Below are 56,819 nucleotides of genomic sequence, written 5' to 3'. Positions count from 1 at the left end.
AACCCGAGCGCACCAAACCCGAGCGGAGCAAATCCGAGCGGAGCAAATCCGAGCGGTCCAGGACGGAGACGCCATGACCAGGCTCCCGGGACAGCCCGTCGTGTACGAGGTCAACACCCGCGTCTGGCTGCACGAACTGCGCCACCGCGCCGGCCGCCCGCTCGGCCTCGGCGACGTGCCCAAGGAGGCGTGGGACGAGATCACTCCGTACGGCGTCGACGCGGTGTGGCTGATGGGCGTGTGGGAGCGCAGCCCCGAGGGCCGGGTCATCGCGCTGCGCGACGACACGCTGCGCGCCGCCTTCGCCCGCGCGGTGCCGGACATCGGCGTGGACGAGATCGCCGGTTCCCCGTACTGCGTACGGCGCTACGAGGTCGACGCCTCGCTCGGCGGGCCGGAGGGGCTGGCCGCGGCGCGCGCCGAACTCGACCGCCGGGGCATCGGCCTGCTGCTCGACTACGTGCCCAACCACGTCGCCCCGGACAGCCCCTGGGTGACGAACCACCCCGAGTACTTCGTGCAGGGCACCGCCGCCGAGGCCCGGCAGGACCCGGCCGCCTACCTGGACACCGGGGCGGCCGTACTGGCCCGGGGCCGCGACCCGTTCTTCCCGCCCTGGCCCGACGTGGTGCAGCTCAACGCCTTCGAGCCGAGGCTGCGCGCGGCGACCTCGGGCGTCCTGACCCGCATCGGCCGGGCCTGCGACGGGGTCCGCTGCGACATGGCGATGCTGCTGATGAACGACGTCTTCGCGCGGACCTGGGGGGAGCGGGCGGGCACTCCCCCGGCCGCCGAGTTCTGGCCCGCCGTCCTCGACGGCGTGCGCCGCGCCCACCCCGGCATGCTGTTCGTCGCCGAGGCGTACTGGGACCTCGAATGGGACCTCCAGCAGCAGGGCTTCGACTTCTGCTACGACAAACGCCTCTACGACCGGCTGCTGCACGAGAGCCCCGGGTCCGTCCATGAGCACCTGCGGGCGGGCGAGGACTACCAGCGACGTCTGGTGCGGTTCCTGGAGAACCACGACGAGCCGCGGGCCGCCGCCACGATGGAGCGGGCGAAGGAACGGGCGGCGGCCGTCGCGATCGCCACGCTGCCCGGGGCGACGCTGTGGCACGAGGGCCAGTTCACCGGCCGCCGCGTCCAGCTGCCCGTCTTCCTGGACCGGCGCCCGGACGAACCGCCGGACACCGGGCTGCGCGGCTTCCACGAACGGCTGCTGGCCGGCGTCCACCGCAGCGGCATGCGCACCGGCCGCTGGCAGCTGCTGGAGTGCACCGGCTGGCCGGACAACCCCACCCACCGCTCCCTGCTCGCCTGGTCCTGGTCGGGCCCCGCGGGCCAATTCCTCACGGTGGTGAACCTGTCCGGGCATCCGTCCCAGGCGCGGATCCGGCTCCCGTGGACCGGCAAACAGTCCGAACTGGGCGCCGAAGTCTGCGAGTTGAAGGGCGTCCTGAACGGCGACCGCTTCGAACGCCCGGTCGCGGAACTGACCGGCCCGGGGCTGTTCGTGGACCTGGGGGCGTGGGAGACGTACGTACTGTCCGTGGGAGCGGCGGGCGCAGCCTAACGGCCCTCGCTCCCGCCGGGTGGACGGTCCCCCGCCGTCCACCCGGCCCCGGTCAGCTCGCGGAACGCGGCCACCGCCGCCTCCAGCGTGGGGTAGAAGTGCCCGGGATCGATCGTCCGGGTCAGCTCGTAGCGCTCGATCTTCCGCCGTACCGGGTCCTTCAGCTCGGCGAAGACCAGGTGGACGCCCCGCTCGTTCAGCACCCGGTCAAGCTTCTCCAGTTCGTCGGCGGCGGTGGTGTCCACGTCCGTCACCGGCTCGGCCGCGATCAGCACCCAGCGCGGCGGCGGCTCGCTCCGGGCGAGCCGCGTCACCTCCTCGCGGAACGCCTTGGCGTTGGCGAAGAACAGCGGCCCGTCGAAGCGGTGGATCACCAGCCCCGGCAGGTGCTCGGCCTCCGGGTGGGAGCGCACGTCGTGGTAGCCCTCCAGTCCCGGCACCCGCCCGAGCACGGTGTTGTACGGCCACCAGGCCCGCCGGAACACATTGAGGATGGACAGGCCGACGGCGATCGCGATGCCGGGCAGCACACCGAGCAGGGCCACCCCGAGCAGCGCCGAGAGCGACAGCAGGAACTCCGCCCTGCTCTGGTGCCACAGGCGCCGCGTGCCCGCGAGATCGGCCAGCGAGAGGGAGGCCGTGACGACGACCGCGGCGAGCGCGGGCTGCGGCAGATTGCGGAACAGCCCCGGCAGCAGCACCAGCATGAGGACGATCAGCGCGGCCCCGACGACCCCGGTGAGCTGGGTTTTGGCGCCCGCCCGCTCCGCCACGGCCGTCCGTGACCCGCTGGTGCTGACGGGGAAGCCCTGGAACAGCCCGGCGGCCACGTTCGCGGCGCCGATCGCGGTCATCTCCTCGTTCCCGCGGACCTCCTGCCCCTGGCGCCCCGCGAACGCGGTGGCGTTGGAGATGGTGTCGGCGAGGGAGACCAGGGCGATGCCCAGCGCCCCGGCGAACAGCGGCGCGAGGTCGTCGAGCCGTACGTCGGGGACGGTCGGCGGCGGCAGGCCGCGCGGCAGTTCGCCGACCAGCGACACCCCGTGGTCGTCGAGGTCGAAGAGGGTGGTCGCGGCGATCGCGAGGACCACCATGACCAGGACCGCCGGCACCTTCGGCAGCCATCTCTGGAGCACCAGGATCAGGACGATCCCCGAGCCGCCGACGGCCACCGCGGCGGGCACCGCGCGCCCGTCGGCCAGACCGCCGACGAAGTCACCGAACTCGGCGAGCAGCCCCTCCGCCTCGACCTTGAACCCGAACAGCTTGGGCAGCTGCCCGACCAGGATGGTCAGCGCCAGGCCGTTCATGTAGCCGATCATCGTGGGCTTGGAGATGAGGTCGGCGACGAAGCCGAGGCGGGCGACACCGGCCAGGACCGTGATCGCCCCGACCATCAGCGACAGCATCGAGGCGAGTGCGACCGCCCGTGCGCTGTCCCCGCCGGCCGCCACCAGCGGCAGCACCGTCGCGGCGATCATCGGCCCGAGCGAGGAGTCGGGCCCGAGCACCAGGATCCGGGACGGGCCGAAGACGGCGTAGGCCAGCAGACAGAGCACGGACGTGTACAGGCCGGTGATCGCGGGCAGCCCCGCCAGCTCCGCGTACGCCATGCCCTGCGGCACCAGCAGCGTGGTGAGGACGATGCCCGCGACGAGGTCCTTGACGAGCCATTCCCGCCGGTAGGAGGCGAGGACCCGCAGCCCCGGCAGAGCGCGCAGGACCTGCTTGGCGTGACGTGGCATGCTGCTCCTCAGCCTGTCCTCGGCGCGTACGGGCTGTTCTTGGCGCGTACGGGCTGTCCTCGGCGCGTACGCGCCGGGCCGGTCGTTGCCGGTCGTCAGCCGCGCCGGGCGGCGTGGGGCGCCGCGTGCCGTCCGGACGGTTCCCGCCGTTCGCGGGCGAGGAACTTGCCGAGCTCCCACAGTGCCAGCAGCGCGAGCGGCGGCACCAGCGCCCAGCCGAACTGCCCGACGGTGAGCGGGACCGTCCCCAGCAGCCGGTTGAAGGCGTCCGTCTGCGTCGCGAGGACGGCGAGCGCGAACTCGCCCGCCATGGTCCAGTTGAGCTGCCTGCTGTCGAAGGTCGCCGTCGTCAGCACGGTGCCGGTCTCGCTGCGGCATTCGAGGGCGGCCACGATCAGACAGAACGCGAACGCCGTGAACGCGATCGACTGGCCGGTGCGGACGCTGTCGAAACGGGACTCGCCGAGCTGGATCAGCGACAGCAGCGCGACGGTGACGGCGAGCCCGGCGAGCCCGACGGTGAGCATCAGGCTCCGGGTCATGACGGGCTCCCCGCGCGGCCTGGGCCCGCGTTCCATCAGCCCCGGGCTGACGCGGTCGAAGCCGAGGGAGAAGCCGAAGGCCGCGTTGACGAAGAAGTGGATCCACAGCACCTGGGCGGGGTTGAACGGCTCCCCGCTCGCGATGTCGAACAGCGTCGCGCCGAGGAAGGTCAGCACGAACACGACGAGCAGGACCAGGACGAACCGGATGTACTTGGTGAGGTTGTCGTAGATCTTGCGGCCCTGCTCCACCGCGAAGACGATCGTGGCGAAGTTGTCGTCCGACAGGATCAGCCGGCCCGCGTTCTTGGCGACCTCCGTGCCGGAGCCCATGGCGATCCCGATGTCGGCGGCCTTGATGGCCGGGGCGTCGTTCACCCCGTCCCCGGTCATGGCCACCACGTCGCCCCGCTGCTTGAGGGTGTCGGCGAGCAGCACCTTGTGCTCGGGGGCGACCCGGCCGATCACACCGATGCCGTCGATACGGGCCAGCCGTTCCTTCTCCGGCAGGGCGGCGAAGTCGGAGCCGAGGATCGCCTCGCCCTCGATGCCGATCTGTTCGGCGACGGCGGCACCGGTGATGACGTCGTCCCCGGTCACCATGCGGACCCGGATACCGGCCGCCCGCGCGCCCGCCACCGCCGCCTTGGACTCCGCGCGCGGCGGGTCCTCCATCCCGACCAGGCTCGTCACCTCCAACTCGGTGACCAGCGCGAGCAGTTCACCGTCCGCGGCGAACTCGGCCGGGTCGAGGTCACGGGTGGCGGCGGCCATCACCCGGCGGCCCGCCCGCTCCATCCGCTCGAGCTGCCCGCGGGCCCGTTTGTCGAGGGCGGCGTCCCAGGGGATGCTCACCCCGCCCGACAGGGCGGTCCCGGCGCGCGCGAGGACCGCGGGCGCCGCCCCCTTCACGAAGCAGCGCACGACCGGCCTGCCGCGCGCGTCCTCGGCCGGGTGGAAGGTCGCCATCAGCTTGTACGCGGGGTCGAAGGGCAGCGTGGCCAGGCGGGGCAGCCGTTCGCGGGTGGCGTCGACGTCGATCCCGGCCTTGTGCCCGAGGACCAGCAGCGCGCCTTCGGTCGGGTCCCCCACCACCCGCCCGTCGACGAGCCGGGCGTCACTGGCGACCAGATACGGCAGGATCGCGTCCTCGATGTCGGGCGACCGCCCCGCGACGTGCTGGATCCGGCCCTCGAGCCCGTAACCGGAGCCGGAGACCGTGTAGCGGTCGAAGGCGTCGACCACCTCCACGACCGTCATCTGGTTCAGCGTCAGCGTGCCGGTCTTGTCGGAGTTGATCGCCGAGGTGAAGCCGAGGGTCTCCACCGACGGGAGGTCCTTGACGATGGCGTGCCGCCCGGCGAGGTCCAGACTGCCCAGCGAGAGGATCGTCTGCGTCACCGTGGGCAGCGCCTCGGGGATGGCCGCGATGGCCAGCGAGACGGCGCTCACGAACAGCGCGTCCCACGCCTCGCCGCGGCCGCGCCCGAGGACGAACATCACCACCATGGTCAGCCCGGCCGCCGCGGCGATCCACAGGGTCAGCCGGTCCAGCTCCCTGGTCAGCGGCGACTCCTCGCGCTTGGTGGCCGACAGCATCCCGGAGATCCGGCCCAGCTCGGTGCCGGACCCGATGGCCGTGACCAGCATGACCCCGCTGCCGTGCGTGACGGGCGTGTTCATGAACGCCATGTTGGTGCGGTCGCCGGGCGGCAGGTCCGCTCCCCGTACGATCCCGGTGTCCTTCGCGGCGGGGGTGCTCTCGCCGGTCAGCGCGGACTCGTCCACCTGGAGGGCGCTGGCCACGACGAGCCGGCCGTCGGCGGGCACGTCGTCCCCGGCGGCGACGAGCACGACGTCACCGACGACGACCTCTTCACCCGGTATCACGGACTCCGTCCCGCCGCGCCGTACCCGGGCGGTCGCCTTCATCATCGACTTGAGCGCGTTCATGGCGCTCTCGGCCTTGCCCTCCTGGCGCATGCCGATGACGGCGTTGATCACGGTCAGGACCAGCAGCAGCACCGCGGTGGCCCACTCCTGGATGGCGAGCGAGACGACGGCGGAGGCGACCAGGATGAGCTGCATGTAGCTGCCGTACTGGTCGAGCGCCCGCCGCCACAGGGGGCGCGGCCGTTCCTCGGGCAGCGCGTTGGGACCGTCACGGTCCAGCCGCCCGGCCGCCTCGGCGGGGCTCAGACCGGTGGCGGGGTCCACGCGGAGCGCGTGGGCGACGGCTTCGGGCGGCTGGGCGTACCAGGGGTGGGAGACAGCCGGACCGACGTCGTCCCGTTCCCCGGGCGCCGGTACTCCCGCGCCCCGCCGGCCGCCGTCGCGCCGGCCGTCCCCGCGCTCCTGTCCGCCCGGTCGGCCGTCGCTACGTGCCTCGCCGTCCCGTCCGTCTGCCGCTGCGGTCATCGTCCGTGCCTCCGGTCCCGTGCGGCCGCCGCCGGGGCGGCCTGGTGTGGCTCCGCCGGGTGCGGGGCCTGGTGCGGCTCCGCCCGGTGCGCGGGCTGGTGCGGCTCCGCCCGGTGCGGCTCACCGGCCGTCCGGCGCCTGGGCCTCCAGCTCCTTGCGGGCCAGGGCCAGTTCGTGCCGGGCCTGCTCGCCCACCTCCGGGTACTGGGGATCGATCCTGATCAGCGTGTCGGCGAGCACCGCGGCCGCGCAGGTCCGCGCGAACCACTTGCGGTCGGCCGGAATCACGTACCAGGGCGCCCAGCGGGTGCTGGTGGCCGACAGCATCCGGGAGAACGCCTGCTGGTAGTCGTCCCACCGGGCACGCTCGCGGGCGTCGGCGGCGGAGAATTTCCAGTTGCGCTCCGGTACGTCGATCCGCTTCAGGAAGCGCCGGCGCTGTTCCTCCCGGGACAGGTTCAGGAAGAGTTTCACGATCCGGAACCCGTTGTCGTGCAGGTAACGCTCCCACTGGTTGATCTCGCGGTAGCGCCTGCGCCACACGCCCTTGCGCTTCGCCGACGCCGGGAGCCGCTGGCGGTCGAGGTGCTCCGGGTGCACCCGTACGACCAGGACCTCCTCGTAGTGCGAGCGGTTGAAGATGCCGATCTCCCCGCGCCGGGGCAGCCGGCAGGCGTAGCGCCAGAGGTAGTCGTGGTCGAGCTCCTCGGCCGAGGGCACCTTGAAGTTCGCCACGTGCACGCCCTGCGGGTTGACGCCGGTCATGACGTGCCGGATGGTGCCGTCCTTGCCGCCGGCGTCCAGCGCCTGCAGACAGAGCAGCACCCCGTACGTGCCCTGGGCGGCTAGCCGCCGCTGGTAGTCGGCGAGGAGTTCGACGCCGGCCCGCAGCAGCTGCTGCCCCTCCTGCTTGCGGGAGACGCCCGCCTTGAAGGCGGGGTCGAAGTCCCGGACCAGGTTCACCTTCGAGCCCGGCTTCACCCGCAGCGGCGCGATGAAGCCGGCGATCCGCTCGGCCCGCCGGTCCCGCTCGGCACGCTCGTCGGCCATACGAGGAGTCCCTCCTTCTCGGCCCGGTGTCCCGCGTCGGCCCGGTGTCCCGCCCTCCGCGGCTGGTGTCCCGCCCTCCACGGCCCGCGGAGGGCGGGACACGGGAGGGCAGCCCCGCGGTCCGCCCCGGTCTCGGCCCTCCTAGGGCGTGTGGCGAAAGTCCCGCCTGCCGCGCGACGCCATGCAGGCCCTCTCGCCGCACCGGGCGAAAGCCCGAGTACGTCCAGTACGAGGGCTTCCGCCCGGCACGCCGAGAGCACGCACCTGACGCCGCGCGACCCGCCCTTCGGGCGAACGACGGGACTTTCGCAACACGCCCTAGTCCCAGATCGACTCGCGGTGCACCACGCACAGCGCCCAGATGACGACACCGGAGAACGCGATCACGGTGATCGACCAGGCCGGGTAGTACGGGATGGACAGGAAGTTCACCAGGATCACGAGCCCCGCGATGACCATCGCGGAGACCCTGGCCCAGGTGGCCATCGTGAACAGCCCGAGGCTCACGATCACGGCGACCACCCCGAAGCCGAGGTGGATCCAGCCCCAGCTCGTCAGGTCGAACTTGAAGACGTAGTTACGGGTGTCGACGAACACCTCGTCCTCGGCGATGCCCATGATGCCCCGGAAGATGGCGAGGGAGCCGACGAGGAAAAGCATCACCGCGGCGAACATCGTCAGACCGCTCGCGACGCCCTGTGTGGCTTCCGAGCGATGGTGCGGAGTGGTCGTGACCATGGCAGAGACCTCTCTCTCCGGCGCGGCTGCCGTGCGCAGCCCTGCGCTCCCGCAACTTGCTATGGGCCGGTGCCGGCCGTCGTCACCCTCCGGGGGTGACGACGGCCGGCGGCCGCCTCAGGAGGATGGCCGGGAACCGGCGGACCGTGAGGATGGCCGGGAACCGGCGGACCGTTCCGCGCCGCCCCGCTCGACGGCGGCGCCGAACCGGCGCCCGCCGGCCGCCCCGATCGGAGGCGAGTCGATGGCCGTGCCACCCAGCCCCGAGGTGCCACCCGCCCCCGGAGAAGACACAGGCGCCGCGGCCGACCCGGCCCACCCCCTGCGCCGCGTCCTGGTGCCGCTCGCGCTCGCCCAGTTCATCTGCAGCTTCGCCGGCTCCAACATGAACGTGATGATCACCGACATCAGCGAGGACCTGAACACCACCGTGCAGGGCGTACAGGTGGCCATCACCGTCTTCCTCCTGGTGATGGCGGCGCTGATGATCCCCGGCGGCAAGCTCACCGACCGCTGGGGCCGCAAGCGCTGCTTCGTGACCGGCCTCGTCGTGTACGGCGTCGGCGCGGTGCTCAGCGCGGCGGCCCCGGGCCTGGGCGTCCTCATCCTCGGCAACTCGATCCTGGAGGGCATCGGCACGGCCCTGCTGATTCCGCCCGTCTACATCCTCACCACCGTGCTCTTCACCGAAGTCACCTCCCGCGCCCGCGCGTTCGGGGCGATCATGGCGATGGCCGGCATCGGCGCCGCGGCCGGACCGCTGATCGGCGGACTGATCTCGTGGGGGATCAGCTGGCGGGCGGCGTTCGTCTTCCAGGCGCTGGTGATCGCGGCGATCGTGCTGCTCAGCCGCCACATCGAGGACCCCCTCCCACCGGACCCGGCCCGCGCCTTCGACACCGGCGGGGCGATCCTGTCCGCCGTCGGCCTGGTGCTGCTGGTGACGGGCATCCTCGCCGCCGACGACAACGGCTGGCTCGCGGCGGGCCTGCTCCTGCTCGGCGTACTGGTCCAGGCGGCCTTCTTCGGCTGGGCGCGCCACAAGGAGCGGTCCGGTGCCGAACCCCTGCTGTCCACGGCCCTGTTCCGCAACCGCACGTCCAACCTGGGCCTGCTCACCCAGCACGCCCAGTGGCTGATGCTCATGGGGGTGTCGTTCGTGGTGGCCGCGTACCTCCAGGTGGTGCGCGGGTACAACGCGATCGAGACCGGCCTGATCTTCACGACGGCCACGGTCGGTCTGCTCGTCACCTCCCTCGGCGCCGAGCGCCTCGCGAAGCGGCGCGCGCAACGGACCCTGGTCATGGCGGGTTTCGCCACCTCGGTCTGCGGCATCCTCGTCCTGCTCGCCCTGGCGGACCTCTCCCCCGGCCCCTGGGCCGCCACGCCGGGGCTGCTCCTGATCGGCCTGGGCGTCGGCCTGATGCTGACCCCGTCCGTGAACGTGGTGCAGTCGGCCTTCCCGGAGGAACAGCAGGGCGAGATCTCCGGCCTGTCCCGCAGCGTCTCCAACCTCGGCTCCTCGGTGGGTACGGCCCTGGCCGGCACGATCCTGCTCGCCGCCCCCGCCTTCGGCCCGTACGCGGCCGCACTCGTCGTACTGGCGGCGGTGAGCGTGGGCGGCCTGGTGGCGGCGGCCCTGCTGCCGGGCCGGCGCCCGGAGCCGACGGAAGCGGAGTCGGCCGCCCCTGGTGTCCGCACCACCCGCGACGGGTGATGCGGCACAGCGTCTCAAGGCCCTGCGCTTCTCAATGCCCTGCACTCTCAAGGCCCTGCACTCTCAAGGCCCTGCACTCTCAAGGCCCTGCACTCTCAAGGCCCTGCACTCTCAAGGCCCTGCTCCGGTCGTCCGGTCGTCATCGCCAGTCGTAGTGAACGGCGCTGGCGAGCAGCAGGTCCTGGACCGAGGCGTCGCGGCGGCTGAGCGGTACCCAGAGCAGCCCGAGCGGGAAGGCGACGCACAGGGCGGCCCGCAGCAGGGCGCGGGCGACGCCGAGCGGCCGTCCCGTACGGCCGGTGACGCGCAGCCCCAGGAGCCGGTTGCCGACGGTGTACCCGGCGGTGGCCCAGCCGCCCGCGAGATAGAGCACGGCGAGGGCCCACCCGTAGACGCCCGTGAGCCAGGCGGGGTAGTCGGGGAACCGGAACGGCGGCCCGCTCACGATCAGCCGCACGCAGCCGACCCCGCCGTGCACCAGGACACCGGCCCCGGCGACCACGAGCGCGTCGACGGCACCGGCGAGGGCACGGGAGACGATCCCGGCGGTACCACCGCGGTACGCCTCGCGCGGCGCGGACCCGGACGCTGCTGACCTCACGTCGGACCGGCACCGGAGCCGGCACCGGTACCGATACCTCGGTCGTCCGCCACGGGACCGGCGCCGTCGCCCCGGGCCGGTCCCGTCCGGTGCAACAGCCGGTCTCCCGTCCGGTGCAACAGCCGGTCGGCGACGCGGTTCACCATACGGTCGCCGTTCATGCTCCGCAGGCGGAAGGCGTCGACGGTCTCACCGGCCATACCGCCACCGGTCTCCCGGACGATCCGCCCGAGATCGATGTCCCGCAGCACCTGCCGGGTGATCCCGGTGAGGTCGATCCGGGCGATGATCGCGTCGATGTCGACCCGGTCGGCGATGCCGTTGACGTCGACGCGCCGGGCGACACGGGCGACGTCGACACGGTCGGCGACCCGGTTCACGTCGACGCGGTCGGCGACCCCGTTCACGTCGACGCGGTCGGCGATGCGGTCGACGTCGACGCGCTCCGCGACCCGGTTCACGTCGACGCGGGAGACGAGCTCATCGAGATCGAGCCGGTCGACGACGGCGGCGGACACGGTACGGACCACGGTGTCCACGGCGGCGGACACGGTACGGATCACGGCGTCGACGGCGCCGGTGAGCAACCCTCGCGCGTACCGCACCGGCCGCACCACGACGGCATCCACGGGGCCGAGGGCCCGCCACCCGGTCATTTTCCCAACAGACCAGGGCTCGTGACCCACGACATCATCCGTGGCGGGTGAGCGCCCTCAGGAGCCTTCAGGAGCCCGGGACCCTCAGGAGCCCTCAGGAGCCCTCAGGAGAACAGCGCCTCCAGATCGGGCTTCTTGTCGCCGAAGAGACCGTCTTCCTCCCCCAGCCGGGCCAGTTTCTCCAGGGAGGGCATGTCGACCTCGGCCGGCCAGTCGGGCAGCGTGAGCTTCTGCTGCACGTCTCCGCTGATCTTCGTATAGGAGCCGAGGACGCGGCGGGCCTCGTCCGGATGGCTGGAGGCATAGCGAAGTGACTCACGCATGGCGTCGGAAAAGTCCTTCACCAGCTCGGGGTTCTGCTTCTGCTGCCGGGTGGAGGTGAAGTAGGTCGCCACGGTGAGCTTCGGGTCCGTCTCGGCGAAGGGAGAGGCGATGACGCGGGCGCCCTGGGGCTTGGCGACGGTCATCGCGGGCTCGCCCATCCAGGCGGCGTCCACCCGCCCGCCGGCCAGCGCGGCCGGCATCTGGTCGAAGGGCATCTCCACGAACTCCACCTCGGAGGGATCACCGCCGTCCTGGCGCACCGACTCGCGCACGGTGGTGTCGCCGATGTTCTGGAGGGCGTTCACCGCGACCGTGTGCCCGGCGAGATCCGCGGCGGACTTGATGGAGCTGTCCTTCTTGACGGCGACGCCGGTGACGTCGCCGCCGATCTTCCCGTTGGACGCCGCCCCGTTGGCGACGGACTTCACGGGCACGCCCTTGACCTGGGCGATCATCAACGAGGTCGTATTGCTGAACCCGAGCTGGAACTGCCCGCTCACCACACCGGTGATGATCGCGGCACCCCCCTGCGCGCTGACCATCTCCAGCTCGATCCCCCGGTCCTCGAAGAACCCCTGCTTCTGCCCGAGATAGAGCGGAGCGACGTCGACGATGGGAATGATCCCGACCTTCACGCGGGTGGTGCCGCCGCCTCCGCCGGAGGACGAGGAGCCGGCCTCGCCGGAGCCGGACGACGCCCCGCACCCGGCGGTAGCGCTCGCCCCGACGACCGTGACGAACACCGCGAGAAGTCGAGCGAGTCGAGCGATACGTCCAAGGCTGAGTCTGTGCAGGGGCTGTAGGGCCTGCATGGGCTGCATGGCCTGCGTGGGCTGCATGGGCCGCTCCTGAGGGTCACGTGGCGCTCAGGTTGTGCACTTCGCTGACGGCGGTAATGTACCGGCCCACCTTCGCACTGTCAGTACTCCTGGCATGGGGCGGCGGCGGCGGCCGGTTCGGGCACGGTGTCCACCAGGCTCTCGGCCATCCGCCGAGCGGGTCCGGCGGTGACGTCCGCGACGGCGCGGAACACGCCTTGGGCGGACCGGGCGGGCCAGTCGCCGGGAAGATGCCGGAGAGGCAGCCGGGGATCGGTACGTATGACATCGAGCCACTCGGTAACGAGCCGCAGCCGGACCACGATCGCATCGCCGGCCCCCTCCCCTCGGCCGGCACAGGCACCCCACCGCTGCCCGAACCCGGTATACCGCGCGGCGATACCGTCCAGATCCCAGCTCTCCCGCACCATGGCCGCGATGTCGGTGGCGTCGGCCGCGCGGGCGTGGAAGACCTTGGCGTGCCCGGTGAGCCCGAGGCCGGCGAGGATGCCGCCGACCTCGATCTCACCCGGGGCGATCCACAGCCCGCTGTAGAGCGGCCCGAACCCGGACCAGAGCAGCCGCGAGCGCAGCGAGTGCCGCTGCCGCTGCCAGGCCTCGGGCAACGAGAACCCGAGCAGCGTCCAGGTCCCGTCCCAGTCCGCGTTGACGGCGTCCTCGTCCCAGATCCGCCGCCGCCCCTCGGCAAGCACCCGCCTGGCCTGCGCGGTCAGCCCGAAGTACACTCTCCGCCCCTGCCGCTGCCGCAGCAGCAGCCCCCGCTTCACCATCCGACTCAACGTGGACCGCACAGCCTGCTCCCCGACCCCGGCCCGCCCGAGCACATCGATGATGCTCCCGGAGTACACACAACGGTGGCCGGCGTCGAGCACGTGGTTGCCGAAGAAGGCGAGAACCAGGGACTGGGGCCGGTGTTGAGGCACCCGCGGCCCCACGGGGCGCGCCTGCGTGTCGGTCACACGGGCCAGCGTACGGCGACCCACGACAGCGTCAGCGGGCCAGCACTTTACATGCCAAAAGCAGCAAGTTATCCATGTTTGGACTGTGGACGACCGTACAAAATCTTGCGAGACCTGATCACTTCCTTCTGGATCGCTGTACGATCCCCTCCGGATAGTGCGCGATCGATCACAGCAATGGGATGGAGCACTATGGACGCAGACGGCCATGCGAAGCCGGGCCCCTCGCAGTCGGCAGCGACAGAGAGCAGGCTCCGGGTCGTACACGATTCGACTCATCTGCAAGCCCACCCCGTCACCGCTGCAGAGCTCAGACACAGGGCAGTACTGATCAAGGCCGCGGCGGTCCACGAGAACGACACCTTGCCTGCCGTGCAGACGGCACTGCCTTGGATGTCCGTATGGCGGGATCACCGCTCCTATCGCACCGGGGTCTGGCGTTGCGTCATCGACGGCTCCCTGCAGCAGCCCGAATACACCGCCTACCGGCAACGCGTCCTCGACTTCCACACGGACATGTCCCGGTACCTCCGCCCCCCGGAATTCACCGTCATCCGGTGTGCCGTCCCCGATTCCGGCGGCGGTGACAACCTGATCCTGCACATCGACGACATCATCGGTCGGCTGCGCGAACTCGGCCGCGGCGACATAGTGGACGTTCTCGCCGAGCAGCGGCCTCTGAGCATGGAAGACCGCCACTACAACGACGGCCTGACTCCGGCCGGTACACCGGTCCGGGCAGCCTTGGCCACGCCGGACGACGTGAACGTCCCGTGCCGGATCTTCGACCGCCACGGCGCCACGAAGGGCACCCATCTCGAACTCTCGGACGATGAGGAGAAACTCTTCGACGAATTCTTGAGGCAGTGCCACGGACAGGACGACCTCGCTGAGCGCATGCGTCTCGAACGCGGCGACATCCTCGTCTTCTCCAACTGGCGCATCATGCACGCCCGCATGGAATGTCTCGACTCCGGCAGGGTGACGGAGATCTGTATGGGAAACGAGATGACTCCTCCCCGGGAAGGCGAAGGATGAAGCCAGGCACTGACCGGTTCCCGCTCACGCAGGCGAACCTTAAGGACATGCTGTGGTTCGCCGAGGAAGGGCGCGCCGTACAGCGCCTCTACACCTCCGAACAGTGCGACGTGATTCTCGTCGGCTGGGAGGAAGGGCAGCAGAGCTCCTACCACGACCACGGCACCTCGGAGTCCGTCGTCCTGGTCGTCGAGGGTCACATCACTGCCGAGAGCGAAGGGCAGGAACGTGTCCTCGGGCCGTCCGAAACCCTCGTCACCCCGCAGGGGGCTCACCACCGGATGCGTAACGACGGGCCCGGACGCGCCGTCACCTTCCACGTCTACGCGCCGCCCATGCAGGGAGGAGTGTCGGCTCCGTACATAGACCACGCGTCCAGCAACGACTGACCGTTCCGGCTAGGAGTCCCGCCATGACCGTGCTCACCCAGCCCGTCGATCTGCGCGAGTTCTCGTATCAGGGCCAGCGTTACACGTATGAGCCCAACACGCTCCGGTTCTCCCCTGTGGGACGTTCGAACGAACGACTCGTCCGTCACTTCGAAGAAGCCGCCCGCCCCCGGACCGCCCCCCGGGAGCTACCCAAAGGCGGGATCAGCTTCATCACGCTGAACGTGGCTCACGATTGCAACATGGCGTGTCCCTACTGCTTCGCCAAGCAGGGTCTGTACGGCGGCCGGGCACGGAAGCTGATGGACGAGGCCGCCGCACGGAAGTCGGTGGACTGGCTGTTCCAGCAGGCCGGGGAGAAGCCCGAGGTCTACCTGCGCTTCCTCGGCGGCGAGCCGCTGATGAACGTCCCCATCATCCGCAAGGCGGCGGAATACGCGCAGGAGAAGGCGAGCCGCACCGGAAAACGCGTCTACATGAGCATCAACACCAACGGGACGCTCTTCAACGCGGAGATCAGGCAACTGCTGAAGGACCACCGGATGACGGTGTCCATCAGCATGGACGGCACCCGGGCCGCCCACAACACTTTCAGGGTCTTCCGCAACGGCAGAGGCACCTATGACGCCGTGGTACGCAACATCGGGAAGTTCCTGGACGTCGATCCCAACACGATGATCAACGCCACGCTCACGGCGAGCAATCTGGACGTCGACGAATACGCGGAGCTTTTCCGCAGTCTCGGTGTACAGCTCATCCGCTACGCCCTGGTCGGTACCTCGGTGCCCGAGATCGCAGTGGCCAAAGAGGAGAAGCTCGCACAGCTCATCGCCGCCTACGACCGGCTGGCCGAGACATACCGCGCGCAGCTCCTGCGGGGCGACGTGTGGTATCTCGCCGACTTCTACAAGTACTTCGGGAACTTCCGGAACCTGGAGAAGCGGCACAACCGCTGCGGAGCCGGCACCGCTTACGTGAACGTCGACGTGGACGGGAACGTCAACCTGTGCCACCGCTTCACGACGGACGGCACGCAGCGCATCGGCTCGGTGAACCGCAAGACGGTGGACGTTCCGCTGGGCATTCGCCGGCGGGAACAGGGCGATCCGACGTCGGCCTCGGTGCCGTCGGGCCCCGAGGTCTCCAAACTCACCGGTATGCCGGGAGTCAGGGCGCTCAAGCTCCTCGGCGAGGAGGAGAAGCCCAAGGCGCCTGGCGTGCCCGCCCACCTGCACAAGCAGCTCGACGGGACCCCCTTCTTCGAGCAGGTCGACTCCACAGCCGGTGTGCAGAACGCCAACGTCTGCGCCCGCTGTGACATCCGCTATGTATGCGGCGGATCGTGCTTCCACGACGGCGAGATCCTCTACGGCGACCTGTTCGGCGGCCCGGACGGTTTCAAGTGCGAGATCGACCGCCACCTGGCGAAGATCTCGATGTGGCTGCTCGACACCATCTTCGAGCACGACCCCTCCCTGCTCGACCGTCTGGATGACCTGCACCTGCGCTCCCAGCAGCACCACGCGGAGTAGCGGGGGCTCCCGGGCGGGAGCAGCACTCGAAACGCGCAAGCAGAGATGACGCTCAGGGGGCTGGGCGAACGCGGGCCAGCCCCCTGCTCTCTGCTGACCTCCAGCTCTGTTCCATTATCAAGGAGTGCAATGGCTCAACTGCGCGGTCACGACATAGCCATCTGGGGCTTGGGCCTCATCGGATACACACTCGCCGGCGAGCTGGCCCGTACGGGGCGCCGATGCATGGTCGTGGACATCGACGAGGAACGCGTCGACCGGCTCAACCGCGGAGAGATTCCCTTCTCGCACCTTCCGCGGCTGCCGGAGAGCTATGCCGAGGAGACACGCAGTGGCCGGCTCCGTGCCACGGCCGACGCGACGGATGTGCTCGGCGAGCAGTACTCGGTGCACATCCTGTGCATCCCCACCGAAGCTCAGGGGGAAGTGGACGGCGGCACACTGGCCGACGTTGCCGGACGCATCGCCCGGGAGGCGCGGGCCCGGCCGCTTCATGTCGTCATCGAGTCGACCATCGCCCCGGAATGGATCGACTCCGTGGTCCATCCAGCCTTTGCCGACGCGGGTCTGGCACACGGAACCGACTACCATCTCGGGGCCTCACCACGCCGTGACTGGCTCACCGAAGAGGGCCGCAACATGGCCTCGATCCCCAAGGTCATCGGCGGTGACAGCCCGGAGGCGACGGCCCTCATGAAGGAGCTGTACCAACCGATCTGCGGTGAACTCGTCGAGGCCCCGGATGCCAAGCACGCCGCGCTCGTGAAGATCGTCGAGAACTACTTCCGTTATCGCAGCATCCTCATCGCGAACGAACTCGGCACCATGCTCCCCAAGTACGACATGGCAGCCGTGCTCCGCATGGCCGCCACCAAATGGAACATGGAGCAGTACCACCCTTCCCTGGGCATCGGCGGTTATTGCGTACCGCTCGCCAAGGACTATCTGGCCGCCGAGCCAGGAGTAAACGGATTCGCCGAACAACTCGACGCCGCTGAGGACAAGTTGTTCGCGGAGATCAGAACAGCCCTGCGCCAGCACGGGCCACTCGGCAAGGTCGCGATCCTCGGCATCGCCTACGCACCCGAGATGAAGATCCACACACGCTCGCCCGGAGTCCGCCTGGCTCAAGAGCTCACCGACCAGGGGGCCGAGGTCCGGATTCACGACCCGCTCTACTCTCCCGCGGAGATCACCCGCATCACCGGCTGCGAACCGCTCGCCTTCCCCGACGGCCTGGCCGCGTGCGACAGCGTCATCCTCGTGACCCCTCACGCTCCCTATCGGGACATCGACCACGACAGCCTGCTGGAACTCCTCGGCGACGGGACCTGCATCGTCGACAATCTCGGGGCCTGGGCTCACCGGACGTTCCCCGGACGCCTCCACTACGCGGAAGTCGGTGGAGCCGGCTACTTCAATGGGGCGGTGCGGTCATGACGACCGACCTGACCGAGCACGCCCGCGCGTTCCTCACCCGGACCCCGCTCGATGAGATCCTCACGGCGACCGCCAAGGTCACGGCGATCGACCGCCGTTATCTGTCCATCACGCTCGGCGGCGAGACCCTTTCCATGCCGGTCGTGGCCGAGCGGATCGGCAAACTCAGGACACAGCCCGTGAGCGACTGGTCCGACGACGAGGTGAGGCTCGTCTGCGCCTTTTTCGCCATGGGGCGTGCGCACATTCGTGCGGAGCAGGTGGGGATCACGGCCGACCTGACTGCCGTCGACGCACAGTTGCGCGACATGCATCGTGGGTACCGGGCGCGGCTGGCGGAATTCGGTGAGGAACCTCAGCAGGCCACCGACGACCTGCTCACCTGGGAGATAGCGGACCAGCTCCCGGTCATGCGAGCCACCGTCGACCAGCACTTCATGCGCGTCCTGGAGATCGACGGCCGTTCGTGGCACCGAAGAGAACTGCTGCTCCCCCGCGCCACGCTCACCTTCACACAACTGGCCCCCGACCTCGCCAAGGCGCTGGCCGAACGTCATCCACGCATCGCCGAGTCCCACGGCGACAGCCTCGACACATATCTGCGACAGCTCACACTGGCCGAGTTGGACCAGCACGAAACGCCCATGGCACTCATCGAGCTTGTCATGGCACACGCCGCGGAGGACCCGCGCCATCCCTCCGATCACGCGACTCTGATGTGCCCCCGCGGCACCAACCTCGACCGCCCAGGCCTGCTCGGCAAAGAGGATTTCGGCATATTCGTGGCATTCCATCGCCGCTTCGTCCCGGATCCGGAGGCGGGCGTCGGGCATTACAGCGCGATCCGAAAGGCCATGTACGCCCACCACGCGGCGAAGAAAGCACGGGTGGCGAAGAAGGTGTACACCCAGAACGGTCAGTACACCGCCGCCGGCCTGGCGGATGATCTCGGCGCGAAGGGCATCTTCTTCAACGAGAATGCGCATCACCGGGGCCACGTCGTCGCAGGAGTCACCGCAGCCCTGCGTTCGCTCATGGACATCACCGTCAACGGCGGAGAAGGACGGCACGACGTCCGAGGGCTGACGGACTGGCGTATCTCACGAGCCAGCACCGCCGAGTCCGCTCACTACACCCTCGATGAATACCCTTCGTTCTATGCCTACGGCAACTGGCTGAAGACCATGGTCGAGACAGCTCTGGGGGCCGGGGCGGTTCTTCCGAAGATGATCGGCGAGTGGCGATGACGCCGGTCGCCATCGCCTTCACCGCGCATCCCGACGACGCCGAGATCGCTATGGGAGGGACCCTGGCCACGCTCGTGGCAGCGGGCTGGGAGGTCCACGTCGTCGTGTCCTCCGTCCCGAACCACCGAGACCGCCGGCTGGCCGAAGTGGACGCAGGCGCAGCAGTCCTCGGCACCAAGGCGCACGTGCTCGAACATCCAGGCACTTGGCAGGTCGAAGACTTACCCACGTACGCGCTCGTCAGGCGATTCGATGCGTTCGTGAAAGAGCTTGAGCCGGACAGGGTCTTTACCCACTGGAGCGGCGACACGCATCACGATCACGCACTGGTGGCACGAGCGACCGTATCGGCTCTCCGTAACAGCTCCGCCGATCTGTACATGGCCGAGCAGTCGAATCAGTACGCGCCTTCCCTGACCGCCTTCCCCGTGAACACCTACGTCGATGTGTCACGTCACTTCCGGCAGAAGCTGCAAGCAGTGGCCTGTCACGCGTCGCAGACGGCCGGGCCCACGTACGAGCATCACCTGCGCAGCCGGGGCCAGTACCACGGCGAGCGCATCGGCTGCGACTTCGCGGAGGCGTTCTCGTGCGTCATACAACGCCTGGAGAGTCGTTGAACGGCACGGAAGAAGCAGGTCGGAGGCGACCCAAGGTCGGACTGTCCACCACTGCGGCCGGGCTGACCACCGATCTCGGCGCACTGACCGCCCTCGGGCCGGACAGTATCGAGCTGTGCCGGTGCGGACACGGCGAATGGACCCGCGCGGCGGCCTGCATCAAGAGCTCACCTGTGCCCGTCGGCCTGCACTGCCCCGTCCCCTACGACGGCCGGCTGACGGAGTTCGAGGTCACGGGCCCCAGTGAACAAGGGCGGGAACAGGCTCTCCTCCTGGTGGAGCGCACCTTGCAGACAGCCTTCGACAGCTCTGCCGCGTACGTCGTGGTCCATTTCCCGACTCCCCACCCCCGCCCGCGGCCGGCGCCCCCGTCTCCTGGCACGGAACGCCCGCTCACAAGCGAGGTGATTCTCAGAGAGGGCGAAAGACTGGCGAAGTTGCAGGAACGCTATGGCGTGCCGATGTTCGTGGAGAACCTCAGCTATCACCCCGACTTCGGCTCAGCGGCTGACTATCGCGCACTGTTCGAGACCTACCCGGGCCTGCGCATGTGTCTCGACGTGGGCCACGCCCACACATCGATCCATTCGACCGACCTTTACGACTTCGTGGCACGGACCGGTGAGTTCGTGTCCTCCGTCCACCTTTACAACACCCGCCGGGAAGGCGCTCATGCCGGTGCGCACGATATCCCGCACCCGGATCGCCAACGCGGTGACGAGTGGATCGACCTGCCTAGGCTGCTGGGCACCCTGGCATCGGTCGCCCAACCCGACTATCTCGTATTGGAATACGTCTCGGAAGCCCTGAACCCCCTGTCCGCCATGGAAGCGCTGAACTGGGCGCGCGATCTCGGCAAGGAGCTGACATGGGGCTGACCAGCGGTCTCACGACTCTTGCTCTTCGGATTCGGGGCGCGAACATCGGTCATGGGGTGACCGTCGGCCCCGGCTGCCGCATCGAGGCCCAGCACATCGAGATCGGCGACAACGTGCGCATAGGCCAGGACGTACGGCTGAAAGCTGAACGGCTCGTCATCGAGTCGGATACCTACATCGGAGACGGCTGCCGCATTCAAGGACAGATGGTTCACCTCGGATACAACTGCGTTGTGTTCCCACAGGCGACGCTGTGGAGTCTCACGCATCTGCGGCTGGGAGACCATTCGAAAGTCAGCCGCGAGGCAGTACTGAAAGCCGGGAGTTTCAGCACCGGGAGCGAGTTCTGGGTGAACCGTCGAGCGGAGATCGGCGGGGGCGGATGGCGTAAAGGAGAGGGCTGCTTCCAGGCCGGTGATCGCTGCCACATCGGCCGCAATACGCACATCAACACGGCCGAGGCGGTCACACTCGGGGACGACACGGCTGTCGGCATGGACTGCACGATCGCGACTCACGCTCACTGGCAGCCGGTGGACGACGGCTTCATGTCTACTCGGGGTCCGGTCGCTCTCGGCGCCAATGTAGCGGTCTACAGCAGATCCATTGTGTCTCCCGGGGTCACGATCGCGGACGGCGGGACGGTTGCCGGCGGATCGGTCGTGACACACGACGTCCCCGAAAGAGGTCTGGTCGGCGGTGCACCGTCTCGCCTCATACGTATCCAGGACAGACCTTCCTCACCGGCGCGCCTGCGGATACAGGCCGTGCAAGCCTTCGTCCGCGAGCGGTGGCCGGACGCTCATCCCGGGGCAGACGGCGCCGGCCACTACCGACTGCGCGCTCCGAACGCCGTATGCGACCTGGACCTGAACGAGGACCAGGTTCTCTCGCTCGTGTCGCGACAGCCGGAAACCGTACGAACCTGCTGGTTCGACTTCGAGAAACGCGTGCTCTCGGGCGAACGGAGTGACCTGTCCGAAGCACTCCGGAATCATCTTTTCTCCTATGGCATTCGCTTCCGCTACGCCGGTTACCGGCGAAGCCTGTTGAGTTACGAAGGTTTGACAGCATCCGGTCTGGAGGACTGAGCAATGTCAGTGCGCGTCAGGGTCGGACCGAGCCTGAAGCGACCGCTCTCTGTCGGCGCGCTCCGCCTCGCCCTGTTCAACTACGCGTTCGCCGAGGCCAACAGCGGCGCATTCATCATCCGTATCGAGGACACGGACCGCACCCGTCTCGACGCACGGCTGCTGGACGACCTCTACGCGATGCTCGACTGGACTGGAATCCAATACCACGAAGGAGGGGAGAAGGGCGGCAACCACGGTCCCTACATCCAGTCGGAACGAGCATCCGTCTACCGGGCTCACGCACATCGGCTGGTGAAGGCCGGCAGGGCGTACTTCTGCTTCTGTTCCGCGAAGCAGCTTGAGGAGATCCGTGCGAAGGAGCGCACCGCCCACCGCCCTTCTCGCTATGACGGACGATGCTTCCGCCTCTCCCCCGAGCAATCCTGGAAGCGGGTGGACGGGGGCGAGAAGCATGTCGTGCGCATGCGTGTGCCACGCGAGAATCACGATAGCGATCTCGCGGTGCACGATGCGTTACGCGGCACGATCAATATCCGGCTGTCCACGCTGGACGACCAGATACTCATCAAGAGTGATGGAATGCCCACCTATCACTTCTCGTCTGTAGTGGACGACCATCTGATGGACATCACTCATGTGATACGCGCCGACGTGTGGCTCGTCAATACACCCAAGCACCTCCTCCTCTACGAGTGGTTCGGATGGGATCCTCCTCAGTTCGTTCATGTGCCGCCCCTGTCCGGCGGAATCTACGGGACTGCTGTACGGCACCTCAAAGACGCCGGGTTCCTGCCCGATGCAGTGGTCAACTTCGCCGGAATGATGGGATGGCGGCAGCACGCGGACCAGGAGTTGTTCTCTCTCCGCGACATGACCACCTCGTTCCGCCTGGATCAGCTACGACCGTCGTGCGGTGGCGCTGATCCTGCCCGGCTGCGGTGGCTCGGCGCGCAGCACATCCGGCGACGCCCCGTCTCGCAACTGGCAGAGGATGTCCGCCCGTTCCTGGACACGACGGCGGTGCCGGATTCCAGCACGAAGTCCCGGCAGCGGGCGGCCCGGCTGCTCCGCCATCATGCGGCGACGCTCGAAGACCTCGCGGATCAGTTCAGCAGGGCTTATCTGCCCGCCCGGCCGACACCCGAAGACCTACTGCAAGTGAAGCCGCACAACGAGGCTCTCCTGTCCGTGGTCACCGCTCTCGGATCGCTCGACGACGCGACGGATGCCGGCATAAGGCACACGATCGAGAGCTTCTGCCGCGATCACGGGGTACCTCTTGGATCACTGCTCCGTGCACTACGGTTCGCTCTCTTCTCCTCCCAATCCAATCCGGACATCTACGCAATGATCGAACTGATCGGAGTCGAAGAGGCCGCGCGTAGGGTCGCTGACGTCTCAAGGCTCCTGGCCGAGCAGTCCCCTTGCGGTACGAGGGAGGACGACCATGTTTGACGCGACATTTCGGCAGCGTACCGTTCCGCAGTTCAGCAGCCGGAAATGGCGTTACAGCCGGGCGGCGAATCTGCTGGCACGCCGACGGAACACCATCGGTGCCCGACTCATCACCAGAGCGGCGCACGCGTGGATCGACGCCACACAGAATGTCCAGTTCGACATCACGACCGACGGAGAGATGGAGATGCTCCGGCAGCTACGACATGCCGATGTCTCCACGGTCTTCGACGTCGGTGCGAACATCGGCGGATGGGCGGCCACCGCAGCACGCACGTTGTGCAGGCCCCATGTGCATTGCTTCGAACTCGACGCCGAGAACAGAGTCCTCCTGGAGAGGCACGTCGCCAAGCTCGACGGCCGCTTCACTGTCGCCCCCCGCGGACTGGACCGTGAGCGAGGAACCGTCTCCTACGACTTCTATCCGGAAGAGACCGCACTCACGTCCATACTCCGTATCCCGCACAGCTCCCCCGCCGAGCGACGCCAGGCCGACGTGATGACCGGAGACGAGTACATGGAAAACAACAGAATCGACAGGGTGGACCTGCTCAAGGTGGATGTCGAAGGAACCGAAGGACGGGTCCTTGAGGGGTTCTCCCAGACGCTGCGCGAGGAGAGAGTGAGAGTCGTCCAGTTCGAATACGGGCTCGCCAACGTAGTCGCCCGCTGCCTGCTGGCCGACATGTACCGCCTGCTGGAGGAGGCCGGCTTCTCCGTCGGAAGGCTCTTTCCGGACGGAGTCGACTTCCGTCCCTACGAATTGACGGCAGAGACGTTCCGCGGCGGCAACTTCGTCGCAGTCCACGCCAACGAGGTTCGGCTCGCCCAGCAGTTGGCCGCGACAGGCAAGAGGTGACAGCAGCTCATGACTGAACTGTTCACGGACGCTCCGTCCTATCCCATGAGGCGGACCCATCCCCTGGCTCCCCCTCCGGCCCTCGACGAGTTGCGCCACCATCGCCCTGTCTGCCCCGTCACCCTGTGGAACGGACAACACGCCTGGCTGGTCACCCGCAACTCCGACGTGCGAAAGGTACTCGGCGATCCCCGGGTCAGTGCCGACCCGCACAGCCCGGGATACCCGTCTTTGAGCAAAGGACGTTCCGAGGCACCCGACCGGGCCGGCTCCTTCAACCACCTTGATCCACCACAGCACGACGTCTTCCGGAACATGCTGAGCGGTGAATTCACCGTACGGGCGATCAGCCGAATGAGCCCGCTCGTTCAGCACATCGTCGACAACGTGATCAGTTCCATGCTGGCCGGTCCCCGGCCGGTGGACCTGGTCACTGCATTCGCACTGCCCGTCCCCTCCCAAGTCATCTGCGCCATTCTCGGGGTCCCGTACGAAGACCACGCTTTTTTCGAGAGCCGCACGGCCACCCGCATGGATCTGGGCGCCTCGCCGGCGACGGTCCGCAGCGCCAATGAGGAGATACTGAGCTACCTCCATGAGTTGGTGGCCCGAAAGACCCGCCATCCGCAGGACGACTTGCTCAGCAGACTGGCTGTCCGCCACGTGCTCAGCGGATCTCTCACGCACGAGGCTCTTGTCGACATGGCCCGTCTGCTCCTTGTCAACGGCTACGAAACCACCGCCAACATGTTGTCGCTCAGCGTTCTCGCTCTTCTGCAGGCGCCCGAGCAAATGGCCGAACTCACCCGTGATCCCTCAGCACAGGCCGTCAAGAACGCCGTCGAGGAACTTCTGCGGCACCAGACGATCGTCCACATCGCTCCGACCCGTGCTGTGCTCAGTGACATCGAGGTCGGTGGGCAGACCATCAAGGCCGGCGAGGGCGTGATCACGTCACTTGCGTCAGCCAATCAGGACGACGACGTTTTCGAGGACCCGCAAACACTCGACATCAGCAGAGACGCACGCTGGCATCTGGCTTTCGGCCATGGCATACACCATTGTCTCGGTCACCCGCTGGCCCGGCTGGAGCTCCAGACAGCCCTGGGCACGCTGCTTCGCCGAATCCCCGCTCTGCGTCTGGCGGTTCCCCTCTCCGACGTACCGTTCAAGCATGACGGAGGCCTGTACGGCGTCCATCGTCTACCCGTCTCCTGGTGAAGGCGGTGCGTGCGATGCACCTGGCGGCGGACAGGCGGCGCTGTATCGGCTCAGGGCAGTGCGCCCTGCTCGTGCCCGCAGTCTTCGAGCAGCAGGATTCCGACGGCCGGGTACGCATCCATGCCGACCACGTGCCCGACGCGTCCTCCGACGACCTGCACGCGGCGGTTCAGATGTGCCCGGTCCAGGCTCTCAGGCTGGAGGCCTGAGGACATGACTCACCTCGCAGGGAGTGCACTCTGGTGACCACCGTCCACTTCCGGCTTCTGGATCCTGTCCCGGCGGATGTGCGAGAGGCACTTCGCAAACACCTGTACTGGGTGGCTCCGGACATCACCCATGTCAGCATCACCGGCTCCGTTCCACCCGAAGTCACCGTGACATACCAGGGTGCGCTTCCCGCGGCGGAGCTGGAAACAGCGCTACGGCGGGCCGCGGCCGACATGGTGGCCGGGGCCTCGGATTTCTCCACTGAAATGGTGGCAAGCAGCAATGTCACCCTGGAGAAGCCGGCCCTCACCGATCCCTTTCCCGACTTGGTGGACCGGCGCTGGGTACGGCAGGAGACACCGGGAGCATTCGCGTACAGCGGGGTCATGGCCGATGCGATCGAAGCCCTCGACCGCGTCCTGCGCCGCCGCATGCTGGCCCTCGGCGCCTCCGCTGTCCGCCTGCCCTCGCTGGTCTCCCCCGCGACTCTGCTGACCGCCGGAACCCTCCCCGGAGGCGCGGCAACCTCGAACTACGTCTTCCACCTCCAGGAGGGCCTTTCCACCCCCGGTCGGCTGGAAGCTGTGTGCGACGGATCCAAGCCCGAGGGAATCCTGGACCTGCGGACCGTGCCGAACAGCAGCGCCAGTCCCGAGGCCGTGCTGACGTCTGCGGTCTGCCAGCCCTTCTATCCCGTCCTCGCCGGAACCACGCTCGAAGAACCCGTAGTGGTCACTGGCCAGGCACCTTGCTACCGGTACGAAAGTGGTGCCACAGAGGGACTTCGCCGGCTCCGGGAGTTCACCGTACGGGAGTTGGTGTACGTGGGCTCGGAGGAGGAGGTGCTCAGAACTCGGGACGGGTTGGTGAAGAACGCCGCCCGCCTGCTGGAAGAGCTTCTGACTCTCGGTGAGATCCGCACGGCATCCGACCCGTTCTTCATGGACACCTTCGCCAGGATGCGCATGTACCAGTTGGCGTTCAAGGTCAAACACGAATACGTGGCCGTTCTGCCTTTCGACGGATCCGAGGTGGCGATCGGATCGATCAATTACCACGGTGACCACTTCGGACGCGCATGGCGGATCCGTACCGCGAACGGAGAGTTCGCTCACAGCTGTTGCATGGGGTTCGGACTCGAACGCTGGGCCTACACGGTCTTCTCCCAACATGGCCTGGACCCGTACCGGTGGCCGGCCGAGCTGCGCAGGATGATGGAGGACTCTCGTGACCAGTGAGGCGCTCGCGTCCATCACCAGCGACCAGATACTGACCACGTTCCGCAAGGTGGGTGTACGGACGGGGGACACCGTCTACGTCGCCTCGTCACTCGCCGGATTCGCGCTGCTCGACAGCCCCGTCGAAACGGTGACGACGGCGTTGCGTGCCGCGGTGGGTGCCGACGGTACCCTCGTCATGCCGAGTTTCCACCCGGGGTTCCGTTACGCCGGGTTCTTCGACCGGGAGCTGACTCCCTCGAAGTCCGGAATTCTCTCCGAGGCATTTCGACAAGCTCCCGGCACCCGTCGGACCTGGGACCCTCCGTACAATCCGGTATGCGTGCAGGGACGAGCGGCCGATGCCATCGCCCGGATCACCTCGCCCACAGCGTTCGGCCCCAGATCGGTCTTCGACCACCTCATCGACATCGATGCGACCGTGCTGCTCATCGGCTGCAGCTTCCATGACGGTGTGGCCCACGTGCACTGGCTCGAGGAGCGACACGACGTCCCGTACCGGTCGTGGCAGCGTTTTACCGGGGATGTGGTCGTCGACGGCGAATGCATGGAACGCAGTTGGCGCTGCCATGTACGTCGCCCAGGGGTGGAACTGCACGCGGGGGTGGTCGGCGAAGTCCTCGAGAGCAGCGGTGTGGTCTTCGAAGAGTCCATCGGGCTGACCCGGATCGCCGCGTTCTCCCTGCAGAATTTCGTGAAGGTCCTCGATCCGTGGTTCGCGAGGAACAAGGACGCGATGGTGCTATGAACACGTCCGACGGCCTTACGGAATCCGTCCGAGAGATCGTGGCCGCGACTCTCGGCAGGCAGCAGGCTGATATCACCGCCGATTCCGGTCTGTCGGCCGGCAGTTGGTCTTCGCTGCAGCACCTGGGCATTCTTCTTGCCCTGTCGCAGCGGTTCGGTTTCGACCTCTCGCCACGGCTTGTGCACGACCTCACGACGGTCAGGGCCATGGCCGAATATCTGGGGGAACGCGAACGCACCGGCAGCGTGACACATACCGATACAGGAGGAGATTCATGAAGGAGATACTGGAGCAGCTCAGCCAGGTACTCGACGGACCGAACGTCGCGGTCCTTGCGACGGTACGGCCGGACGGCAAGCCGCAGCAGTTCGTGGTGTGGGCCGAGATGTCCGGCAGCGATGTGCTGATGTCCACCACCAAGGGACGCCCCAAATACCGCAATATCGAGCACAATCCCGTGGCCGCGCTCGTCGTCCATCCCGCGGGAGACCCCTACAGCAGCGTCAGGGTCCGCGGCATCACCAGCATCACGTCCGAGGGCGCCGCAGAGACGATCGAGCGGCTGAGCCAGCACTACAAAGGCACGTCGTGGGTGGAACCGGCTGATGTCGGCGAGCGCGTCACGGTCAGGCTCAGTGCCCTGGAGCCGGGTGACGACTGATCAGCGGTTGCGACGAGGCGTGCTGTCGGCCAACGGAAACGTCGACCGGCAGCACGCCCTGCGTTCTTCGCCCTGCGGACGGGTCAGCCGTCGAGCTGCTCCAACGCGGCCGCCAGCCGCGCCAGCGCGCGATCACGTCCCAGGACCTCAAGTGATTCGAAGAGCGGCAGACCGACGGTCCTGCCCGTGACGGCTACACGGACGGGAGCCTGTACCTTGCCCAGCTTCAGGCCACGCTCGGCACCGACCTGCTCAAGAGCGGCCTTCAAGGCGTCTGCCTGCCATTCGGCGTTCTCGTAGGCCGAGATCGTGGCCCGCAGTACATCGGCCGCGCCTTCCTTCATCGCCTTGTTCCACGATTTCTCGTCGAACACGGGCTTGTCCAGGAAGAGGAAGTCGACGTACTCGACGATTTCGCTGAGCAGGGTGAGCCGAGTCTGCGCCAGCTCGGCCACCTTGGCGAAGGCCGTCTCGTCGTAGGCGGAAGGCTCCCAGGGAACGTTCCCTCCTGTCAGCCAGGGGCGGCACGCCTCGATGAACTCCGGCACGGACAGGGCCCGCATGTACTCGCCGTTGAAGGCCCTCAGCTTCTTCACGTCGAAGAAGGCGGGGGCGGGGTTGACGTCTTCCAGGCGGAACTCCTCCTCGAAGACGGACCACGGGACGATCTCCCGGTTGTCCGACGGCGCCCACCCCAGGAGCATGAGGTAATTGCGCATGGCTTCGGACAGGTAACCCTCGTCGCGGAAGTCCTCCAGGGCCACTCGATCACGCCGCTTGGAGAGCTTCTGCCGCTTCTCATTGACGAGAATCGGGGCGTGGGCCCAGGTAGGCGGGGTCTTCCCGAGCGCCTCCCACAGCAGCTGCTGCTTCGGGGTGTTCGAGAGGTGCTCTTCGGCCCGGATGACGAGGTTGATGCCCATCGTCATGTCGTCCACCACGTTGGCGAGAAGGAAGACCGACGAGCCGTCACCGCGAGCGATCACGAAGTCTTCCATGAGCGCGTTGTCGAACTCGGGCTTTCCGCGAACCACGTCCGTAACGGTCGTGACCCCCTCGTCCGGGGTGCGGAAACGGACGGCCCGGCCCTCCGCGCGCTCCAGACCACGGTCCCTGCAGTAGCCGTCGTATCCGAGCCGCTGGTCGACATTGCTCGCCGCGTGCCGTGCGATGACGTCGTCGCGAGTGCAGTCGCAGTAGTACGCCTTGCCCTCGGCGAGGAGCTTGTCGATGGCCACCTGATGGTGATGGGCGTACTCGGACTGGAACAGCGGGCCCTCGTATTCGTCCGGCCCGACACCGAGCCACGCCATGGCGTCGAGAATGCCCTGGGTCCACTCGGGTCGGCTACGAGCGGCGTCGGTGTCCTCGATACGGAGCACCATGACGCCGCCGGACTGTCGCGCCACAATCCAGTTCAGCAGCAGCGAACGAGCGTTCCCGACGTGGAACATTCCGGTGGGTGAAGGCGCAAAACGGACGCGCACGGCAGAGTCAATCACGCCCCGAGTCTACCTCCAGCGTTCGCGGCGCTTCGCCGCCGGAAATGTCCGCAGAGGGGGGCCGGCAGGACCGCCCGAGACCCCTCGGCCGGGATCTTGGGTTCGCTCCGCACCTGCAGTACGGTCCCGGGCATGACAAGCGACCCCGAGGCGCGGGCCGTGCCGAGCCCGACCCGCAGCCTCGCATGGGACCTCCTGCCGACAGGTGTGGACTCCCGCCTCCGCAGCCTTCATGCCGTCGACGCCCGCATTGCCTGGGCGGCGGGAGCACACGGGACGGTGCTGCGCACTGTCGACCATGGACGTACATGGCGACTCGTCGGTCCGAAAGGCGCTGACGGTCTCCAGTTCCGTAGCATCCAGGCGTTCGACGCCGATTACGCGGTGGTGATGTCGTTCGGCGCCTCGGACGCCGCCCGGATCCTGGTCACCACGGATGGAGGCGAGCACTGGACCGAGACCTTCCGCAACACCGACCCCCACGCGTTCTACGACTGCATGACGTTCCACGACCGGCTGACCGGTCTCGCCGTCGCAGACCCCGTGGACGGGAGATTCCGGGTTCTCGGCACCTCGGACGGCGGGCGAAACTGGTCGGTGGTCGATCCGTCAGGTATGCCCCCGGCGCTCGAGGGCGAAGCGGCTTTCGCGGCCAGCGGCACCTGCCTGGTCGCACGCGACGGGAAGTACTGGTTCGCCACGGGCAGCGCCGAACGCGCCAGGGTCTTCCGCTCCGGCGATCTCGGGCGCACCTGGACCGTGGCGAACACCCCTGTACGTACCGTGCGGGACGCCGGCATTTTCGCCCTCGCGTTCCGCAACGCCACCGAAGGCATCGCGGTGGGCGGGGACTACACCGACCAGAACCGTCCGGGACAACTGCTGGCCGTCACCCGCGATGCCGGAGCGACCTGGCGGCTCTGCGAGGAGCAGCCGCCGGCCGCCTACCGCTCGGGCGCCAGGTGGACGGGGCGCGAGTTCATAGCGGTGGGCCCTTCCGGCAGTGATGCGTCCTTCGACGGTGGACTGACCTGGGTGCCGTTCGACACCACCGGCCTGGACACCGTGAGCACGGGGACGGACAACTCGTGCTGGGCCGCCGGCGAACACGGCCGGGTCGCCAGACTGGTGTCGCCGCGAACATGAGCTTCGGGTCACCTGACACCGTCCGGGACACAGGGCCGCCGTCGCGGGCCGGAGGTCCTGTCTCAGGTCGCCGGCAGGCCGCGGGCAGCGGCAGACGAGTCGGGCTGTACGCCGGGTTCTGTCGCCCGGGCGCCTCGCGGCGGCCGGGGAGACGGCCATCCATCTAGGGCCGGCGTTGCCGCCGGCCTCGTGCGGTCTACCCGCGGACTCGGGCGGGCAGCCCTCGGTCGTCCGCGCAGAGCACCTTTTACAGCGCTCCTTTTGACCTTGCTCCGGGTGGGGTTTACCTAGCCGCCTGAGTCACCTCAGGCGCTGGTGGTCTCTTACACCACCGTTTCACCCTTACCGGGAGCCGTGATCCTTGCGGATACGGTTCCCGGCGGTTTGTTTTCTGTGGCACTGTCCCGCGGGTCACCCCGGGTGGCCGTTAGCCACCACCCTGCCCTGTGGAGCCCGGACGTTCCTCGGGAGGGTCCGAAGATCCTCACGCGGCCGTCCGCCCGGCTCGTCTGCCGTGCCGACCATGGTACCGGGCGATCAGATGAACTCCGACGTGTCCAGGTCGAAGGCGAAGGGTTCGGGGAGGACGAGCGGCTTGCCGAAGGGCAGGGTGCAGTGCTGGCGGTAGTCGTCCTTCTCCGGGTCGCTGAACAACGTGATCGACGAGGACTCGCGGTCTACGAGGAGGTACAAGGGGATGCCACCGCGGGCGTAGCAGCGGCGTTTGGTCTCGCGGTCCGCCTGGGGTTTGGTGGAGGTGACCTCCACGACCATGGCGACGCCCTCGCAGGGCATCCAGGGATCGGCTCCCCAGTAGAGCCCCAGTTCCGTGGGGGCGAACGTGCCGTCCGGGATCGCGTAGTTCTTGGAGCAGGCCCCACCACTTCGCAGTTGCAGGCCTTTGTTCCCGGAGAAGTCCATGTCGGTCCGGGACCGCCTGACCATCTGCTTCATGATCAAATTAATGTATCCCTCGTGATCCCCGTCCGGCGGCGGCGTCACAACGATCTCCCCCTCGATCAGCTCCGCCCGGAAACCCTCCGGGGTGTCCAGGGCAAGGAAGCCCTCCAGCAGGACGTCTTCCTGCGCAGTGAGCGGCTCGTGGGCCATGGCAGTCATGTCACGCCCCTCCTTCTGTCGCTCGCCAGACTGGGACATCGGGAGATCACCTGTCCGTGAGGTAGGGATTCGTTCCTTCGATCGTGGCACATGGCCCAGGCCGTTGTCAGAGCTTGCCCGACGTGCCGCGCCACCGCTTGACCCTGCCGCAGCGTCAACGTTTCTACTGGTCGTATGCGGATCGGAGAGCTGGCCGCGGCCGTCGGCGTCACCACGCGGACCGTCCGGCACTACCACCATCTCGGGCTGCTGCCCGAACCCGCGCGGCGGCCCAACGGCTACCGCGTCTACGGGCTGCGGCACGCCGTCGTACTGGCCCGGATCCGGCGGCTGACCGAGCTGGGGCTCGGGCTCACCGAGGTGCGGGACGTGCTCGCGGACGACGCCGGGCGGGACCTCGCCGAGGTGCTCGCGGAGCTGGACGAGGACCTGGCCCGGCAGGAGGCGGCGATCCGGGAGCGGCGGCGGCGGCTGCGCACCCTGCTGGACGCCGGTGAGCTGCCGCCCGAGGGCCCGGTGTCGCCGGAACTCGCCGCCGTCTTCGGTGAGCTGCCCGCGTATCCCGGTTCCGCGATGGCCGCCAAGGACCGCGAGGTGATCGCCCTGATGGAGACGGCCGCGGCTCCGGAGGAGCGGGAGCGGATGCTGGCCGCGCTGCGGGCCGCCGCGGACGTGCCCGGCGCCCCGGAGCGTGCGCACCAGGCGTACGCGCTGCTCGACGCGCTGGCCGACGCCGACCCCGGCGACCCTCGCGTGGAGGAGGCCGCCCAGGTCCTCGCCGGCTGTCTGCCGGACGAGGCGCTGGAAGGGATGGGCATCGCCCGGATGGATCCCGAGGGACCGGGGGGCTCGGACCCGGGCGGCGAGGGCAGCTTCCTGCGCGCCCTCCTCGACGACTTCTCGCCCGCCCAGGCCGCCGCCGTCAGCCGCACCATCGAGCTGCTCGTGGAGCGCACCCGATGACGGCCCTTTCGAAGAAAACGCCAGGACCGGTGCGTACCGTGGTGCGGCTCATGGGGCACGAGTTGCGGCTGCTCGCGAGTATCGGGCTGTGGGTGGCCCGGCGTACGCACGGGGTCCGGGGCGGGCAGGGCTTCGGGTACGCCCGGGGGCAGGGCGCGGTGATGTTCGGCTTCGGATTCGTGTGCGCGCTGGAGAGCGCCTGCATGGCGGTACTGCTGCGCAACCATCCCGCCGTGCACCGGGTGGTCCTCGCCCTCGACGTCTACACGCTGCTCATGATCGTCGGCATCCACGCCGCCTCCGTGACCCGCCCGCACGTCCTGTCGGACTCGACACTGCGGATCCGCCGGGCCGGCCACGTCGACCTGCGCATACCGCTGGACTCCGTCGTCGCCGTCCGCCGCGAGCTGCGCAGCGCCCACGAGCCGCGCAACGGCGAGCTCTCCCTCGTCGTCAACGCTCAGACCACCGTCACCCTTGAACTCGACCGGCCCGTGCGGCACCTCTCCTTCCTGGGCCGCCCCCGCGACGTACGCGTCATCCGGTTCCACGCCGACGATCCCGACGCCCTCGTACGGGCGGTCAGGGCGGCAGCCAACGGTGCGGCCACCGGTGCCTCCGCCAATACGGCCACCGATGCGGCCACCGATTCCGGGCTCACTCGCACCCCTTAGGCTGGCGCGGGGCCATTCGTCGTGAGGAGAACCGAACCGTGCTCGTCCTGCTGCCGCCTTCCGAGGGAAAGGCACCGTCCGGCCGCGGAGCCGCCCTCGACCTGGACTCCCTGCCACTGCCCGCGCTGCGCGACGCGCGGCGCGCGGCCGTCGAGGAGCTGGTCGCCCTGTGCGCCGGTGACGAGGAGAAGGCGCGCGACGTCCTCGGTCTGAGCGAGGGCCTGCGCGGCGAGGTCGCCAAGAACGCGGAGCTGCTGACCGCGGGCACCCGTCCCGCCGGGGAGATCTACACCGGCGTGCTGTACGACGCGCTCGACCTGGCCTCCCTGGACGCCGCCGCCAAGCGCCGCGCCGGGCGTTCGCTGCTCGTCTTCTCGGGGCTGTGGGGCGTGGTCCGGGTGACCGACCGGATCCCGTCGTACCGCTGCTCGATGGGGGTGAAGCTGCCGGGGCTCGGGGCGCTGGGCGCGTACTGGCGGACCCCGATGGCGGCGGCCATGCCCGAGGCCGCCGGTACGGGGCTCGTACTCGACCTGCGGTCCTCCGCCTACACCGCCGCCTGGAAGCCGAAGGGCGAGGTCGCCGCGCGGACCGCGACGGTACGGGTGCTGCACTCGCAGCTCGTCGACGGGGTCGAGAAGCGTTCCGTCGTCAGCCACTTCAACAAGGCCACCAAGGGCCGGATCGTGCGGAGCCTGCTCACCTCGGGTGCCGCGCCGGAGGATCCGGCCGAGCTGGTCGAGGCGCTGCGGGAGCTGGGGTACGTGGTGGAGGCGGCGGCCCCCGAGAAGGCCGGCCGGACATGGAATCTCGACGTGGTGGTCTCCGAGATTCACTGATTCATCGACCCGGTGAATCCGACGGATCAACGACCTCATTGCAGCATGCGCAATGGGCTTTGCGCATGCTGTCCGCCGTGGGCAGGATGAGGCCATGACCTCGCCGCTGCCCTCGACACCTCCTGCTTCGTCTCCGGCGCACGCGCACGCCGTCTCCGTGCTCGATCTCGCGCCCGTCGTCCCCGTCGTCGTCATCGACGACGCCGCCGACGCCGTACCGCTCGCGCGGGCGCTCGTCGCCGGCGGGCTGCCCGCGATCGAGGTGACGCTGCGGACGGCCGCCGCGCCGGCCGCGATCCGTGCGATCGCGGAGAAGGTGCCGGACGCGGTGGTCGGCGCGGGTACCGTCCTCTCCCCCGCCCAGGTCGCCGAGTCCGTCGCCGCGGGCGCCCGCTTCCTGGTCAGCCCCGGCTGGACGGACGTGCTGCTCGACGCGATGCGGGCGTCCGGGGTGCCGTTCCTGCCGGGGGTGTCCACCACGTCGGAGGTCGTCGCGCTGCTGGAGCGCGGGGTGCGCGAGATGAAGTTCTTCCCTGCCGAGGCGGCGGGCGGCACGGCGTATCTGAAGTCCCTCGCCGGGCCGCTCCCGCAGGCCCGGTTCTGCCCGACGGGCGGGATCGGGCCCGCGTCCGCGCCGGACTACCTCGCACTGCCCAACGTCGGCTGTGTGGGCGGGAGTTGGATGCTGCCGGCCGACGCGGTGGCCGGCCGCGACTGGGCGCGGGTGGAGTCGCTGGCCCGGGAGGCGGCGGCGCTCCGCCGGTGAGCCGGTCGGGCCACGGGATTCAGCGCAGGTGCGAGGTGTCGTTCAGCAGGCGCAGCGTGGCGTTCCCGTCCGCGTAGTACGCGATCGCCGACAGTGAGGCCGCCGACAGTTCCATCCGGAACAGGGACTCGGACGGGGCGCCCAGGGCCAGTCGTACGAGAGTCTTGATCGGGGTCACGTGCGAGACGAGCAGGACGGTGCGGCCGGCGTACTCGGTGGCCAGGTCGGACCGGGCCGCGGCGACCCGCCGGGTGACGTCGTCGAAGCTCTCGCCGCCGCCGGTCGGTGCCGCGTCCGCCGAGGCCAGCCAGGCGTCCAGGTCGTCGGGGTGGCGCTCGCGGACCTCCGCGAAGGTCAGGCCCTCCCACGCGCCGAAGTCCGTCTCGCGCAGCCGGTCCTCGACCGCCACCTCCAGGCCCAGGCGGGCGGCGACGACGGCGGCCGTCTGCCGGCACCGGGCGAGCGGCGACGACACGATCGCCCGTACGGTGCCGCGGGCGGCGAGCGCGGCGGCGACCCGCCCGGCCTGCGCCCGCCCGGCCTCCGACAGCCCGGGATCGTCCCCGCCGCTGCCGGAGAACCGCTTCTGCGGCGTCAACGGCGTCTCACCGTGCCGCAGCAGTACGAAGGTGGCGGGCGCGCCCATGTCGGCGGGCGGGGCGCCGGCGGTGGCCACGTTGCGCGCGGCGCGCAGATCGGCGGCCGTGACACGGGCGTCGGACACGGCACGCTCGCCGACGGACGCCGCGCGAGCATCGGACCCGGACGTGACGCAGGCGTCGGACACGGCACGCTCGCCGACAGACGCGGCGCGAGCATCGGACCCGGACGTGGCGCAGGCGTCGGACACGGCACGCTCGCCGACAGACGCGGCGCGAGCATCGGACACGGACGTGGCGCAGGCGTCGGACACGGCACGCTCGCCGACGGACGTGACGGAGGCATCGGCGGGCGTCACGCGAGCATCGGCGGGCGTGCCGCGTGCCCCAGCCGTCGGGGCCGCGAGTGCCGCCAGTGCCGCCCGTGCCTTCGCCGCGCCCGCCGCCGCATCCCCGGGCGGAGACGGGGCCTCGGCCGCGGAGCGCTCCGCGGCCGTGTCCAGGTCCGCCGTCGAGCGGTCGGGGGACCACTGTTCACCACGGCGGCCCGCGTCCATCGCCTCGTTGGCCAGGCGGTCCGCGTGCTTGTTGCGTTCGCGCGGGATCCACTCGTACGTGACCCGCGCGGGCGGGAAGATCCGGGCGGCCTCGGCGGCCAGCGGCTTCATGCCGGGGTGCTTGATCTGCCAGCGGCCCGACATCTGCTCCACGACGAGCTTGGAGTCCATGCGGACCCGGACCGAGGCGTCCGGGTCCAGTTCACGGGCGGCACGCAGGCCCGCGAGCAGGCCCCGGTACTCCGCGACGTTGTTCGTGGCGACGCCGATGTACTCGGCGGTCTCGGCCAGGGTCTCCCCCGTCGCCGTGTCGATCACCACGGCTCCGTAGCCGGCCGGCCCCGGGTTGCCCCGGGACCCGCCGTCGGCCTCGACGGTCAGCTCCCGCACGTCTCGCGTCCCTACGTCGTACCTACGTCGTACCTACGTCGCGCACGCGTCCTCGTGCTCCAACGTTTCTACAGGCCGGATTCGGCGGTGCGCACCAGGATGCGGCGGCAGTTCTCGCAGCGCAGCACGGTGTCGGGCGAGGCCGCCTTCACCTCGTTCACCTCCGTGATGTTCAGCTCCAGGCGGCAGCCCTCGCAGCGCCGCTGGTAGAGCTTGGCCGCGCCGATGCCGCCCTGCTGCTCGCGCAGCTTGTCGTAGAGCTTCAGCAGGTCGGCCGGGACGGTGCCCGCGATGACCTCGCGCTCCTTGGTCACCGTGGCCGCGTCGCCGTCGAGCTGCTCGTACGCGGTGTCGCGGCGGGCCGTGGCGTCGTCGATCTTCGACTGGACGGAGGAGACGCGCTCGGTCAGCTCCGCCACCCGCTCCTGCGCGGACTCGCGGCGCTCCATGACCTCGAGGACGACGTCCTCCAGGTCACCCTGCCGCTTGGCGAGGGAGGTGATCTCGCGCTGGAGGTTCTCCAGGTCCTTCGGCGAGGTGACGGCGCCGGAGTCCAGGCGCTGCTGGTCGCGGACGGCGCGCTGGCGCACCTGGTCGACGTCCTGCTCCGCCTTGGTCTGCTCGCGGGCGCAGTCGCTCTCCTCGGTCTGCGCGGCGACGAGCAGGTCGCGCAGTTGCGTGAGGTCCTTGTTCAGCGACTCGATCTCGGCGTGCTCGGGCAGCGACTTGCGCTTGTGCGCGAGCTGCTGGAGGCGTACGTCGAGCGACTGGACGTCGAGGAGTCGGATCTGGTCGGCGGGCGCGGCGTTCAGTTGGGGGCTCCTGCAGGTGTGTGAAGTGAGGCCGCGTGGGCGGTCCAGGGGTCGGTGACCGTCTTCGAGACGTGGACCCGCAGGTCCCATCCGTGACGGTCGGAGATCTCGTCGAGCTGCGCGGCGGCCAGTTCGCACCAGGGCCACTCGGTGGCCCAGTGCGCGGCGTCGAGCAGCGCGAGGGGGCTTTCGGCGCGGGCCTCGGAGACCGGGTGGTGGCGCAGGTCCGCGGTGAGGAAGGCGTCGACCCCGGCGGCCCGTACGTCGTCGAACAGGCTGTCGCCCGAGCCGCCGCTGACCGCGACGGTGCGGACGACGGCGTCGGGGTCGCCCGCGACGCGGATGCCCTGCGCGGTCGCCGGCAGCCGCTCGGCGGCCCGTTCGGCCAGTTCGCGGACGGTCAGCGGGTGGTCGAGCGCGCAGACGCGGCCCAGGCCCCGGCGGCCCTCCGGGTCGGCCGGGTCCGGCACCAGGGGCCGTACGACGCGAAGGTCGAGGGCGCCGGCGAGGGCGTCCGAGACGCCCGGGTCGGCCCGGTCGGCGTTGGTGTGCGCGACGTGCAGCGCGATGTCGTTCTTGATCAGGGTGTGCACGACCCGGCCCTTGAAGTGGGTCGCCGCGACCGTGGTCGTCCCGCGCAGGTACAGCGGGTGGTGGGTGACCAGCAGGTCGGCGCCGAGGGCGACCGCCTCGTCGGCGATCTCCTGTACGGGGTCGACGGCGAACAGCACCCGCGAGACCTCCTGGCCGGGGTCACCGCAGACGGTGCCGACCGCGTCCCAGGACTCGGCCGTCCCGGGCGGCCAGAGGGCGTCGAGCGCGGCGATGACTTCAGACAGACGGGGCACGGGGAAAGGCTACCTGGCCCACGTCCCTGCCCGACCGGTCGCGGGGGCCTGGGCGGCCGGGCGTGACTGGAACGGTATCGGGGGGTGACCCGACCGGCCACAGGTGACCCGACCGGCCACAGGTGACTCGACCGGCCATGGGTGGCCTGACCGGTCACGGGCGACCCGACCGGCCACGGGCGACCCGACCGGCCACGGGCGACCCGACCGGCCACGGGCGACCTGACCGGTCACGGGTGGCCTGACGCGACAGCCGTCGAGACCGGCGGCCCCCTCGGTCGGCAGCACCCGCGCTCGGCGGCCCTTCAGGTCGGCAGCCGGCGACGCCCGCCCCGTGCGCCGCCCCCTCACTCCCGCGCCCCGCCCCGCCCCGCCCCCTCGCGTCAGCACATACGTCCCGGTTTTCTCAGGGGAATCCGAACACCGCCACCCTTATGTGTGAAGCGGCCGTCCGCCGGTCCCACGTCCGTGCGTGCGAAAACTAGCTTCGTCGCTGGAGGTGACCGAACGATGACGGCCTGTGCCTCCCCCCTTCCGACCGGCGAGCAGGGGGGACCCCCAACGTCCACGACGCGGAACGCCCATCAGCGGGCCCCCCGGCCCGGCTGCCTGATCACCGCCGACGGTGCCTACGGCGCACGCCTGGCCGTGGACGGCGAGTCCTGGTTCCCGGAGCGCTGGACCCTGTCCGGGCCCGAGCCGTACGCCGTACCGCTGCCCGGCCACCAGCCCGAGGAGCCCGGCACCGAGGTGCTGCCGATGGCCGACGGGCGCGTACTGATCCATCGCGTCGCGGACGGGCGGCATCTGTTCTCGCTGCTCTACCCGACCGGCCCCGGTACCGGCGAGCTGCCGCTCGGCGCGGTGGAGTGCTCCGACGGCACCGGTCTGTGGCTGCTGCCGCCCGCTCCGGCCGGCGACCGCGCGTACGCCCTCGCCGTCGGCCCGCACACCACCACCGTGTGGCTCGTCGCGGGCGGCGCCTTCGGGCCCGAGCACCTCGCCGAGGTGCCGGGGCACTGTTCCGGCGGGGTCTGGCTGGACCGTACGGGGCGGCTGCTGGCCCTCGACCGGCGGCAGGCCGGGCGGACCAAGACCGTGGTGATCGACCTGGCGCGCGGCGGCGAGCTCTCGCCGCTGCTCCAGATCACCGAGGAGAGCGAGGACCGGCTGCTGCTCGCGGACCCGGACAGCGGGCTGCTGCTGATCCGTTCCGACGCGCCGTCGCCGGGGTGCGAACGGCTGGGCTGGGGGGTCCTGGGCAGCACGCTGCCGGTCCGTTTCCCGGAGGCGCTGCGGCCGACGGTCCCGTCCGCCCCCTCCGCCCCCTCTGCCGCGCATCCGTCCACCGGGGACCCGTCCGCCGGGTACTCGTCCGGTGGCGCGCCCGTCTCCGTGACACCCTTCGCGATCCAGCCGGGGCAGGTGCTGACGCCGGAGAACTGCGCGGTGGCGCTGCGCATGGACGGTCCGGCCGGTACCTGGCTCGGCCTCTGGCGGCCCGGCGAACGGCAGGTCCGTCAACTGCGGGCACCGGCGGGCTGGCTGGCCGGCGCGGGGCTGTGGACCGCCGACGGGGTGTTGCACCTGCCGTACTCGACACAGGCGGTGCCCTGCGGGATGGCACGGATCGCGGTGCCCGCGCGGGATGCGGGAGGGGGTGAGGCCGGAAGCGGTCCCGGTACGGAGGCACAGGCGCCCACGGTTCCCGGTACGGCTCCCAGTACGGGCCCGGATCAGGCGATCGGGACGGAGCCGGAATCGGCCGCCGCCCGGCCCGTTCCCTTGCAGAAGGCGCCGCTCATGGCACAGGCGGTGGCGGGCAGGAGACGGGCGACGGCGGGTACGGAAGCGGGAGCCGTAACGCCCAAGACACCGGCTACGGCCGACACGGCCTCCGGTCCGGACGATGAACCGAGCGACGGTCCCGTATGGGTACGCGTCGACACGCACCGGGACCCGGCGGCGCCCGCCAGGTCCGATCCGGGTCAGGCGCGGTGGGTCGCCGTCGGACCGCTGGTGCCCCCGACCCCGCCGTCCCCTTCCCCGCCTCCCGAGGGCGAGTTAGAGAGAGGCGCCGGTCAGCGGCCGGTGGCCGCCGGTTAGACTCGCCCGGCTGTACGAAGGATCTTGTCGACGGGGTGGACTTTCCAATGAGCGACGCACAGAAGACGGAGATGACGGCCAAAGACCCGCGGGTGGCTGCGGCACTGGACGACCAGGGCCACGGGAAGCACCGCGGTCCCGTTTCCGCCCAGCCCTCCCAGGACGGACAGGCGGCCCCCAGCGGCCGTCACCGCCGGCCGTCCGGTCAGGCGGACAGCGCGGCCTGACCCACCTCCCGAGCAGCACAGCACCACACAGTGCCGAAGAGCACGGCACAGCACCACCGCCAGCCCCGCCCGTCACACGACGAGCGGGGCTGTCGTACGACCCAGTGGATCCGACCCGGTGGATCCGACCCGGTGGATCGTCCGCGTATATCAACCACCCGCCGAAGCCGCCGCCCCCCGCCGCAGCCCCAGCACCTCCACCGCCGCGAACGTCTCGCCCCCGGGCCGGTCCGCGAAGTGCGGGGTGAGCAGGGTGTCCAGTTCGGCGTACGTGAAGGCGTCCTGCCCGGTGTCGAAGCGGGCCGCCACCCGCGGGCGTTCGATGACCGCGACCATACCGCCGTGCACGACGAGCAACTGCCCGTTGACATGCGCGGCGGCGGGCGAGGCCAGATAGCCGACCAGCGGCGCCACGTGCTCGGGCGCGAGCGGGTCGAGCCCGGTCTCCGGCTCGGCGAGACCCGCGAAGACGTCCTCGGTCATCCGGGTACGGGCCCGGGGGCAGATGACGTTCGCGGTGACGCCGTACTTCGCCAGGGCCTGGGCCGTGGACGTGGTCAGCCCGACGATGCCGCCCTTCGCGGCGGCGTAGTTGGGCTGCCCGGCGGAGCCCGCGAGGAACGCCTCGGAGGAGGTGTTCACGATCCGCCCGTACACCGGTCCGCCGGCGGCCTTGGCGCGCGCCCGCCAGTGGGCCGAGGCGAAGTGCGTGGTGTTGAAGTGCCCCTTGAGGTGGACGCGTACGACAGTGTCCCACTCCTCCTCCGACATGGAGAAGATCATCCGGTCCCGCAGGATGCCCGCATTGTTGACCAGGATGTCCAGCCGGCCGAAGCGGGTTACCGCCAACTCGACCAGCAGACGCGCCTGTTCGTGGTCGGCGACGTCGCCCGAGTGGGCGGCGGCCCGGCCGCCCGCCGCCTCGATCTCCGCGGCCGTCCGCTCGGCCGGGCTCGCCGACGCCTCGCCCGAACCGTCCCGGCCCGGCTGCCCGTAGTCGTTGACGACGACGGACGCGCCGAGCCGGGCGAGCTCCAGCGCCTCCGCCCGGCCGAGCCCCCGGCCCGCACCGGTGACGATCGCGGTGAGCCCGGACAACGGCAGTGCCCCGGACGGCGGCCCTGCCTGCGGCTGTGGCAGTGTCATCGTGCTCGCGCTCCTCATAGAGGTGACGGGGTGGGCGGTCAGATCTCGATGCAAGTACGCAGCGCGGTGCCCGTGCGCATCTGGTCCAGGGCCTCGTTGATGCCGGCCAGCGGCACCCGGTGCGTGATCAGGCTCTCCAGGTCGATGCGGCCCGCGCGCCACAGGGCGACGGTCCGCTCGTAGGAACGGACGACGTCGCCGCCGCCGTACATCGACGGCAGGATCCGCTTCTCGTCGAAGAACAGCTCGAACATGTTCAACTGGAGGAAGTCGTCCATGGCGCCCGCGCCGACCACGACGAAAGTGCCGCCGCGCCGGGTGTTCTCGTACGCGATGCGGGCGGTGGCGGATTTGCCGACGACCTCGAAGACGTAGTCGAAGCCCTCGTCGGCGGTGATCCGCTGCTTGGCGGCGGGGAGTTCGTCCGGTGCGACGGCCTGGGTCGCGCCGAACCGCAGCGCCGCTTCCCGGCGCGAGGCGACCGGGTCCACGGCGACGATCTCGGCGGCGCCCTTGAGCCGCGCGCCCTGGATCGCGGAGATGCCGACGCCGCCGCAGCCGATAACGGCGACCGACGAACCGGCCGCCACGTCGGCGGTGTTGAGCGCGGCGCCGAGCCCGGTGGTGACGCCGCAGCCGATCAGCGCCGCGATGTCGAAGGGGACGTCGTCCGGGATCGGTACGGCGCAGCCCGCGTCGACCACCACTTCCTCGGCGAAGGTGCCGGTGCCCGCGAAGCCGAAGACGTCGCCGCCGGGCCGCTTGAAGTTGGGGGTGCCCGCGTTCATGAAGCCGGACAGACACAGTTCCGTCTGGCCGCGGCGGCAGGCGGCGCAGGCACCGCAGGCGGGCAGCCAGCAGACGACGACCCGGTCCCCGGGGTGGACGTGCGTGACCCCTTCGCCGGTCTCGATCACCTCGCCGGCGCCCTCGTGCCCCGGTACGAACGGCGCGGGCTGCGGCAGGACGCCGCTCATCGCGGACAGGTCCGAGTGGCACAGCCCCGTGGCCCGTACCCGGATCCGTACCCTGCCCGGGCCGAATCCCGCCGTCTCGACGTCTTCGAGGACGTCGAGCTTGTCCTGTCCGGTCTCGTGCAGTACGGCTGCGCGCATGGTGCGGCTCCTCTCGGGGCTGACGGGCGTTCGGGCAGGTCAGGTGTGCTCCACGAGGGTGTCGGCCAGGACCGGCGCGTCGTCACGGTCGGCGGCGGTCACCGCCACCCGGACCTCGCCGTCCCGCCGCCACATGCGGATCCGCAGGGTCTCGCCGGGGAAGACGACGCCGGTGAAGCGCGTGCGGTAGGCGCGGACGCGCGTCACGTCGCCGCCGAGGAGGGTGTCGGTCACGGCCTTGAGGGTCATTCCGTAGGTACACAGTCCGTGCAGGATCGGCCGGTCGAACCCCGCGAGCCGGGCGAACTCGGGGTCCGCGTGCAGCGGGTTGAGGTCCCCGGACAGCCGGTAGAGCAGGGCCTGGTCCTCGCGGACCCGGCGTTCGGTCTCCTTGTCCGGTGCGCCGTCGGGCGGGTCGAGCCGCCCTGAGGGCCCCCGGTCACCGCCCCAGCCGCCCTCTCCGCGTACGAAGATCTCGGCGTCGTTCGTCCACAGCGGGCCGTCGGCGTCGGCGGCCTCGGTGCGCAGGACCAGGACGGCGGCCTTGGTCTTGTCGTACACGGCGGCGATCCGCGAGGTGGTGACGGCCGTGCCTTCGACGGGCAGGGGGCGGTGCACCGTGAGGCGCTGGCCGCCGTGCAGGACCCTGGCGAGTTCGACGTCGACGCCGGGCATGGACAGACCGCTGATGACCCCCGGGGAACCGGCGCCCGCGACCGTGGCGAAGCTGGGCAGGACGTGCAGCCGTGACTCCAGGGTGTAGCGCAGCTCGTCGGGGTCGGTGGCCGGGACGCCCGCGCCGATGCCGAGGTGGTAGAGCTGGACGTCCTTGCGGGTCCAGGCGATCTCGGCGGTACGGGGCTCGGCGGCGACGGCCCTGGCGGCGTCGATGGGCATGGGGCTCCTGATCGGTGGACGGTGCTCGACACACGGCATACACGGCATACACGGCATACACGGCTGCGGGCGGCATCTGTCGTCGACGGCCGCGAGACCTCGGTACGACCGTCCGCACCGTCGGCCGTACCGAGGCCGTTCCCGGGCCGGGCCGGGCCGAGGGACTCGCCCGCCGTCCGTCCTAGAACGCGTTCCAGTCCGGCGATCCCTTGTATAGCCCAGCCCTGCATACTTGGGAAGGCTCCTGACAACCCGTCAGCTCCGGTGGTCGTCGGGACCCATGACATTTGTCCCGGCGGATCGAGTACAACCGCATCTGCCGACGCTCTCGATCACCCCGTAGCGTTCTTGGCATGACGAAGAAGACCGGGACACCGCAGGCCGTGTCCTTCACGGGGGCGGTCAAGACGTTCGGCGCGGTGCGCGCCGTGGACGGTATCGATCTGGAGGTGGCGGGCGGCGAGACCGTCGCGCTGCTGGGGCGCAACGGAGCCGGCAAGTCCACCACGATCTCGCTGCTGCTGGGCCTGGACGAGCCGGACGAGGGTGCGGTCAGCGTCTTCGGGCGGCCCCCGGAGCACGCGGTGCGCGCCGGGCGGGTCGGCGCGATGCTCCAGGAGGCGCGCGCGGTGCCCCGGGTCACCGTCCGGGAGCTGGTGACCTTCGTGGCCGGGCGCTATCCCGCGCCGCTGCCCGTGGCCGAGGCGCTGGAGCTGGCGGGGGTCACCCACCTCGCGGACCGGCGGGTCGACCGGCTGTCCGGCGGCCAGACCCAGCGGGTGCGGTTCGCCGTCGCGCTGGCGGGCAATCCCGCGCTGATCGTCCTCGACGAGCCGACCGCCGCCCTGGACGTGGAGGCCAGGCACGCCTTCTGGGACTCGATGCGGGCGTACGCGCGGCGCGGTCACACCGTCCTGTTCTCCACGCACTATCTGGAGGAGGCCGACGCGCACGCGGACCGGATCCTCGTCATCGACCACGGCCGCATCGTCGCGGACGGTACGGGCGAGCAGCTCAGGCGGGCCGCGGGCGGCAGCCTGGTCTCCTTCGACCTGGCGGGCCGCGGCTCCGAGGGACTGACGCTGCTGCCCGGGGTGGTGTCCGTGGAGATACGCGGGGACCGCGCCCGGCTGCGGACCGACGACTCGGACGCCACGGTGATCGCCCTGGCGGAGCTGGGCGCCGTACGCCGCCTCGAGGTCGCCCCCGCGTCGCTGGACGACGCCTTCCTCGCCCTGACCAGCCGCGCGGACTCAGCCGGCTCAGCGGAAGCAACGGGCGGCTCGGCGGACTCGACTCTGGAGACGGTGTGATGCTGGACTATCTGCGGCTCGAGGTGCGGCGGACGCTGCGCGACATGGGCTTCGTCATCGGCGGCATCGCGATGCCGGTGATGATGTATCTGCTGTTCACCAACCTCGGTGACGACGACGGAAGCTGGCGGACCGCCTCCATGGTGGGCATGGCGGCGTACGGCGCGGTGGGCTCGGCCCTGAACACCGGCGGCGGGGTCGCCGAGGACAAGACGGTCGGCTGGCTGCGGCAGCTGCGGGTCACACCGATGACACCCCGCGAGGTGGTGCTCGGCCGGGCGCTGACCGGCTCGGTGACCGTGCTGCCCGCGATCGCCGCGGTGCTCCTGGCGGGCGGCCTGGTCAACGGGGTACGCCTGGACGTGTGGCAGTGGGCGGCGATCGCCGTCCTGCTGTGGCTCGGCTCGGTCCCCTTCACCCTGCTCGGCCTCGGCAACGGGTACCGGCTGACCGCGCAGACCACAGGCGTGGTGAACATGGTGTGCAACCTGGGACTCGCAGTGGTCGGCGGACTGTGGTTCCCGCTCGCCCTCTTCCCCGGCTGGCTGCGCTCCGTGTCGGCGTACACGCCGACCAACCGCTTCGCGCAGCTCGGCACGGCGATAGCCGACGGGCACGCGCCGGCCCTCGGGGCGGTCGCGGTGCTCACCGCCTGGCTGCTGGTCTTCGGCTCGTACGCTGTGGTCTCGTACCGCAGGGTCGCGCGCACTGTCTGAATCGCGAACGGGGAGCACGGTCATGTCCTGGATGAGGAACGTGTCCTGGATGAGAGGCATGTCCTGCCGCCTCGACACCTGGCGGGCGGGGCGGGCGGAGTTCAAGTCCGATATGGCGCGGTACAAGGCCGAGCAGCGGGCCGCCAAGAAGAAGGGGATGCTGCCGGAGCGGATGGGCCCGCCGCCGAGCGGCTTCGCCCTGCTGCCCTGGCTGCTGATGGGCATGGGCGCCTTCTCGAACCTGTTCCAGGGCAAGACGCCCAGCCCGTGGGTGGGCGGGATCGGGCTGCTGGCCTTCAACTCCCTCTATGTCTTCGTGGTGTTCCGCGCCTTCAAGAAGGAGACGCGCGAGGCCCGCTCCACCCGGGTCGCGCTGCTGCTGATGGGCGCGGTGACCTGCGGACTCGCCATCGGGTACGGCGGTAGCTGGCTGCTGTTCTTCCCGCTGCTCGGGCTGGCCGCGGGGGCGACCGTACGGGGGCGGCACCTGGGCAGGACCGGGCTCGGTCTGTCCGGTCTCGCCGCGCTGATCGCCGGGCTCAGGGACGGCTGGGGCGCGGTGAACGTCGCGTACGGCACCTTCCTGTCCACGATGGTCACGGCGGCGATCCTCTCCCTCTCCGAGGCGGTGCGCGAACTGCGCGCCGCGCGGGAGGAACTGGCCCGCCAGGCGGTCGAGAAGGAGCGGCTGCGCTTCTCCCGCGATCTGCACGATCTGCTGGGCCACACGCTGTCGGTGATCGTCGTGAAGTCGGAGGCGGCCCGCCGGCTGGCCCCGCGCGACCTGGACGCGGCGCTCCTCCAGGTCACGGACATCGAGTCGGTCGGCCGCCAGGCCCTCACGGAGATCCGCGAGGCGGTCACCGGCTACCGCGAGGGCAGCCTGGACACCGAGCTGGACCGGGCCCGTTCGGCGCTGTCCGCGGCGGACGTCGATCCGGTGGTGCGCCGTTCGGGCCCGCCGCTCGGGCCGCAGTCCGAGGCCCTGCTCGGCTGGGTGGTTCGCGAGGCCGTCACCAACGTCGTCCGGCACAGCGGGGCGACGCGGTGCGAGATCACGGTCGACGGCGGCCCCGGCCGCGCCCGCCTCCGCGTCACCGACAACGGCACCGGTACGGAGACGGGCCCCGGCACCCGTACGAGCGTCGAGTCGGAGCTGGGCATCGGCGGCACCGGCCTGAAGGGCCTCACGGAACGGCTCGCGGCCGCGGGCGGCACCCTGGAGGCGGGGCCGGGACCACGGGGCGGCTTCCTGGTGACGGCGGAACTGCCGGTGGACACCGCGGGCACCGCGGACGAGACGCACGCCATGGACGCCACGGACGCCGTGGGCACCCAGGCCCCGGCGGCCACCACGGCGACAGGAGCACCGGGCCGAACATCCTGAAACCGAGAGGCGAACGGCGAGAGGCGAACGGGGTCCGGTCACCCGCCGCCTACTCTTGCCCCGTGAACGAGATGCCCCAGGACCACCGTCCCGCCAAGTCCATCCGTGTGCTGCTCGCCGAGGACCAGGGAATGATGCGGGGCGCGCTCGCCCTGCTGCTCGGGATGGAGGACGACATCGAGGTGGTGGCCCAGGTGTCGGCCGGTGACCGGATCGTGGACGCCGCACTGACGCACTGCCCCGATGTGGCCCTGCTGGACATCGAGCTGCCGGGGATGAGCGGTCTCGACGCGGCGGCGCTGCTGCGGGAGCAGACGCCCGGCTGCCGGGTGCTGATCCTGACCACCTTCGGCCGGCCCGGTTACCTGCGGCGGGCGATGGAGGCGGGGGCGACGGGGTTCCTCGTCAAGGACGGCCCGGTGGAGGACCTGGCGCAGTCGATCCGCCGGGTGCTGGGCGGGGAGACGGTGATCGACCCGGCGCTCGCGGCGGCCGCGCTGAGCGCCGGGCCCAATCCGCTCACCGCCCGTGAGTGCGACGTACTGAAGGCGTCGGTGGACGGCGCGACCGTCGCCGACATCGCGGGCAAGCTGCACCTGTCGGAGTCGACGGTCCGCAACTACCTGTCGTCCGCCATCGGCAAGACGGGCACCCGCAACCGCATGGAGGCGATGCGGGAGGCCCGCCAACAGGGCTGGCTCTGACGCCCGGGCGGCAACGGTACGCACCACCGGCTCCGGCGCGCACCACCGACTCCGGCGCGCACCGACGGCGCCGACATGCACCGTCGGCGCCCGTACGCACCACCGGCACCCGTCGCCCGGCCGGCCCCGTACACCACCGGCACCTGTCGCCCGGTCGGCCCCGTACACCACCGGCACCCGTCGCCCGGACGGCCCCATACGCACCACCCGCACCCGTCGCCCGGACGGCCCCATACGCACCACCGGCACCCACCGCCCGGCCGGCCCCATACGCACCACCGGCACCCACACGCGCACCCGTCCCCATACACGCACCCGGCGCCGACACGCCCCGCCCTCACCACCCGCACACCACCCGCACCACCCGCACCACCCGCACCACCCGCACCACCCGCACCACCCGCACCACCCGCACCACCCGCACCACCCGCACCACCCGCACCGATGCACGCCCCCGGCGCAAGCCCACCCGCCCCTCTCAGTGCGTGGCCGCCTCCGGTCCCCCCGCGCGGTACGCGCGGCGTGGCAGCCACAGCAGCATCAGTACCGTGCCGGCGAGCAGCAGGACCGCGCTGGTGCGGAAGACCTGGGCGTAGCCGTCGGTCAGCGCCCGTGCCGTGCCGTGCTCGCCGGTGCGGGCCGCCGCGATGGTCGACATGACGGCGAGCCCGAGCGAACCGCCCATGGTGCGCGAGGTGTTGACGAGGCCCGACACCAGTCCGGCGTCCTGCGGGGCGGCGCCCGAGGTGGCGAGCGCGGCGAGCGGGGTCGCGGACAGGCCCGCGCCCGCCATCATCAGGATCCCCGGGCCCATGACGGCGGTGAGGTACGCGCCGTCCGCCGTCATCGTGGACTGCCAGCCGAAGCCCGCCGCGGCGACGAGCGTGCCGAGGACGGTCACGTTGCGCGCCCCGAGCACCGGCATGAGGCGGGGCGCGAGCTTCGAGCCGAGGACCACCGCCAGCGAGCTCGGCACCAGCGCGAGTCCGGCGCCGAGCGGCGAGTAGCCGAGCACGTTCTGCGCGTACAGGGTCATGAAGAACCACATGCAGAACATGGCCGAACCGCACAGGAACATGGCGGCGTTGGCCGACGACACCGACCGCAGCCGGAAGAGCTGGAGCGGCATCAGCGGCGCCCGGGTGCGCGCCTCCACGACCAGGAAGAGGGCGAGCAGCGCGAGCCCCGCGCCGAGCGGTACGAGGGTGGCGGCCGCCGTCCAGCCCTCGGCCTCGGTCTGCGAGATGCCGTACGCCAGGATCGCGAGGCCGGAGGTGACCAGCAGGGCGCCGGGCAGGTCGAGGCGCCGTCCGTCGCCGGCCCGGCTCTCGGTGAGCCAGTGCGCCGCGCCGGCGAGGACGACCGCGCCGACCGGTACGTTGATCAGCAGGACCCAGCGCCAGGACAGCCCGTCGACCAGCAGTCCGCCGACGAGTCCGCCGGCCGCGCCGCCGCCGGCGCCGACCGCCGTCCAGGTCGCTATGGCCCGGGCGCGGGCGCCCTCCGCGACGACGGACGAGGTGACGATGGTCAGCGTGGAGGGCGCGAGGACGGCGGCGCCGAGTCCCTGGGCGGCGCGGGCCGCGAGCAGCTGCCAGCTCTCCTGGGCGAGTCCGCCGGCCAGTGAGGCGAGGGTGAAGAGCGCGAGGCCGACGAGGAACATCCGCTTGCGGCCGTAGAGGTCGCCCGCGCGGCCGCCGAGCAGCATGAACCCGGCGAAGGCGATCGCGTAGGCGTTGACCACCCATTGCAGTCCCGGACCGCTGAGCCCGAGGTCGGCGCGTATGGACGGCAGGGCCACGTTGACCACGGAGACGTCGAGGACGACGAGGAACTGTCCGGCGCAGGCGAGCGCGACCACCACCCACAGGGGCGGTGCGGCGCGCAGGGACACGGGCGGATGTTCGGGGGCTCGGAGCATGGGCGTCATGCTCTCAACCGGGCCGCGCCCCCCGCATCGGCTTTTGGCCCGGACCCGCCGTAGTCCGCAGGACCTAGGCGGACACACAACACCCGCGCCTCACAACGGGTCTGACTTGGCGTCAGATTGCCATGACAAGGTCAAGAAATCATTAGGGACCCGAACCATCGGAATAGTTGCCTGGGCGCACGGGGTTCACCCTGCACGGACATCGACGTACCGCATCCCGCACGGATTCCCGAATCCCGCGCGGATCCCCGTATCCCGTACGGATCACCGTCCCCCTCGTCCGCCCCTACCAACGGCCTGGAGGCCCCACGCAATGACGCACACGACGACCGACCAGCCCACGCGGAGGCCGAGCGGCGCGGTCGTGCCGGTCCTCGCCTTCGCGGGCATCGTTGTCGCGGTGATGCAGACCCTGCTCGTTCCGGTCATCAAGGACCTGCCGGAGCTGCTGGGCACCGCACCCAGCAACGCCACCTGGGTGATGACCTCGACCCTGCTCGCGGGAGCGGTCGCCACGCCGATCATGGGCCGCCTCGGCGACCTGTACGGCAAGCGGCGGATGCTCCTCACCAGCCTGGCCGTGATGGTCGTGGGGTCGCTGGTCTGCGGGTTCACCAGTGACCTGCTGGTGATGATCGCGGGCCGGGCGCTCCAGGGCTTCGCGATGGGCGCGATCCCGCTGGGCATCGGCCTGATGCGCGACGAGCTGCCCGCCGAGAAGCTCGGCTCGGCGATGGCCCTGATGAGCTCCTCGATCGGCGTCGGCGGCGGACTCGCGCTGCCGCTGGCCGCGGTGGTGGCGGAGCACGCCGACTGGCACGCACTGTTCTTCCTCGCCGCCGCGCTCGGCGTCGCCTCCATCGTGCTGACGCTGGTCGCCGTACCGGAGTCCCCGATGCGCGCGGAGGGCACCTTCGACGTGCTGGGCGCCGTCGGCCTGTCCGCGGGGCTCGTGCTCTTCCTGCTGCCGGTCACCAAGGGCAGCGACTGGGGCTGGGGCTCGGGCACCACGCTCGGTCTGTTCGGCGCGGCGGCCGTCGTGCTCGTCCTGTGGGGCGTGATGGAGCTGCGGCTGAAGGCGCCGCTGGTGGACCTGCGCACCACCGCCCGCCGCGCGGTGCTCTTCACCAACCTCGCCTCGATCATGGTCGGGGTCGCCTTCTACGCCGTCTCCCTCGTGCTGCCGCAGCTGCTCCAGCTGCCCACGTCGACCGGTTACGGGCTCGGCCAGTCGATGGTCATGGCGGGCCTGTGCGTGGCGCCGCTCGGCCTGACCATGATGTTCACCGCTCCCGTCTACGCGCGCCTGTCGGCCACGTACGGCCCCAAGGTGACGCTGATCATCGGCATGCTGATCATCGCGATCGGCTACGGCGCCGGTCTCGGCCTGATGAGCGCGCCCTGGCAGACGGTGATCATCGCGGTGGTGCTCGGCGCGGGCATCGGCCTGGCGTACTCCTCGCTGCCCGCGCTGATCATCGGGGCCGTGCCCGCCTCGGAGACCGGTGCGGCCAACGGCCTCAACACCCTGATGCGGTCCATCGGCACCTCGGTCTCCAGCGCGGTCATCGGCATGGTGCTGGCGAACACGGCCGACCAGGCGGGCGGCGTCGCCGTGCCGACCCTGCACGGCTTCCGCATCTCCTTCCTGATCGCGACGGCCGCGGTGGCCGTCGGCCTGGTCATGGCGCTCCTCCTGCCCAGGCGGCAGCGGGCGACCGCGACGGTGCTGCTGGCCAGCAGCGAGGAGGACGCCGCACTGGCACGGGCGCGGCAGGTGCTCGGCGGCTTCCACGGCCGGGTCCTGGACGCGGACGGCGCGCCCGTCGCCCGCGCCCGGGTCACCCTCATCGACCCCCACGGACGGCAGGCGGGCGCCACGGTCTCCGGCGAGGACGGCGGCTACGCGCTGGCCGTGCCGGCCCGGGGCACGTACGTGCTGGCCGCGCGGGCCACGGGCCACGGCCCCCTGGCCTCGCCGGCGACCCACTCCGGCGACGACCGCCCGGTGGAGGTCCACCTCGCGCTGCCGGGCAGCGACGCGGGCGTACCCGCCTGACCGGCGGACGGCCCACCGGCGCCGGTCACCCGCACCCCCGCCGCCCGCGCGACGGGGGTGTCGTGCACCATGGGACACCCCGCCGCACCCTTGTTCGTACGTACTCCGGAGGTTTTATGCCCCCCGCACCCAAGCCGGACGTCCTGGCGGCCTTCGAGGCCGCGAAGGGGTTCATGCCCGTCGGCGAAGGGCTCGCGCTGTACGCGGCCGCCGCCGAGGCGGGCCGGCTCGGGCTGCCGCTCCTGGAGGTCGGCACGTACTGCGGGCGCTCCACGGTGCTGCTCGCGGACGCGGCCCGCGAGGCGGGGGTCACGGCGGTCACCGTCGACCACCACCGCGGCAGCGAGGAGCAGCAGCCGGGCTGGGAGTACCACGACCCGGAGACGGTCGACCCCGAGGTGGGCCGGATGGACACGCTGCCCACCTTCCGGCGCACCCTGCACCGGGCGCGCCTGGAGGACCACGTCGTGGCGGTGGTCGGCCGCTCGCCGCAGGTCGCCGCCTTCTGGCGGACCCCGCTCGGCCTCGTCTTCATCGACGGCGGTCACACCGATGAGCACGCGAACGGCGACTACGAGGGCTGGGCGCCGCACGTCGCCGACGCCGGTCTGCTGGTGATCCACGACGTGTTCCCCGATCCGGTGGACGAGTTCACCGGGCAGGCCCCGTACCGGATCTACCTCAGGGCCCTGGAGTCGGGCGCCTTCACGGAGGTATCGGCGACGGACTCGCTGCGTGTCCTGCGGCGAACGGGGACAGGGATCTGACGGCCGGTTTAGAGTCGCTGACGTGTCGTACGCAGGTCCTGAATTCGATTCTTCCCCGCCGCGCCGCTCACGGCGCGGCCCGCTGGTCGTCGCCGTGGCGGCGCTGGTGCCCGGTGCCCTGGCGGGCTGGCTGGTGTGGCAGGCGGTGGGCGCCGACGGGGACGGCGGCGGATCCTCCGACCAGGCGGGTCCGCAGTCACCGTCCGTCTCCTCCGCCCCCGCCGCCTCCGCAGCCCCCGCGTCCCCCACGGCGTCCCGCTCCGACGGCGGGAAGGACGACGGCAAACCGCGGTCGCCCTCACCCACCTCGTCCCCGTCCTCCCGGCCCGCGGGCTCGGGCCCGCTCAAGGGCAAGGTCGTCGTCATCGACCCGGGCCACAACCCCGGCAACTTCAAGCACACGGCCGAGATCGGCCGCTCCGTCGACATCGGCACGAACCGCAAGGAATGCGACACGACCGGTACGTCGACCAACGACGGTTACGCGGAGGCCGAGTTCACCCTCGACGTCTCCCGCCGGATCCGTACCGTCCTCGAACAGCAGGGCGCCACGGTCAAGTTGACGCAGGACGGCGACCGCGAGTGGGGCCCGTGCGTGGACGAGCGGGCGAAGATCGGCAACAAGGAGCACGCCGACGCGGTGGTCTCCGTGCACGCGGACGGCTCGGCGGCCGGCAACCGCGGCTTCCACGTGATCCTGCCCGGCTCGGTCCACGCGGGCGGCGCGGACACCCGGGAGATCGTCGCTCCCTCCCGCGAACTCGGCGAGCGGATCGCGGGCAATTTCGTCCGGGCCACCGGCAGCGCACCGTCCAACTACGTCGGCGACGGCACCGGTCTCGTCACGCGTAAGGACCTGGGCGGTCTCAATCTGTCAACGGTTCCGAAGGTGTTCATCGAGTGCGGCAACATGCGCGATAGCAATGACGAGGCACTGCTGACCAGTGGTGCCTGGCGACAGAAAGCGGCACGGGGGATCTCTGAGGGAATCGTGAGTTTCCTGCGCGGGTAGCGATCAGCACGCTGGTCCCGGCGGACACCTCGATCGTACGGACGATAATGTCGTCCCTACGATGAGGGGCCACCCCCGCGCTTCACACCGCGGCCCGAGGGCGACATGGTGACAGCGACGCCTCCACCGATGACGAGACGAACACGAAGGACCTGAAGTGAATATCCGCTCCCTCACTAGAGGCGACGGCGTGGTGATCGGAGCAGCGGTGTTGCTGTTCATCGCGTCGTTCCTGCACACCTACGACGGCATCGACGACATCAACGCCTGGGACGGCCTCGGCAACGGGCTCGGCCTCTACATGGGCGGGGTCATCGGTGCCGCTCTGGTCGTCGTCGCACGCTGCCAGCCGCAGCCGCGCAAGGTGGCCGGCCTGAGCCTCGGGGACGCCGGGGCCGGTATCACCATCCTGGTGGCCTGGGTGATGTTCTGGTCCCTGGTGGACATGCCGGACCAGCTCGACTCGGGCGCCGGTACGATCCTCGGCTTCATCGCGGCGCTGGTCCTGGCCGCCGCCGTCATCGCCACCCCGCTGGTCCCCGCGCTGAAGGCCCCGCTGGCCAGCGCGCCGCGTCCGGCCGCGCCCGGTCCCTACGGCGGCCAGCCGCAGGGCGGCTACGGCTACCCGGGCGCCCAGCAGCCCGGCCAGCCCTACGGCCAGCAGCCGGGTCAGCCGTACGGCGCCCAGCCGGGCCAGCCGCAGCAGGGCCAGACCCCGGCAGCGCAGAAGACCGGCGGGGACTTCTCGCCGTTCTGGTTCGCGGTGCCGGTGGCCCGGCCGCTGTACGGGGAGGACGGCGCGCCCACCCCGATCGCCGAGCTGGCCCCGGGTACCTGGTACCTGGCGGTCGAGCAGCGCGGTGCGAGCCTGATCGCCCAGACGCAGGACGGGCGCCGCGGTGTCCTCCAGGACACCTCCGGCATCCAGCGCGGCTGACGCGCACACTTCCGCGGCAACGGCCCCCCGCCCTTCCGGGCGCGGGGCCGTTGCCGTACCCTCACCCTCCCACCGTTCGGCTGACACACCGTCACTCACCCTGCTGTGGAGGGAACATGCGGCTCGGTCTCGCGCTCGGCTACTGGGGGCGCGGCCCCGCCGCGGACGCCGTACCGCTGGCCCAGGAGGCGGAACGGCTCGGCTACCACTCCGTGTGGACCGCCGAGTCCTGGGGCTCCGACGCCTTCACCCCGCTGACCTGGATCGCGGCGCACACCTCGCGCATCCTGCTCGGCACGGCCGTCGCGCAGATGGCCGCGCGGTCCCCGACCGCGACGGCGATGCACGCCCTCACCCTGGACCACCTCTCCGGCGGCCGGGTCATGCTCGGCCTCGGCCTGTCCGGACCGCAGGTCGTCGAGGGCTGGTACGGCCGCCCGTTCCCGAAGTCACCGCTGACCGCGACCCGCGAATACGTCGACGTGGTCCGCCAGGTGCTCGCGCGCGAGGCGCCGGTCACGCTCGACGGCCGCTACCACCCGCTGCCCTACCGGGGCCCGGACGCCACCGGCCTCGGCCGGCCGCTCAGGCCGATCACCCACCCCCTGCGCGCGACGCTCCCGGTCCTGCTCGGCGCCGAGGGCCCGAAGAACATCGCGCAGACGGCCCGGATCGCCGACGGCTGGCTCCCGCTGTACTGGTCGCCGACCCGGACCGCGGTGTACGAGACCTCGCTCGCGGACGCCCCCGGCGGATTCCTCGTGGCGCCCATGGTCCGGGCCCTGGTCTGCGACGACGTGGCCGAGGGGCTGGCTCCGGTGAAGGCGATGCTCGGCTTCTACATCGGCGGCATGGGGCACGCGACCCGTAACTTCCACGCCGATCTGATGGCCCGCATGGGCTTCGCCGAGGAGGCCGCGACGGTCCAGCGGCTGTTCCTCGAAGGGCGCAGGGCGGAGGCGGTGAAGGCCGTGCCCGACGCGTTCGCCGACGAGATCTCCCTCGTCGGCCCGCGCGAGCGCATCGCCGAACGGCTGGCGCTGTGGCGCGCGGGCCCGGTGACCGACCTGCTGCTCCTCTCCCCCGACCCGCACACGCTACGGACCCTTGCGGACCTCAACTCCTAGCGCCCCGGCAGGCAACGTTTGCCCGTCAAGGAGCGGCGTTCGGTGCGTGCTCTCGGCGTGCCGGGCGCAAGCCCTCGTACTGGACGTACTTGGGTTTGTGCCCGGTGCGGCGAGAGTGCGTGCCGGGCGTCGCGACGGGGCGAACGTTGCCTGTTGGGGCACTAGGAGCCGTGCGCCGTTTCCGCGCCCTTGGTCAGCTCGGAGCTGGACGGCACCTTGTCCTTGACCTCGGCACCCGAGCTCTTCCCCGCGTCCTTGACCTTGTTGATGATGCCCTCGAAGGAACCGACGGTGTCGTCCGTCGAGTCGCCCTTGCGCAGCTTCTTCGGCAGATCCTTGAGCCCGTCGATGCCCGAGGTGAGCGGGGCGACGGCCTTGCGCAGGGTCGGGTCGCCCTCGGCGTTCTTGCGGGCCGCCTTGAGCCGGTTGTAGGTGAAGGCACCGGCGAGTCCGGCCTTGACCATGGCCCGCTTGCGGCCCTTGGCGCCCTTCTTGAACTTGCCCGCCTTGTACGGCTTCACGATCCACTGGTAGGTGGCCCCGGCCGCGAGCCCGGCGTTGGCCACGAAGCGGGTCTTGGCGAACTTCTGCTTCTCGGCGGAGCTGGTGGGGCTGGCGGACGCGGCGACGGCGGAGGTCTGCTTCTCGTCACTGCCGCACGCCGTGGCCCCGGCGAGCAGGACGCAGCTTACGGTGAGCGCCACGAGCAGGCGTCGGATGCGGGCGGGCACGGGCACGGGGGCCTCCAGGGTCGGCTGCCTCCCGGCTCGTCGGCCGGGAGCGCATGGCTTACCCGGCAGCCTCGCCGGACCCTCGGGCCCCGGCCACCGGGGCGCGTCCGTCCGGGTGCCCGCCCGGAATCCGTCCTGGTTTCAAACAGAGATTCGGGGCCATCCGTAGGTCATGTCTCCCCGATATCGCTCTTCCAACTCCGCGGGGACGGTCATCGCGATAGTCGCGGACGTCATGGCCGTCATCATCGGTCTGTGGATCCTGATGTATCTCCTCGATGCGAACCGCGCCAACGATCTGGTGCAGTTCGTCCACGACGCGGCAGCCTGGCTCGCCGGCTGGTCGCGCGACCTGTTCACCTTCGACGAGGAATGGGCCCGAGTGGTCGCGGGCTACGGCCTGGCGGCGGTGGTGTACCTGTTCATCGGGCACGCCATCGCCAACCGGGTCGGCAGGCACTAGGGCGTGTTGCGAAAGTCCCGTCGTTCGCCCGAAGGGCGGGCCGCGCGGCGTCAGGTGCGTGCTCTCGGCGTGCCGGGCGCAAGCCCTCGTACTGGACGTACTCGGGCTTTCGCCCGGTGCGGCGAGAGGGCGTGCATGGCGTCGCGCGGCAGGCGGGACTTTCGCAACACGCCCT

53 protein-coding genes and 1 other RNA gene (1 of these 54 running past the window's edge) are annotated in these 56,819 nt (G+C 70.4%); 35 read left to right on the top strand and 19 right to left on the bottom strand.

Annotated features, from left to right (window positions below; genetic code table 11):
* Together ACFV6E_RS26070 and ACFV6E_RS26065 are read left to right on the top strand one after the other, a co-directional pair.
* Positions 1-77, top strand: partial view of a glucosidase gene (locus tag ACFV6E_RS26070; RefSeq protein WP_385166981.1) — the 3' end only. It extends 2,677 nt beyond the left edge of the window; only the last 77 of its 2,754 coding nucleotides appear in the window; its start codon lies off the left edge, out of view; the stop codon is at positions 75-77.
* Positions 74-1,573 carry an alpha-amylase gene (locus tag ACFV6E_RS26065; protein ID WP_385464958.1) on the top strand — a complete coding sequence of 500 codons (1,500 nt, stop codon included), beginning with the start codon at positions 74-76 and terminating at the stop codon, positions 1,571-1,573. Before ACFV6E_RS26070 ends, ACFV6E_RS26065 begins: the two co-directional genes overlap by 4 nt.
* On the opposite strand, the gene ACFV6E_RS26060 is transcribed toward ACFV6E_RS26065, so the two are convergent.
* The 4 genes from ACFV6E_RS26060 to ACFV6E_RS26045 form a co-directional block, all read right to left on the bottom strand.
* Complete coding sequence (locus tag ACFV6E_RS26060) at positions 1,570-3,318, bottom strand: SulP family inorganic anion transporter (protein WP_385464955.1); 1,749 nt, start codon at positions 3,316-3,318, stop codon at positions 1,570-1,572. The genes ACFV6E_RS26065 and ACFV6E_RS26060 overlap by 4 nt on opposite strands.
* Before the next feature lie 95 nt (positions 3,319-3,413).
* Positions 3,414-6,278 (bottom strand): cation-translocating P-type ATPase, encoded by a 2,865-nt coding sequence (locus tag ACFV6E_RS26055; RefSeq protein WP_385464952.1) that lies wholly within the window; start codon positions 6,276-6,278, stop codon positions 3,414-3,416.
* 120 nt (positions 6,279-6,398) lie between these two features.
* Complete coding sequence (locus ACFV6E_RS26050) at positions 6,399-7,328, bottom strand: polyphosphate kinase 2 family protein (protein ID WP_385166976.1); 930 nt, start codon at positions 7,326-7,328, stop codon at positions 6,399-6,401.
* A gap of 318 nt (positions 7,329-7,646) precedes the next feature.
* A complete protein-coding gene (locus ACFV6E_RS26045; protein ID WP_385166975.1) occupies positions 7,647-8,066 on the bottom strand; it encodes a hypothetical protein in 420 nt (139 codons plus the stop codon).
* Positions 8,067-8,310: 244 nt separating this feature from the next.
* Between ACFV6E_RS26045 and ACFV6E_RS26040 the strand changes: the two genes are divergently transcribed.
* Positions 8,311-9,783, top strand: a complete 1,473-nt coding sequence (locus ACFV6E_RS26040) for an MFS transporter (RefSeq protein WP_385166973.1) — start codon at positions 8,311-8,313, stop codon at positions 9,781-9,783.
* Positions 9,784-9,922: 139 nt separating this feature from the next.
* Here the strand turns inward: ACFV6E_RS26040 and ACFV6E_RS26035 are convergent, their stop codons facing one another.
* The 4 genes from ACFV6E_RS26035 to ACFV6E_RS26020 form a co-directional block, all read right to left on the bottom strand.
* The gene (locus tag ACFV6E_RS26035; RefSeq protein ID WP_385166971.1) at positions 9,923-10,384 is read right to left on the bottom strand and encodes an RDD family protein; all 462 of its coding nucleotides are present in this window, start codon (positions 10,382-10,384) and stop codon (positions 9,923-9,925) included.
* A complete protein-coding gene (locus ACFV6E_RS26030; protein WP_385464949.1) occupies positions 10,381-11,040 on the bottom strand; it encodes a hypothetical protein in 660 nt (219 codons plus the stop codon). Before ACFV6E_RS26030 ends, ACFV6E_RS26035 begins: the two co-directional genes overlap by 4 nt.
* A gap of 104 nt (positions 11,041-11,144) precedes the next feature.
* Entirely contained in the window at positions 11,145-12,176 is a 1,032-nt protein-coding gene (locus ACFV6E_RS26025; protein ID WP_385166990.1) for an ABC transporter substrate-binding protein, read from the bottom strand.
* Between the two features lie 107 nt (positions 12,177-12,283).
* A complete protein-coding gene (locus ACFV6E_RS26020) occupies positions 12,284-13,162 on the bottom strand; it encodes a PaaX family transcriptional regulator C-terminal domain-containing protein (RefSeq protein ID WP_385464946.1) in 879 nt (292 codons plus the stop codon).
* A gap of 192 nt (positions 13,163-13,354) precedes the next feature.
* Here ACFV6E_RS26020 and ACFV6E_RS26015 point away from each other — a divergent pair, with 192 nt between their 5' ends.
* The 16 genes from ACFV6E_RS26015 (at position 13,355) to ACFV6E_RS25940 (ending at position 27,792) form a co-directional block, all read left to right on the top strand.
* A complete protein-coding gene (locus tag ACFV6E_RS26015) occupies positions 13,355-14,200 on the top strand; it encodes a TauD/TfdA family dioxygenase (RefSeq protein WP_385166966.1) in 846 nt (281 codons plus the stop codon).
* Complete coding sequence (locus ACFV6E_RS26010; protein WP_385166964.1) at positions 14,197-14,589, top strand: cysteine dioxygenase; 393 nt, start codon at positions 14,197-14,199, stop codon at positions 14,587-14,589. The genes ACFV6E_RS26015 and ACFV6E_RS26010 overlap by 4 nt, the downstream gene beginning before the upstream one ends.
* A gap of 23 nt (positions 14,590-14,612) precedes the next feature.
* Positions 14,613-16,121: a radical SAM protein gene (locus tag ACFV6E_RS26005; protein WP_385166962.1), complete on the top strand. Its 1,509-nt coding sequence runs from the start codon at positions 14,613-14,615 to the stop codon at positions 16,119-16,121.
* A 129-nt stretch (positions 16,122-16,250) separates the two neighbouring features.
* Entirely contained in the window at positions 16,251-17,561 is a 1,311-nt protein-coding gene (locus ACFV6E_RS26000; protein ID WP_385464943.1) for a nucleotide sugar dehydrogenase, read from the top strand.
* Complete coding sequence (locus ACFV6E_RS25995; protein WP_385464940.1) at positions 17,558-18,808, top strand: hypothetical protein; 1,251 nt, start codon at positions 17,558-17,560, stop codon at positions 18,806-18,808. Before ACFV6E_RS26000 ends, ACFV6E_RS25995 begins: the two co-directional genes overlap by 4 nt.
* The gene (locus ACFV6E_RS25990; RefSeq protein WP_385166988.1) at positions 18,805-19,428 is read left to right on the top strand and encodes a PIG-L deacetylase family protein; all 624 of its coding nucleotides are present in this window, start codon (positions 18,805-18,807) and stop codon (positions 19,426-19,428) included. Before ACFV6E_RS25995 ends, ACFV6E_RS25990 begins: the two co-directional genes overlap by 4 nt.
* Complete coding sequence (locus ACFV6E_RS25985) at positions 19,425-20,306, top strand: sugar phosphate isomerase/epimerase family protein (protein WP_385166956.1); 882 nt, start codon at positions 19,425-19,427, stop codon at positions 20,304-20,306. The genes ACFV6E_RS25990 and ACFV6E_RS25985 overlap by 4 nt, the downstream gene beginning before the upstream one ends.
* The gene (locus ACFV6E_RS25980) at positions 20,297-21,397 is read left to right on the top strand and encodes a DapH/DapD/GlmU-related protein (protein ID WP_385166955.1); all 1,101 of its coding nucleotides are present in this window, start codon (positions 20,297-20,299) and stop codon (positions 21,395-21,397) included. Before ACFV6E_RS25985 ends, ACFV6E_RS25980 begins: the two co-directional genes overlap by 10 nt.
* A gap of 3 nt (positions 21,398-21,400) precedes the next feature.
* The gene (gene gltX, locus ACFV6E_RS25975) at positions 21,401-22,855 is read left to right on the top strand and encodes a glutamate--tRNA ligase (RefSeq protein ID WP_385166953.1); all 1,455 of its coding nucleotides are present in this window, start codon (positions 21,401-21,403) and stop codon (positions 22,853-22,855) included.
* Positions 22,848-23,714 (top strand): FkbM family methyltransferase, encoded by an 867-nt coding sequence (locus ACFV6E_RS25970; protein ID WP_385166951.1) that lies wholly within the window; start codon positions 22,848-22,850, stop codon positions 23,712-23,714. Before gltX (ACFV6E_RS25975) ends, ACFV6E_RS25970 begins: the two co-directional genes overlap by 8 nt.
* A 9-nt stretch (positions 23,715-23,723) precedes the next feature.
* Positions 23,724-24,935: a cytochrome P450 gene (locus ACFV6E_RS25965; protein WP_385166949.1), complete on the top strand. Its 1,212-nt coding sequence runs from the start codon at positions 23,724-23,726 to the stop codon at positions 24,933-24,935.
* The gene (locus ACFV6E_RS25960) at positions 24,932-25,144 is read left to right on the top strand and encodes a ferredoxin (RefSeq protein WP_385166947.1); all 213 of its coding nucleotides are present in this window, start codon (positions 24,932-24,934) and stop codon (positions 25,142-25,144) included. The genes ACFV6E_RS25965 and ACFV6E_RS25960 overlap by 4 nt, the downstream gene beginning before the upstream one ends.
* 33 nt (positions 25,145-25,177) lie before the next feature.
* Positions 25,178-26,383, top strand: a complete 1,206-nt coding sequence (locus tag ACFV6E_RS25955) for an aminoacyl--tRNA ligase-related protein (protein WP_385166945.1) — start codon at positions 25,178-25,180, stop codon at positions 26,381-26,383.
* Complete coding sequence (locus ACFV6E_RS25950; RefSeq protein ID WP_385166943.1) at positions 26,373-27,131, top strand: AAC(3) family N-acetyltransferase; 759 nt, start codon at positions 26,373-26,375, stop codon at positions 27,129-27,131. Before ACFV6E_RS25955 ends, ACFV6E_RS25950 begins: the two co-directional genes overlap by 11 nt.
* Positions 27,128-27,409, top strand: coding sequence for an acyl carrier protein (locus tag ACFV6E_RS25945; protein WP_385166941.1), 282 nt, complete (start codon positions 27,128-27,130; stop codon positions 27,407-27,409). Before ACFV6E_RS25950 ends, ACFV6E_RS25945 begins: the two co-directional genes overlap by 4 nt.
* Positions 27,406-27,792, top strand: a complete 387-nt coding sequence (locus ACFV6E_RS25940) for a PPOX class F420-dependent oxidoreductase (protein ID WP_385166940.1) — start codon at positions 27,406-27,408, stop codon at positions 27,790-27,792. Before ACFV6E_RS25945 ends, ACFV6E_RS25940 begins: the two co-directional genes overlap by 4 nt.
* A gap of 83 nt (positions 27,793-27,875) precedes the next feature.
* Here the strand turns inward: ACFV6E_RS25940 and gltX (ACFV6E_RS25935) are convergent, their stop codons facing one another.
* A complete protein-coding gene (gltX, locus tag ACFV6E_RS25935) occupies positions 27,876-29,294 on the bottom strand; it encodes a glutamate--tRNA ligase (RefSeq protein WP_385166938.1) in 1,419 nt (472 codons plus the stop codon).
* A 132-nt stretch (positions 29,295-29,426) separates the two neighbouring features.
* On the opposite strand from gltX (ACFV6E_RS25935), the gene ACFV6E_RS25930 reads away from it, so the two are divergent.
* Positions 29,427-30,440, top strand: a complete 1,014-nt coding sequence (locus ACFV6E_RS25930) for a WD40/YVTN/BNR-like repeat-containing protein (RefSeq protein WP_385166937.1) — start codon at positions 29,427-29,429, stop codon at positions 30,438-30,440.
* A gap of 91 nt (positions 30,441-30,531) precedes the next feature.
* On the opposite strand, the gene rnpB is transcribed toward ACFV6E_RS25930, so the two are convergent.
* Positions 30,532-30,948: RNase P RNA component class A (rnpB, locus tag ACFV6E_RS25925), an RNA gene on the bottom strand.
* 29 nt (positions 30,949-30,977) lie between these two features.
* A complete protein-coding gene (locus ACFV6E_RS25920) occupies positions 30,978-31,559 on the bottom strand; it encodes a Uma2 family endonuclease (protein WP_385166936.1) in 582 nt (193 codons plus the stop codon).
* A gap of 174 nt (positions 31,560-31,733) precedes the next feature.
* Between ACFV6E_RS25920 and ACFV6E_RS25915 the strand changes: the two genes are divergently transcribed.
* The 4 genes from ACFV6E_RS25915 (at position 31,734) to eda (ending at position 34,801) form a co-directional block, all read left to right on the top strand.
* A complete protein-coding gene (locus ACFV6E_RS25915; RefSeq protein ID WP_385166934.1) occupies positions 31,734-32,522 on the top strand; it encodes a MerR family transcriptional regulator in 789 nt (262 codons plus the stop codon).
* Complete coding sequence (locus tag ACFV6E_RS25910; RefSeq protein ID WP_385166932.1) at positions 32,519-33,196, top strand: hypothetical protein; 678 nt, start codon at positions 32,519-32,521, stop codon at positions 33,194-33,196. The genes ACFV6E_RS25915 and ACFV6E_RS25910 overlap by 4 nt, the downstream gene beginning before the upstream one ends.
* 38 nt (positions 33,197-33,234) lie before the next feature.
* Positions 33,235-34,035 (top strand): peroxide stress protein YaaA, encoded by an 801-nt coding sequence (yaaA, locus tag ACFV6E_RS25905; protein ID WP_385166931.1) that lies wholly within the window; start codon positions 33,235-33,237, stop codon positions 34,033-34,035.
* A 94-nt stretch (positions 34,036-34,129) separates the two neighbouring features.
* Complete coding sequence (gene eda / locus ACFV6E_RS25900) at positions 34,130-34,801, top strand: bifunctional 4-hydroxy-2-oxoglutarate aldolase/2-dehydro-3-deoxy-phosphogluconate aldolase (protein ID WP_385166930.1); 672 nt, start codon at positions 34,130-34,132, stop codon at positions 34,799-34,801.
* A gap of 19 nt (positions 34,802-34,820) precedes the next feature.
* Here the strand turns inward: eda and ACFV6E_RS25895 are convergent, their stop codons facing one another.
* The 3 genes from ACFV6E_RS25895 to ACFV6E_RS25885 all read right to left on the bottom strand — a co-directional run bounded on the left by ACFV6E_RS25895 (position 34,821) and on the right by ACFV6E_RS25885 (position 38,007).
* A complete protein-coding gene (locus ACFV6E_RS25895) occupies positions 34,821-36,347 on the bottom strand; it encodes a bifunctional RNase H/acid phosphatase (protein WP_385464937.1) in 1,527 nt (508 codons plus the stop codon).
* A 68-nt stretch (positions 36,348-36,415) separates the two neighbouring features.
* The gene (locus ACFV6E_RS25890) at positions 36,416-37,159 is read right to left on the bottom strand and encodes a zinc ribbon domain-containing protein (protein WP_385173259.1); all 744 of its coding nucleotides are present in this window, start codon (positions 37,157-37,159) and stop codon (positions 36,416-36,418) included.
* Positions 37,156-38,007: a Nif3-like dinuclear metal center hexameric protein gene (locus ACFV6E_RS25885; RefSeq protein ID WP_385173218.1), complete on the bottom strand. Its 852-nt coding sequence runs from the start codon at positions 38,005-38,007 to the stop codon at positions 37,156-37,158. Before ACFV6E_RS25885 ends, ACFV6E_RS25890 begins: the two co-directional genes overlap by 4 nt.
* Positions 38,008-38,517: 510 nt before the next feature.
* Between ACFV6E_RS25885 and ACFV6E_RS25880 the strand changes: the two genes are divergently transcribed.
* Positions 38,518-40,113, top strand: coding sequence for a hypothetical protein (locus tag ACFV6E_RS25880; protein WP_385173221.1), 1,596 nt, complete (start codon positions 38,518-38,520; stop codon positions 40,111-40,113).
* A gap of 377 nt (positions 40,114-40,490) precedes the next feature.
* On the opposite strand, the gene ACFV6E_RS25875 is transcribed toward ACFV6E_RS25880, so the two are convergent.
* Genes ACFV6E_RS25875 through ACFV6E_RS25865 form a run of 3 tightly spaced genes read right to left on the bottom strand, consistent with a single transcriptional unit; the run spans position 40,491 to position 43,498 of the window.
* Positions 40,491-41,486, bottom strand: coding sequence for a 3-oxoacyl-ACP reductase (locus ACFV6E_RS25875; protein WP_385173223.1), 996 nt, complete (start codon positions 41,484-41,486; stop codon positions 40,491-40,493).
* A 38-nt stretch (positions 41,487-41,524) separates the two neighbouring features.
* Positions 41,525-42,601, bottom strand: a complete 1,077-nt coding sequence (locus ACFV6E_RS25870) for a Zn-dependent alcohol dehydrogenase (protein WP_385173226.1) — start codon at positions 42,599-42,601, stop codon at positions 41,525-41,527.
* Positions 42,602-42,640: 39 nt separating this feature from the next.
* A complete protein-coding gene (locus tag ACFV6E_RS25865) occupies positions 42,641-43,498 on the bottom strand; it encodes a MaoC/PaaZ C-terminal domain-containing protein (RefSeq protein WP_385173229.1) in 858 nt (285 codons plus the stop codon).
* Between the two features lie 353 nt (positions 43,499-43,851).
* On the opposite strand from ACFV6E_RS25865, the gene ACFV6E_RS25860 reads away from it, so the two are divergent.
* The 4 genes from ACFV6E_RS25860 (at position 43,852) to ACFV6E_RS25845 (ending at position 47,618) form a co-directional block, all read left to right on the top strand.
* Complete coding sequence (locus tag ACFV6E_RS25860) at positions 43,852-44,811, top strand: ATP-binding cassette domain-containing protein (RefSeq protein WP_385173232.1); 960 nt, start codon at positions 43,852-43,854, stop codon at positions 44,809-44,811.
* Positions 44,811-45,527 carry an ABC transporter permease gene (locus ACFV6E_RS25855; RefSeq protein ID WP_385173235.1) on the top strand — a complete coding sequence of 239 codons (717 nt, stop codon included), beginning with the start codon at positions 44,811-44,813 and terminating at the stop codon, positions 45,525-45,527. Before ACFV6E_RS25860 ends, ACFV6E_RS25855 begins: the two co-directional genes overlap by 1 nt.
* Before the next feature lie 22 nt (positions 45,528-45,549).
* Positions 45,550-46,914, top strand: coding sequence for a sensor histidine kinase (locus tag ACFV6E_RS25850; RefSeq protein WP_385173238.1), 1,365 nt, complete (start codon positions 45,550-45,552; stop codon positions 46,912-46,914).
* A 71-nt stretch (positions 46,915-46,985) separates the two neighbouring features.
* Positions 46,986-47,618, top strand: a complete 633-nt coding sequence (locus ACFV6E_RS25845) for a response regulator (RefSeq protein WP_385173262.1) — start codon at positions 46,986-46,988, stop codon at positions 47,616-47,618.
* A 478-nt stretch (positions 47,619-48,096) separates the two neighbouring features.
* Here the strand turns inward: ACFV6E_RS25845 and ACFV6E_RS25840 are convergent, their stop codons facing one another.
* Complete coding sequence (locus ACFV6E_RS25840) at positions 48,097-49,548, bottom strand: MFS transporter (RefSeq protein ID WP_385173244.1); 1,452 nt, start codon at positions 49,546-49,548, stop codon at positions 48,097-48,099.
* Between the two features lie 313 nt (positions 49,549-49,861).
* Between ACFV6E_RS25840 and ACFV6E_RS25835 the strand changes: the two genes are divergently transcribed.
* The 5 genes from ACFV6E_RS25835 to ACFV6E_RS25815 all read left to right on the top strand — a co-directional run bounded on the left by ACFV6E_RS25835 (position 49,862) and on the right by ACFV6E_RS25815 (position 55,450).
* Positions 49,862-51,607 carry an MFS transporter gene (locus tag ACFV6E_RS25835; RefSeq protein ID WP_385173246.1) on the top strand — a complete coding sequence of 582 codons (1,746 nt, stop codon included), beginning with the start codon at positions 49,862-49,864 and terminating at the stop codon, positions 51,605-51,607.
* A gap of 116 nt (positions 51,608-51,723) precedes the next feature.
* A complete protein-coding gene (locus tag ACFV6E_RS25830; RefSeq protein WP_385173248.1) occupies positions 51,724-52,374 on the top strand; it encodes a class I SAM-dependent methyltransferase in 651 nt (216 codons plus the stop codon).
* 22 nt (positions 52,375-52,396) lie between these two features.
* Complete coding sequence (locus ACFV6E_RS25825; protein WP_385464934.1) at positions 52,397-53,386, top strand: N-acetylmuramoyl-L-alanine amidase; 990 nt, start codon at positions 52,397-52,399, stop codon at positions 53,384-53,386.
* Between the two features lie 157 nt (positions 53,387-53,543).
* Positions 53,544-54,323 (top strand): hypothetical protein, encoded by a 780-nt coding sequence (locus ACFV6E_RS25820; RefSeq protein WP_385173253.1) that lies wholly within the window; start codon positions 53,544-53,546, stop codon positions 54,321-54,323.
* Positions 54,324-54,439: 116 nt separating this feature from the next.
* Positions 54,440-55,450: an LLM class F420-dependent oxidoreductase gene (locus tag ACFV6E_RS25815; RefSeq protein ID WP_385173256.1), complete on the top strand. Its 1,011-nt coding sequence runs from the start codon at positions 54,440-54,442 to the stop codon at positions 55,448-55,450.
* Positions 55,451-55,611: 161 nt separating this feature from the next.
* On the opposite strand, the gene ACFV6E_RS25810 is transcribed toward ACFV6E_RS25815, so the two are convergent.
* Positions 55,612-56,181, bottom strand: a complete 570-nt coding sequence (locus tag ACFV6E_RS25810; RefSeq protein ID WP_385177979.1) for a hypothetical protein — start codon at positions 56,179-56,181, stop codon at positions 55,612-55,614.
* A gap of 172 nt (positions 56,182-56,353) precedes the next feature.
* Between ACFV6E_RS25810 and ACFV6E_RS25805 the strand changes: the two genes are divergently transcribed.
* The gene (locus ACFV6E_RS25805) at positions 56,354-56,644 is read left to right on the top strand and encodes a hypothetical protein (RefSeq protein ID WP_385177977.1); all 291 of its coding nucleotides are present in this window, start codon (positions 56,354-56,356) and stop codon (positions 56,642-56,644) included.
* Positions 56,645-56,819: the final 175 nt, after the last annotated feature.

This window comes from Streptomyces sp. NPDC059785 (assembly GCF_042732375.1).
Lineage (GTDB): Bacteria > Actinomycetota > Actinomycetes > Streptomycetales > Streptomycetaceae > Streptomyces.
This window is presented reverse-complemented; position numbering and strand designations above follow the sequence as displayed.

Coding starts and splice junctions, on each gene's coding strand:
- ACFV6E_RS26065 (WP_385464958.1), top strand. CDS start 74: ATGACCAGGCTCCCGGGACAGCCCGTCGTGTACGAGGTCAACACCCGC.
- ACFV6E_RS26060 (WP_385464955.1), bottom strand. CDS start 3,318: ATGCCACGTCACGCCAAGCAGGTCCTGCGCGCTCTGCCGGGGCTGCGG.
- ACFV6E_RS26055 (WP_385464952.1), bottom strand. CDS start 6,278: ATGACCGCAGCGGCAGACGGACGGGACGGCGAGGCACGTAGCGACGGC.
- ACFV6E_RS26050 (WP_385166976.1), bottom strand. CDS start 7,328: ATGGCCGACGAGCGTGCCGAGCGGGACCGGCGGGCCGAGCGGATCGCC.
- ACFV6E_RS26045 (WP_385166975.1), bottom strand. CDS start 8,066: ATGGTCACGACCACTCCGCACCATCGCTCGGAAGCCACACAGGGCGTC.
- ACFV6E_RS26040 (WP_385166973.1), top strand. CDS start 8,311: ATGGCCGTGCCACCCAGCCCCGAGGTGCCACCCGCCCCCGGAGAAGAC.
- ACFV6E_RS26030 (WP_385464949.1), bottom strand. CDS start 11,040: ATGACCGGGTGGCGGGCCCTCGGCCCCGTGGATGCCGTCGTGGTGCGG.
- ACFV6E_RS26025 (WP_385166990.1), bottom strand. CDS start 12,176: ATGCAGGCCCTACAGCCCCTGCACAGACTCAGCCTTGGACGTATCGCT.
- ACFV6E_RS26015 (WP_385166966.1), top strand. CDS start 13,355: ATGGACGCAGACGGCCATGCGAAGCCGGGCCCCTCGCAGTCGGCAGCG.
- ACFV6E_RS26010 (WP_385166964.1), top strand. CDS start 14,197: ATGAAGCCAGGCACTGACCGGTTCCCGCTCACGCAGGCGAACCTTAAG.
- ACFV6E_RS26005 (WP_385166962.1), top strand. CDS start 14,613: ATGACCGTGCTCACCCAGCCCGTCGATCTGCGCGAGTTCTCGTATCAG.
- ACFV6E_RS26000 (WP_385464943.1), top strand. CDS start 16,251: ATGGCTCAACTGCGCGGTCACGACATAGCCATCTGGGGCTTGGGCCTC.
- ACFV6E_RS25995 (WP_385464940.1), top strand. CDS start 17,558: ATGACGACCGACCTGACCGAGCACGCCCGCGCGTTCCTCACCCGGACC.
- ACFV6E_RS25990 (WP_385166988.1), top strand. CDS start 18,805: ATGACGCCGGTCGCCATCGCCTTCACCGCGCATCCCGACGACGCCGAG.
- ACFV6E_RS25980 (WP_385166955.1), top strand. CDS start 20,297: ATGGGGCTGACCAGCGGTCTCACGACTCTTGCTCTTCGGATTCGGGGC.
- gltX (WP_385166953.1), top strand. CDS start 21,401: ATGTCAGTGCGCGTCAGGGTCGGACCGAGCCTGAAGCGACCGCTCTCT.
- ACFV6E_RS25970 (WP_385166951.1), top strand. CDS start 22,848: ATGTTTGACGCGACATTTCGGCAGCGTACCGTTCCGCAGTTCAGCAGC.
- ACFV6E_RS25965 (WP_385166949.1), top strand. CDS start 23,724: ATGACTGAACTGTTCACGGACGCTCCGTCCTATCCCATGAGGCGGACC.
- ACFV6E_RS25945 (WP_385166941.1), top strand. CDS start 27,128: ATGAACACGTCCGACGGCCTTACGGAATCCGTCCGAGAGATCGTGGCC.
- ACFV6E_RS25940 (WP_385166940.1), top strand. CDS start 27,406: ATGAAGGAGATACTGGAGCAGCTCAGCCAGGTACTCGACGGACCGAAC.
- ACFV6E_RS25930 (WP_385166937.1), top strand. CDS start 29,427: ATGACAAGCGACCCCGAGGCGCGGGCCGTGCCGAGCCCGACCCGCAGC.
- ACFV6E_RS25920 (WP_385166936.1), bottom strand. CDS start 31,559: ATGACTGCCATGGCCCACGAGCCGCTCACTGCGCAGGAAGACGTCCTG.
- ACFV6E_RS25915 (WP_385166934.1), top strand. CDS start 31,734: ATGCGGATCGGAGAGCTGGCCGCGGCCGTCGGCGTCACCACGCGGACC.
- ACFV6E_RS25910 (WP_385166932.1), top strand. CDS start 32,519: ATGACGGCCCTTTCGAAGAAAACGCCAGGACCGGTGCGTACCGTGGTG.
- eda (WP_385166930.1), top strand. CDS start 34,130: ATGACCTCGCCGCTGCCCTCGACACCTCCTGCTTCGTCTCCGGCGCAC.
- ACFV6E_RS25880 (WP_385173221.1), top strand. CDS start 38,518: ATGACGGCCTGTGCCTCCCCCCTTCCGACCGGCGAGCAGGGGGGACCC.
- ACFV6E_RS25875 (WP_385173223.1), bottom strand. CDS start 41,486: ATGACACTGCCACAGCCGCAGGCAGGGCCGCCGTCCGGGGCACTGCCG.
- ACFV6E_RS25870 (WP_385173226.1), bottom strand. CDS start 42,601: ATGCGCGCAGCCGTACTGCACGAGACCGGACAGGACAAGCTCGACGTC.
- ACFV6E_RS25865 (WP_385173229.1), bottom strand. CDS start 43,498: ATGCCCATCGACGCCGCCAGGGCCGTCGCCGCCGAGCCCCGTACCGCC.
- ACFV6E_RS25860 (WP_385173232.1), top strand. CDS start 43,852: ATGACGAAGAAGACCGGGACACCGCAGGCCGTGTCCTTCACGGGGGCG.
- ACFV6E_RS25855 (WP_385173235.1), top strand. CDS start 44,811: ATGCTGGACTATCTGCGGCTCGAGGTGCGGCGGACGCTGCGCGACATG.
- ACFV6E_RS25850 (WP_385173238.1), top strand. CDS start 45,550: ATGTCCTGGATGAGGAACGTGTCCTGGATGAGAGGCATGTCCTGCCGC.
- ACFV6E_RS25845 (WP_385173262.1), top strand. CDS start 46,986: ATGCCCCAGGACCACCGTCCCGCCAAGTCCATCCGTGTGCTGCTCGCC.
- ACFV6E_RS25840 (WP_385173244.1), bottom strand. CDS start 49,548: ATGACGCCCATGCTCCGAGCCCCCGAACATCCGCCCGTGTCCCTGCGC.
- ACFV6E_RS25835 (WP_385173246.1), top strand. CDS start 49,862: ATGACGCACACGACGACCGACCAGCCCACGCGGAGGCCGAGCGGCGCG.
- ACFV6E_RS25830 (WP_385173248.1), top strand. CDS start 51,724: ATGCCCCCCGCACCCAAGCCGGACGTCCTGGCGGCCTTCGAGGCCGCG.
- ACFV6E_RS25815 (WP_385173256.1), top strand. CDS start 54,440: ATGCGGCTCGGTCTCGCGCTCGGCTACTGGGGGCGCGGCCCCGCCGCG.
- ACFV6E_RS25805 (WP_385177977.1), top strand. CDS start 56,354: ATGTCTCCCCGATATCGCTCTTCCAACTCCGCGGGGACGGTCATCGCG.